Raw genomic sequence first — 56,860 nt, 5'->3', positions numbered from 1 at the left:
CTTGCCGGAATCGTTGCTGATGGTCAGCGCCTGCCAGTGGGGGAAGTGCTTGCGCACCAGGGCGTTGAGCTCCACTTCGAACTCGCTGTATTGCCCTTTAGCCACTTTCGCGGCCAACCCTTCCACTATCATGCCCGCGCCCACGGTGACGTTGGTCAGACGGTCGATCAGGATGAAGCTGCCGGTATCGCGGATCTCCTGGTAGGGGTCGAACGCCACCGGGTCGGTCAGGCTGAATTCGCACAGGCCGATCTCGTTGAGCTTGAGCTCGGCGGCGTCCAGCTCATCGAGCTTGTTGATCTCGATGCGGTGGCGGATGGCTTCCACCTGGCCGCGACTCTTCTTGGTGGCCAGCTTGACGTCATAGACCCGGCCCGGTTGCAGGGACTCCTCCCCCATCCAGACGATGTGGGCCAGCAGGTTTTGGGTCACCAGCGGCTTTCTGGCGGCATCCACCAGCAAATCGCCACGGCTGATGTCGATTTCATCGGTAAAGGTGACCGTGATGGCCTGACCCGGCAGGGCGTAGTCGAGATCGCCGTCGAAGGTCACGATGCGGGTCACCGTGCTCTCCTTGCCGGAGGGCAGCACCGCCAGCTTGTCGCCGACCCGCAGGATGCCGGAGGCCAAGGTCCCCGCGAAGCCGCGAAAATCGAGGTTGGGGCGATTCACATACTGCACCGGCAGGCGCACCGGGTGACGCTCCAGCTCGCGCTCCACTTCGGCAGACTCCAGCAATGAGAGCAGGGTTTCACCCTGATACCAGGCCAGCTTGTCGCTTGGGTTGACCACGTTGTCACCGTCCAGGGCCGAGACCGGCACTATGTGGATGGTGTCGACGCTCAGCTTCCTGGCGAACTCGCGGTATTCGGCACTGATGCGATCGAACACCTCCTGGCTGAACTCCACCAGGTCCATCTTGTTGACCGCCACCACGAACTGCTTGATGCCGAGCAGGCTCGCGATAAAGCTGTGGCGACGGGTCTGATCCAGCACCCCCTTGCGGGCGTCGATCAATATGATGGCCAGATCGCAGGTGGAGGCGCCGGTGGCCATGTTGCGGGTGTACTGCTCATGGCCCGGAGTGTCCGAGATGATGAACTTGCGTTTCGCGGTAGAGAAATAGCGGTAGGCCACGTCTATGGTGATGCCCTGCTCGCGCTCCGCCTGTAGGCCGTCCACCAGCAGCGCCAGATCCAGCTTCTCGCCCGTGGTGCCGAGCTTCTGGCTGTCGGACTCCAGCGCCTTCAACTGATCTTCATAGATCTGCTGGGAGTCGTGCAGCAGGCGGCCGATGAGGGTGCTCTTGCCGTCGTCCACGCTGCCGCAGGTGAGAAAGCGCAGCAGGCTCTTGTGTTGCTGGGCGTGCAGGTAGGCTTCAATGCCCTGTTCGCTGATGGCGGTCTGAATGTGGTTGTTCATGATGCGATTCCTTAGAACATTTTTTTAGAAATAGCCCTGACGCTTCTTCTGCTCCATGGAGCCGGCCTGATCGTGGTCGATGAGCCGCCCTTGCCGCTCGCTCGAGGTGGTGAGCAGCATCTCTTCGATGATCTCGGGCAAGGTGGTGGCATTGGATTCGATGGCCCCGGTCAGCGGGTAGCAGCCCAGGGTGCGGAAGCGCACCAGCTCCTGCTTCACCTCGTCTTCCGGACCTATGGGCATGCGCTCGTCATCCACCATGATCTTGATGCCATTGCGCTCCACCACCGGGCGATGGGCGGCAAAGTAGAGCGGCACTATGTCGATGTTCTCGAGATAGATGTATTGCCAGATGTCGAGCTCGGTCCAGTTGGAGAGCGGGAACACCCGGATGCTCTCCCCCTTGTTGACCTGGCTGTTGTAGACGCGCCACAGCTCCGGGCGCTGGTTCTTCGGATCCCAGCGGTGGGACTTGTCACGGAAGGAGTAGACCCGCTCCTTGGCACGGGACTTCTCCTCGTCGCGGCGGGCGCCACCGAAGGCCGCATCGAAGCCGTATTTGTTGAGCGCCTGCTTGAGCCCCTCTGTCTTCATGATGTCGGTGTGCTTGCCGCTGCCGTGCACGAAGGGGTTGATGTCCATGGCCAGGCCGTCCGGGTTCTTGTGGACGATGAGATCCAGCCCGTACTTTTTGGCGGTCTCGTCCCGGAACTTGATCATCTCCTTGAACTTCCAGTTGGTGTCCACGTGGAGCAGGGGGAAGGGGATCTTGCCCGGATAGAAGGCCTTGCGGGCCAGGTGCAGCATGACGGAGGAGTCCTTGCCGATGGAGTACATCATCACCGGATTTTCAAATTCGGCAGCCACCTCGCGGATGATATGGATGCTCTCGGCTTCCAGCTGTTGCAAGTGGGTAAGTCTTTCACGGTCCATGTCTGGGTCCTCGGTTCATTGCTATCGCGCCTGCTCGGGGCGCGGTTCTGGTTCAGTTCGGTGCCGCCTTGGCCGCACCGTCAAATCGATTCGGGTCTCGCCCTTCAGGCCAGGCTCACCAGCTTGAGTTCGTGGCGGCTCGCCTCTGCCTCGGCCCGCTCGCCCGCCTGTTCGCCAAACCAGGCGAGCTGCTGGCGCAAGGCCACCACCTCGCCGATGACGATGAGGGACGGGCTCACCGCCTGCTGGGCCAGTTCCGCCAGATCCGCCAGAGTGCCGGTCAGCACCCGCTGCCGCGCCGTGGTGCCCCGCTCTATGATGGCGATGGGGGTGGCGGCGCTTCGGCCATGGCTCACCAGCTGCTGCTGGATGTGCTCGGAGCGCATCAGCCCCATGTAGATGACCAGGGTCTGGTTGGTTGAAGCGAGCTGCTGCCAGTCGGGCTCCTTGCCCTCCTTCTGGCAGTGGCCCGTGATGAAGACGGCGCTCTGGGCATGGTCACGGTGAGTCAGCGGAATGCCCGCATAGGCGGTGGCACCGGCGGCGGCCGTGATGCCGGGCACCACGGAGAAGGGAATGCCCTCCTCTGCCAGCACTTCCAGCTCCTCGCCGCCGCGGCCGAACATGAAGGGATCCCCCCCCTTGAGCCGCACCACCCGGTTGCCCGCCCTGGCGTATTCCACCAGCAGGCGATTGGTCTCTTCCTGGGGCACGCTGTGGACCCCCGCCTTCTTGCCGACCGACACCAGGGTGGCGTCCCGGCGTACCAGATCCAGGATCTCCGGGGAGACCAGCTGGTCATAGAGCACCACTTCGGCTTGCTGAATCTGTTGCAGCGCCTTGAGGGTCAAGAGGCCAGGATCGCCGGGGCCCGCCCCCACCAATACCACTTCCCCCATTTCGGTCTGGGCCTTGTCGAGCCCCTCGTTCAGCCACTGCTCGGCCCCTTGCCAATCGGCTTTCTCGATCAGACCGGCCAGGGTGTTGGAGGCAAAGGCGCGCTCCCAGAAGCGGCGGCGATCCGAGAGGGAGGCCAGCACCCGCTTGGCCCGGCTGCGCACCCGGCCGGAGAGCTCCGCCAGACCGCCCAGATGGCGCGGCAGCAGGCTCTCGAGCCGCTCGCGCAACAGGCGCACCAGCACCGGCGCCTTGCCGCCGCTGGAGACGGCCACCATGATGGGGCTGCGATCGATGATGGAGGGGAAGATAAAGCTGGAGCGCTCGGGGTCATCCACCACATTCACAAAAAGCCCGAGCTGATTGGCGCTCTGGTAGACCAGGGCGTTGACCTCGAGGCTGTCGGTGGCCGCCACCACCAGGATCTGGCCGGCCAGATGGGCCGGCTCGAAGCGAGCCGCCACATGGGTGAAGCGACCGGCAAACTCATGGAAGTCGGGCTCGAGCTCGGGAGAGACCAGGGTCAGCCGGGCACCTGCCGCCAGCAGCAGGCGCGCCTTGCGCAGGGCAACCTCGCCCCCGCCCACCAGCAATACCGGGCGGCCTTCCAACCTGGCAAACATAGGTAAATAATCCATCAGGGCCCACTCCTAGGCATACGACGACATCTTGGGCGACTATAGGCAGGAGTCCTTATCCCTCAAAATAATAAAAAATGCTCTTTAATGCGTTTTAGTAATTAGTAAAGCCGTGCCGTGGCAAAGGGGAGCGAATGTCCTTGTGGTGGTTCGCACCAGACTCTAGGCTAGTGAAAGTGTTTCATAAGGAGCTTTACCATGAATGAGTCATTGATTGTGCTGGGGATCTTCGTGTTCCTGGTGCTGGCCACCCTGAGCGCGGGCATCAAGATAGTGCCACAGGGTTTCAACTGGACCGTGGAGCGCTTCGGCCGCTACACCCGCACCCTGACCCCGGGCCTCAACCTGCTGATCCCCTATGTGGACAGAGTCGGCCACAAGATCATCATGATGGAGCAGGTGCTGGACATCCCGGCCCAGGAGGTGATCTCCCGGGACAACGCCAACGTCACCATAGACGCCATCAGCTTCGTGCAGGTGGTGGATGCCCGCAAAGGGGCCTATGAGGTCAACGATCTCACCAGCGCCATCAGAAATCTGACGATGACCAATATGCGGACAGTGCTCGGCGCCATGGAGCTGGACGAGATGCTCTCCCAGCGCGACACCATCAACGAGAAGCTGCTGCGTACCATGGATGCCGCCACCGCCCCCTGGGGCATCAAGGTGACCCGGATCGAGATCAAGGATGTGCGCCCGCCGCTCGCCCTGGTGGAGGCGATGAACGCCCAGATGAAGGCCGAGCGCCAGAAGCGGGCCGAGGTGCTGGAGGCCGAAGGGGTGCGCCAGTCCAAGATCCTGAAAGCGGAAGGGGAGAAGCAGTCCCAGATCCTCAAAGCCGAGGGGGAACGCCAGGCCGCCTTCCTCGCCGCCGAGGCGCGGGAGCGTGCCGCCGAGGCGGAAGCCAAGGCGACCCACATGGTCTCCCAGGCCATCGCCGAGGGGGATATGCAGGCCATCAACTACTTCGTGGCCCAGAAATACACCGAGGCCCTGGCCCGCATCGGCGAAGGCCCCAACAGCAAGATCATCATGATGCCCCTGGAGGCGGGCAGCCTGATAGGTTCGGTGGCCGGCATGGCCGAGCTGTTCAACAAAGATGGCAAGGTCGGCAAGTCATGACAGCCCTGTTCGAGGGGCTGACCCACTGGCACTGGCTGGGGCTCGGCTTCGTGCTGCTGGCCATCGAGGTGCTGGGATCGGTGGGCTTCCTGCTCTGGACCGGCATCGCCGCCCTGGAGGTGGGGATCTTGCTGCTGATCTGGCCCTTCGGCTGGCAGGCACAGCTGCTGCTGTTCGCGGCGCAGTCCCTGGTGACCACCTGGGCCTGGTGGCGCTGGCAGCACAAGCGCGACCGCTCGAGCCGCGATGCGGCCGCCCCCATCAACGAGCGGATGCAGAGCTATCTGGGACGGGAGCTGACCCTGCTCGATGAGGTGAGCCAGGGGATGAGCCGGGTGCACCTGGATGACACCGTCTGGACGGTGCGCTGCAACCAGCCGCTGGCGGCGGGCAGCAGAGTCCGGGTGACGGGATATGACTCCCATATCCTGCTGGTGGAGCCGCTACCCTGAGCGGGGAGCCGTTGCCCGCAGTGGCCATAAAAAAAACGGGCCCGGCGTTACCGCCGGGCCCGTTTTTTTTATGAGGTGCAGGCTTAGTTGGCCTTGGCATCGCTCACAGCAGCTTCTGCCTTGGTGGCCACGTCAGCAGCAGCCTTCTCGACGGTAGCAGAGGCTTCGGAAGCGGCCTTCTCTACGGTAGAGGCAGCTTCGCTAACAGTTGCAGCAACGTCGGCGGCCGGAGTAGCGGCCGGAGCGGCGGCTTCTTCTTTCTGACCACAGGCGGTCAACATCAGACCCAGGATACCGGCTACCAGTACTTTGTTCATGTGCATACCCTCAAAAAAAGATGGAGAGATGGTGTCAAAAACCATCACTGTGCGTCTTCGCTCCCGGTAAAACAGCGAGCCACCGGGATCGGGAGGCGCGCGAAATATATCCCCATATGCGACCAATGAAAACGCGTATCACAATGATATTTTCTCGTTGGCTGGATAAAAAGAACTACTGCAACGACAAATGTTAATACAATACGCCTTTATTGACGCTAAATCGCACAATTAAACACCAACAAGAGAACGATTGTCAGTCAATCATTGCCATTTCAGCAGCCGTAACCGGTATCGTGAACATGCCCTCAGTCAGACAGCTTCTGACAGCTCAGCCGCCGCCCCTGGCTGTCGCTCTCTCTGGCCAGATCCAGCAGTGCCATCACCGCCAGGGCCTCCACCGCGGGCACTGGGTTGCCGGCCTCCCCCCTGATGGCGGCGCAGACACCGCGGTAGTAGGCGCCGTAATCACCAGCCTCCCCGCTCACCGCCTGCACCGAGGATTGCCCCTCCACCATGCGGCTGAGCTGACCGGGTTCGGGATCCTGGCCCCAGTTCGCCGCGGGCGGGCGCAGGCCGAGCTTGAGCTGCTCCTCCTGCACATCCATGCCGAACTTGATGAAGGATCCTTCGCTGCCGTGGATGACGAAACGCGGCATGGTGGCAGAGACCAGGCAGCTGCCGTGCAGAATGACCCGCATCTCGCCGTAACCCAGCACCACGTGGAAGTAGTCATCGCTCAGGGCGCCGGGGCGCTGGGCGGCCAAATCCGCCTGGATCCAGTCAGGCTGACCGAACAGCTGCAACGCCTGATCCAGGATGTGGGGACCGAGATCGAACCAGAGCCCGGAACCCGGGCCGCCCGCCTCGCGCCAGCGCTGACGGACCTCGGGGCGGTAGCGATCAAAATGAGATTCAAACTGGGCGATCTTGCCCAGCGCCCCTTCCGCCAGCAGGCGGCGTACCGTGAGGAAGTCTCCGTCCCAACGCCGGTTGTGGAAGATGCTGAGCAGCCGCTGCTGCTTCTCGGCCAGCTCGACGAGCGCCTCGGCTTCGGCCAGATCCAGCGCGAACGGCTTGTCGATCACCACGTGCTTGCCCGCCAGCAGGGCCTGACGGGCGATGGGGGCATGGGTATCGTTCGGGGTCGCTATCACCACCAGATCGACCGTGCTGTCGGCCAGCACCTCGTCCAGGGTGCCGACCCGGCAGCCCGGCAGCTCGGCCTGCACCTTGGCGGCATCACGGCTCACCACCCGGCGCAGGGCAAGCCCCGGGGTGCTGGTCAGGAAGGGGGCGTGGAAGGTCTGTCCTGCAAAGCCGTAACCCACCAGGGCGGCGTTGATTGTCTGACTCATGGGATTCTCCGCTGAACTGTCCAATATGATAGGCACCTGGCGACGCTGCGCCCAAAAAAGAAGGGGGCCTTAAGCCCCCGTTTCGTTCATCAGAGCACAGGATTTATGGCCTGTGCAAGCGACGTTATCCATCGACGTCGGGGCTCTGCCCCGCGCATCAAGGCTGCAGGCAGAGGCGACGACCCTGCCGCGTCATCAGCATCAGCAAGGGCGGCAGCAGCAGCCACATGTGCAGGGCCAGCTGGCTCAGGGGATCCGGCATCAACCAACCGGTGATCCCCACCAGGGCGCCGGAGCCGCTCATCTGGAACAGGCCGAGCAGGGCGGCGGCGGTCCCGGCACAGTGACCGAAGGGTGCCAGCGCCATGCCGGCGGCGGCGGCGAGTATCATGGCGAAGCCGATGCTGGAGAGGAACACCGGCCCCATCATCGCCAGCGGATGAGCCAGGTGCATGGTCAGCGTCAGCAGGATGGCCGACAGCAGCAGCACCAGCAGGCCGATGCGCAGGGTGCGTCTCGGCCCCACCCTGGCGATGAAGCGCGGTGCCAGGAAGCAGGCCAGGATGTTGAGCGCCGCGTTGGCGGTGAACCAGTAGCTGAACCCGTTCATGTCCAGACCCAGCTTCACCATCAGCTGTACCGGCGCCGCCGTGACATAGGCCAGGATCACCGCCATCGCCAGCATGCAGAGCGCCGCGTTGAACAGGAAGCTCGGGGAACGCAGCACAGGGCTGTAGCGGGACCAGCTGATGAGCGGGCCGCTGCTGCTGGTCTCCTCCGGGCGGGTCTCCGGCATCCGCCACAGCAGCCAGCTACCGACCACAACGGCATACCCGGCCATAAACCAGAAGTTGGCCGACCAGCCCGCCTTGGCGGTGAGCCAGCCACCGAGCAGGGGCGCCAGCGCCGGAATGAAGCAGATGGCGCCGTTCAGGTAGGAGATCATCTGACCGCTCTTCTTGGGGCCATAGCTGTCACGCACCACAGAGAAGGCGGCGACCGAGGTGGCACAGGCACCGAAGCCTTGCAGCACCCGCGCCAGCATCAGCTCGCCGAGGCTCGCCGCAAAACCGGCGGCCAGGGCGCTCAGGCCATAGAGCAGCACACCGCCAAGGGCGATGGGCTTGCGCCCGTAGCGATCGGCGAGCGGCCCCACCAGCAGCTGACCCAGCCCCATGCTGAACAGGAACCAGGTGATGGTGCCCTGCATCAGGGTCACTTCGGCCCCCAGCTGCTCGGCCATCTGCGGGATGGCGGGCAGATAGATGTCGATGGCCAGCGGGCTGAACAGCACCAGGAGTACAAGCAGAAGAATCAATGGCATCAGTCACCTCAAGCCCTAGGGGGAAAATCGATTGGTGCGCGAGTCTACTGACTCAGAGTAATGAATTGAAATGGTATTTAATCACTTCGGTTATTCCCATGAGGAAACATGTATTTTATCCACCTCTCTGCACTACCATGGCGACCCACATCCGGTGCCGGATTGCAGGCAATTGGCGCTTTTACTAAACCCCTGCCCCGCATAGAATGCGCAGATTATTTTTGCGGAGGTGCGTGATGAACAAGCTTGTCCTGGCAACAGGGAACCAGAAAAAGGTGAAGGAATTGGCCGCCATGCTGGCCGATATGAAGATCCAGGTGATCCCACAGAGCGAGTTTGCGGTCTCCGATGCCGACGAGACCGGCACCACCTTCGTCGAGAATGCCATCATCAAGGCACGCCACGCCGCCCGCATCACAGGCCTGCCCGCCGTCGCCGACGACTCAGGCCTGGAAGTGGACCTGCTGCACGGTCGCCCAGGCGTCTACTCCGCCCGCTTTGCCGGCGCCGGTGCCAGCGACAAGGAGAACATCGACAAGCTGCTGGCCGAGCTGCAAGGCGCCCCCGACTACCTCAAGAGCGCCCGCTTCTGGTGCGTGCTGGTCTATATGCGCCACGCCGACGATCCCACCCCCATCATCTGCCAGGCGAGCTGGGAGGGGATGATCATCGACGAGCCCCGCGGTCAGCACGGCTTTGGCTATGATCCCGTGTTCTTCGTGCCGGATCACGACTGCACCTCGGCCCAGATGCCGGCGGAGCTCAAGAACCAGCTCAGCCATCGCGGCCAGGCCCTGGCCAAGCTCAAGGCGGCGCTGGCCGCGGCGCACTGAGACCCGACCGGGCGCCGGGATACGCCGGCACGCATTTCATCTACAATGGGGGCCACCCGACCGGCCCCCATTTTGATTTTTTGAATACTGGAAACACCATGCTGCAACTGCCGCCCCTCTCCCTCTATATCCATGTGCCCTGGTGCGTCCAGAAGTGCCCCTACTGCGACTTCAACTCTCACGCCCAGAAGGGGGAGCTGCCCCACCTCGAGTACGTGGCCGCCCTGCTGGAGGATCTGGATAAGGATCTGCACTGGGCCCAGGGGCGCCCGCTCTCCTCCATCTTCATCGGCGGTGGTACGCCGAGTCTGCTCTCCGTGGAGGCCATGCAGGCTCTGCTGGACGGGGTGCGTGGGCGCATCGCCCTGACTCCGGACTGCGAGATCACCATGGAGGCCAACCCGGGCACGGTGGAGGCGGACAAGTTCGCCGGCTTCCAGCGAGCTGGCATCAACCGCATCTCCATCGGGGTGCAGAGCTTCCAGCAGGAAAAATTGACCCGCCTCGGCCGCATCCACGGCCCGGAAGAGGCGCGCAAGGCCGCCGAGCTGGCCCATGCCATATCGCTTCCCACCTTCAACCTGGATCTGATGCACGGCCTGCCGGATCAGAGCCTGGAGGACGCCCTCTATGATCTGCAGCAGGCCATCGACTGCGCGCCGCCGCATCTCTCCTGGTATCAGCTCACCATAGAGCCGAACACGGCGTTCGCCTCCAAGCCCCCCAGGCTGCCGGAGGACGACACCCTGTGGGACATCTATGAGCAGGGCCACGCCATGCTCACCGCCCAGGGTTATCAGCAGTACGAGATCTCGGCCTACGCCAAGGCGGGCTACCAGTGCCGCCACAACCTCAACTACTGGCGCTTTGGCGACTATCTGGGCATAGGCTGCGGCGCCCACGGCAAGGTGACGGATCTCGCGAACCAGCAGATCCTGCGCACCGCCAAGGTGAAACACCCCAAGGGGTATCTGGACCCTGCCCGCCCCTATCTGGACAGCCAGTGGCAGGTGAGCGCGGACGATCTGCCGCTGGAGTACTTTATGAACCGGTTCAGATTGTTTGAACCGGCTCCCAAGGCGGAGTTCGAGGCCTATACCGGGCTGCCGCTGGAGCGGGTGGAGACCATGCTCGCTGTTGCCCAGACCAAGGAGCTTATCGAAGACCTGGGAGAGTGCTGGCAGCTGACCTCCCTAGGCCATCGCTACCTGAACGTGCTGCTCGAGCTCTTTATGGACGAATGAGGTAACCGCCTTTAACCAGATGGAACACAAGCGGGGCGCCATGAGCGCCCCGCTTGTTTTGGTTCTAAGAACCTGTTCACGGTCTGTCGCGGGAGGCTGTCAGCAAGGTGAAGAGCAGCGCAGGAACCGGAGTGTGTAAGTACACATGAGGATTCCGAGCAGCACATGAGCCTTGATCACGGCCTCGCAGCAAGATCGTGGACAGGTTCCAAAGCAGAAACCCGCTCAACAGCAGACGCGCATCATCTGCTGTTGACCGGGCTCCCACCGCTTGCCGTGCTTGGCCTTGCGCTGGTAGCTCCCCTTGCCCTTCTTGCTTGGCTCGACCCTGGCCTGGAACAGGGGGGAGGTCACCAGTGCCTTGAGGTGGTTGTCCTGGATGATGCCGCGCTGATGATCGTGGACGGGTTCAGTGGTGGCGAAGGCCACCTTCTTCTTGGCCATGCTGGCTCCTTTGCTGTGATGGTAATGAATGGCGCGTTGCCGAACGAGAGGCCGGGAAGGCAGCTCAGGACGGCGAAAAAACGCACCGATTGTGCGCCTCTTGCCGCCCGCCTGCAAGGGCTCAGGTCGGGTGATAGACGACCCGTACCAGGCCGCTTGGCAGCACGGTGCTGGACACAGGGACCAGGCGCCCGGGCAGGGCTTGCGTCCACAGGGAAACGCCGGCCCCCAGGGTGACCGGCACCCAGAACAGGGTCAGCTCGTCCACCAGCGCGGCCTGCAGGCCCTGCCTCACGACCTCGCCACCGTCCAGATAGATGTGGCGCGCCCCCTGCTGCCCCAGCTCGCTCAGCACCTGCGCCAGCGCCCCCTGCCGGAAAGAGACATGGGCACGGGGCGTGGCGGGCCTGTGGGTCAGCACAGTCACAGGTTTGTCGCCATAGGGCCACTCGGGAAAGCCGAGCACGGTTTCATAGCTGTTGCGCCCCATCAGCAGCAGATCGGCGCTGGCCATCAGGGCGCTGTAGCCGGTCTCCTCCTGGGAGTCGCCGCCATAGGGGGTGAGCCAGTCAAGATCCCCGCCCTCCCCCGCGATAAAGCCGTCGAGGGAGAGGGCGAGGAAGGCAGAGACCCTGGGCCGGTGCAGCTCAGTGCTCATGGTCGTGATGCTCGTGACGGGAGGGGGCGCCGGACTCCAGGGTCTCCAGGATGGCGCAGTGCTCCGCCGAGCGGGGGCCACCGCAGCAGATGTCGGAGAGCGCCTTCAGGTTCTCCCGAAAGCGGGTCAGCTCCAGGATCTTCTGCTCTACCTGTTCAAGCTTGGTGTCGGCCACCGCCTTTACCTCCTGGCAGGTCACCCGCGCCTTGTTGGTGTCGAGGGCGAGCAGCTCGCCTATGTCCGCCAGGGAGAAACCCACCGACTTGGCGCGGATGATGAACTCCAGCCGCCGCCTGTCCTGCTCCCCATAGAGGCGGTAGCCAGACTCGTTACGGATCCCCGGCGAGATGAGGCCGTTCTTCTCGTAAAAGCGCAGGGTGTCCGCCTTCACCCCGCACGCCTTGGCCAGTTCCCCGATCCGATACATAACCCTCTCCCCGACATGGCATAGCGCCCAAAATGGTACTCAATATAAACCGGCTTCCACTATCGCCCCTTTGCCCGACGATTGCCAGCCAAAGGCAGGAAAGCAGTAGACAACCCGGGCGATCCCGCCCCTTGGCCCTCAAAACACTGAAAAGACAAACGTTTCACAAAAAATCACCAGAAAACGTTTAACACCGCACCGCACAAGGCTTTGTCTCTTTAAAAAATCCACCACGGGTCACATTTTTTGTGTAGAATACGCGCCCACAAGAGAGCGTCGCGTCAAGCGGGCATTTCCTAAAACGCTTTTGCCAACCCCCGGCTCCCCGGGCGAGAGTGGTTTGCGAAATCCCCCACTTCCATTTATTTGGGGACTCTCTGTGTTGAGCCTCGCCTCCCATGGAACGGTCCCCGTTATGCTGAGGACGATAGTGTGATGGAACAAGCTCGACCCATTCGCCGTGCGCTGCTGAGTGTGTCTGACAAGACTGGCATCCTGGAATTTGCCAAGGCACTCAACGAGCGTGGCGTGGCCCTGCTCTCCACCGGTGGAACCGCCAAGCTGCTGGCCGACGCGGGCCTGCCGGTGACCGAGGTCTCCGACTACACCGGCTTCCCCGAGATGATGGACGGCCGGGTCAAGACCCTGCACCCCAAGGTGCACGGTGGCATCCTCGGCCGCCGCGACCTGGATGACGCCATCATGGCCCAGCACGCTATCTCCCCCATCGACATGGTCGTCGTCAACCTCTATCCCTTCGCCGCCACCGTGGCCAAGCCAGGTTGCACTCTGGAAGACGCCGTCGAGAACATCGACATCGGCGGCCCGACCATGGTTCGCTCCGCCGCCAAGAACCACAAGGACGTCACCATAGTCGTCAAGGCGGCCGATTACGGCCGGGTGATCGCCGAGATGGATGGCAACGGCAACAGCCTGACCCTGGCTACCCGCTTCGATCTGGCCATCGCGGCCTTCGAGCACACCGCCGCCTACGACGGCATGATAGCCAACTACTTCGGCACCCTGGTCCCCTCCTATGGTGACAACAAGGAGGGTGACGCCGAGTCCCGCTTCCCGCGCACCTTCAACGCCCAGTTCATCAAGAAGCAGGACATGCGCTACGGCGAGAACAGCCACCAGGCTGCCGCCTTCTACGCCGAAGAGCTGGCCGCACCGGGCTCGGTGGCCAGCGCCATCCAGTTGCAGGGCAAGGCGCTCTCCTACAACAACATCGCCGACACAGACGCGGCGCTGGAGTGCGTGAAGGAGTTCGCCGAGCCGGCCTGCGTCATCGTCAAGCACGCCAACCCCTGTGGCGTTGCCATAGGTGACGACCTGCTGGGTGCCTACGATCGCGCCTACCAGACCGACCCCACCTCCGCCTTTGGCGGCATCATCGCCTTCAACCGCGAGCTGGATGGTGCCACCGCGGCGGCCATCGTCGCCCGCCAGTTCGTCGAGGTGATCATCGCCCCCAGCATCAGCCAGGCGGCCCGCGAGGCGGTCGCCGCCAAGCAGAACGTGCGTCTGCTCGAGTGCGGCCAGTGGACTGCCCCGGCCCAGGGCTTTGACCTCAAGCGCGTCAACGGCGGCCTGCTGGTGCAGGAGCGGGATCACGGCATGGTCACCCTGGGGGATCTCACCGTGGTCAGCCAGCGTCAGCCCACCGAGGCCGAACTCAAGGACCTGCTGTTCTGCTGGAAGGTCGCCAAGTTCGTCAAGTCCAACGCCATCGTCTACGCCAAAGACGGCCAGACCATAGGCGTGGGTGCCGGCCAGATGAGCCGGGTCTACTCCGCCAAGATCGCCGGCATCAAGGCCGAGGATGAAGGGCTGACCGTCGCGGGCTCCGTCATGGCCTCCGACGCCTTCTTCCCGTTCCGCGACGGCATAGATGCCGCCGCTGCCGCGGGCATCTCCTGCGTCATCCAGCCAGGTGGCTCCATGCGTGACAACGAGGTGATCGAGGCCGCCAACGAGCACGGCATGTGCATGGTGTTCACCAACATGCGCCATTTCCGTCACTGATGAGTCAGGGCCGCCACTGGCGGCCCTTTTGTTGTCTCTTTTCAACTGACTATTTTCAACCGCTGCCCCAAGCGGTTATCACAAATAGAAGCGAGCGATACGATGAAAGTACTGATCATTGGCAACGGCGGCCGTGAGCACGCCCTGGCCTGGAAGGCCAAGCAATCCCCCATGGTGACCCGGGTGTTCGTCGCCCCCGGCAATGCCGGTACCGCCCACGAGGGCAGCATAGAGAACGTCGCCATCGAAGCGACCGACATCCAGGCCCTGCTGGCCTTCGCCAAGGCCCAGCAGATCGGTCTCACCATAGTCGGGCCGGAAGCGCCCCTGGTGAAAGGGGTGGTGGATGCCTTCCGTGCCGAAGGGCTCGCCATCTTCGGCCCGACCGCCGCCGCCGCCCAGCTGGAGGGCTCCAAGGCCTTCGCCAAGGACTTCCTGGCGCGCCACGCCATCCCCACCGCCGAGTACCAGAACTTCACCGAGGTGGAGCCGGCGCTGGCCTACCTGCGCGAGAAGGGTGCCCCCATCGTCATCAAGGCTGACGGTCTGGCGGCAGGCAAGGGCGTCATCGTCGCCATGACCCTCGAAGAGGCGGAAGCGGCAGTGCGCGACATGCTCTCCGGCAATGCCTTCGGCGACGCAGGTGCCCGTGTGGTGATCGAGGAGTTCCTGGACGGGGAAGAGGCGAGCTTCATCGTCATGGTGGACGGCGAGCACGTGCTGCCCATGGCCACCAGCCAGGATCACAAGCGGGTGGGCGACGGCGACACCGGCCTCAACACCGGTGGCATGGGGGCCTACTCCCCGGCGCCCGTGGTGACAGATGCGGTGCATCAAAAAGTGATGGAGCAGGTGATCATGCCGACGGTGCGCGGCATGGCGGCCGAGGGCAACGTCTACACCGGCTTCCTCTACGCCGGCCTGATGATCGATGCCGAAGGCAACCCCAAGGTGATCGAGTTCAACTGCCGCTTCGGCGACCCCGAGACCCAGCCCATCATGCTGCGGATGCGCTCCGATCTGGTGGAGCTCTGCCTGGCCGCCTGTGCCGGCAAGCTGGATCAGGTCGAAGCCATCTATGATCCCCGCGTCGCCATCGGCGTGGTGCTGGCGGCGGGCGGTTACCCCGGTGACTACCAGCAGGGCAAGCCCATCAGCGGCCTGCCGGTGGAAGAGGCGAGCGGCGAGAAGGTATTCCATGCCGGCTCCCAGCTGGCAGGAGACACCATAGTCACCGCCGGTGGCCGCGTGCTGTGCGCCACCGCGCTGGGTCACACCGTCGCCGAGGCGCAGCAACGCGCCTACCAGCTGGCGGGTCGCATCCAGTGGGACGGTGTCTTCTACCGCAAGGACATCGGCTGGCGCGCCATCGAGCGCGAGCAGGCCAGATAAAGGCCGCCTCCCCCACCGAACACAAGGGCCTGCGGGCCCTTTTTGCTGCCTGGACCACCGGGAACCACCCTGCCGGCCCCAGACTTCCCCCCAGCCCGGCATGGGGGTGGCTGGCGGCATCCATCCCTTGGCACCGCTCGCCGCCTCGGGTCCACGGCCCCGGGTTGCCGCCTGTTTCCGCTCCCGGCTCATCCCCTTCTGACTACATATGTACAGCACAATGCACACATTTCGTCACAATTGGTCGCACTTTCCCCATACAATTGCCCCGCTTTCATGGCATCATGCTGTATGATACCGCACTCAAATGAGTGCCATAAGAACCTGCAATCTCGTCGTCTCATAAGGAAATCCCATGTTGAAAACTGTGCGTCCCCTGCTGCTGCCCCTGATGTTTGGCCTGATGACCCTGCCCGCCATGGCCGGCGATCTGGAGCAGCCGATGAAGAAGATCGGCTTCAACTACAAGCAGGCCGTCAAGGCAGATGATGCGGCCACCATGGAGAAACACATCAAGGAGATGAAGGCTCAGCTCGATGTGGCCAAGGAGAGAAATATGCCGGCTGCCAAGAAGGAGAAGTTCCTCGAGGGCATGAACAAGGTGCAGAGCGAGCTGGATGCCAGCCTGGCGGCCCTGCAGGCCGGTGATCAGGAGAAGGCCCAGGCCCACCTGGCCAAGGTCAACGACCTGAAGAAGGAGTACCACCAATATGCCAAGCAGAAAGGCTGATCCCTTCCACTGGGATGGTCTGGTCCGCCTCACCCACTGGGGTGTGGCAGCGGTCTGCATCGGCAACCTCTGGCTCAACGAGGCGGGCGAGGAGTGGCATGAGTGGCTGGGCTATGCCGCCATGGCCCTGATCGGCTTGCGCCTGCTGTGGGGGCTCACCCTGGCACGGGGCCATGCCCGCCTGAGCGCCCTGATCCCGAGCCGGGACGATTTCCGCCAGCAGGCGGTAGCGCTGCGCGAGCGCGCCCCCGCGGCGCCCGGCCATCACGGCAGCGGCAAGCTGGCGGTCTGGGTACTCTGGCTGCTGGTGCTGGCGACCGCCGGCAGCGGCTGGTTCCAGAACACAGAGACCGGCTTCGAGCTGGGAGCAGACGACTGGCACGAATGGTGTACCTGGGCGCTGCAGGCCATGATAGCCCTGCACCTGTGCGCCATCGTCTACACCTCCTGGCGTCAGCGCAGCAACCTGGTGACCCGCATGCTGCCCCGCCGCCGGCGCAGGGTGTCGCAGCACCAGCAGGAACCCCATTCCTGAAGCAGACGGGCACCATTGTGCCCGTCTTCCCTTCCCGCCGGTCCGGCCGCAAGGCCATATCAGCCTGGCGACCGCACCGGTTTATCCCCCTCAACGGCGTGACGCCTCCTCCCTCTTTTGCCACGCCGCCATGAAAGCATTTTCATTCACACTTCTTAACTAATCCCGGCTGTACGATTTTCAATCCCCTCGATTTCATGAATGCTACAGAGCCGAACGAGGTTGTTTGTGGTCCGTTCGACATGATGACAGTGAGACGTCAATAACAAGATCGAAGGGAAAATCGTCATGCACAACACAGTGTTTCGAACCGCCGTGCTCGCCGCGGTGCTGGGCTCATTCAGCCACACAGCCGCCGCCGAAGGGGTCATGGTCCACCTGTTCCAATGGAAGTTCAACGACATCGCCAACGAGTGCGAGACAGTGCTCGGTCCCAAGGGATTCGGCGGTGTCCAGATCACCCCGCCCGCCGAGCACAAGCAGGGGAGCCAGGTCTGGTGGACCGTCTACCAGCCAGTCAGCTTCAAGAACTTCAACAGCTTCGGCGGCAGCGAGGCGGAACTCAGGAGCATGATCACCCGCTGCAACGCGGCCGGGGTCAAGGTCTATGCGGACGCCGTCTTCAACCAGCTGGCCTCGGGCACCGGAACCGCCACCGGCGGCGGCAGCTACAACTCGGGGCAGTATCAGTATCCCCAGTTCGGCTACAACGACTTCCACCACAGCGGTGACATCACCAACTACGGCGACAGCAACAACGTCTGGAACGGCGCCCTCTACGGCATGCCGGATCTCAATACCGGCTCTCCCTACGTACAGGATCAGATCGCCACCTACATGAAGACCCTGCTGGGTTGGGGCGTGGCAGGCTTTCGTATCGATGCGGCCAAGCACATGGCTCCCGGCGAGGTGAAGGCCATTCTCGACAAGGCAGGCAGCCCCAAAGCCTACCTGGAGGTGATAGGTGCCGGGGGAGAATCGGCGGACATCCAGCCGGGTCGCTACACCTATATCGATACCGTCACCGACTTCAAATACGGCACGGATCTGGCCGCCAACTTCAACGGCCAGATCAAGAACCTCAAGACCCTCGGCGAGAGCTGGGGCCTGCTCCCCTCCAACAAGGCCTTCGTCTTCGTGGTCAACCACGACCGCGAACGCGGCCACGGCGGTGGCGGCATGCTCACCTTCATGAGCGGTGCCCGCTATGAGCTGGCCAACACCTTCATGATGGCCTGGCCCTATGGCTGGAAGCAGGTGATGTCGGGCTATCGCTTCGAGAACATGGGTACTTATGAAACCGACAAGGGGGCGCCGGGCAGCACGCCCTGCACAGACGGCCAGTGGAACTGCGAGCAGCGTCGCCCGACCATCATGAACATGGCCCTGTTCCACAACAGGACCGAAGGCCAGCCAGTCAGCAACTGGTGGGACAACGGCAACAACCAGATAGCCTTCGGTCGGGGAGACAAGGGCTTCGTCGCCATCAACAACGAGAGCGGCAGCCTGGTGGCCTCGGTGCAGACCGGCCTGCCGGCGGGCGAGTACTGCAACCTCCTGGGGGGCAATGACTACTGCAGTGGTGGTTATGTCACCGTCGACGGCAGCGGCAAGGCCAGCCTGAACGTGCCCGCCATGAAGGCGGCTGCCATCATCGCCGGCTGCACCAAGGCCAGCCCCTGCGGCGGCAGCGCCCTGCCGGGCAACAAGTTCAGCAGCATGAACCTGCGCGGCACCCATAACGCCTGGGGCAACACCCCCATGACAGTCGATGCCAACCGTGTCTGGTCCGCCACCCTGACCCTGACCGGCAGCGGTGACGCCACCGGCGCCCAGCGCTTCAAGTTCGACGTCTTCGGCAACTGGACCGAGAACTACGGTGACAACGAAGGGGACGGCATCGCCGACAAGGGCAGCAGCAAGGATATCCTGGTCAGCGGGACGGGCAGCTACCGCATCACCCTGAACGAAGGGGATCTGCGCTATACGGTGACCCCCCTCGCCAGCAACCAGGCACCGGTCGCCGCCCTCTCCCCCAAGGTCCTCAGCGTCAAGACGGGAGAGAGCGTGGTGTTCGATGGCTCCGCCTCCACCGATGATGAAGGCGTGGCGAGCTACAGCTGGTCCACCGGGGGCAGCGCCCCCACTGAGACAGTCCAGTTCGATACCCCGGGCTCCCATGTTGTCACCCTGACAGTCACCGATGCCGAGGGGCTGACCGCCAGTGCCAGCGCCACCGTGACAGTCACCGACAGCAACGGTGCCTACAACAGCGTGCTGCCCACCCTGCACCTGCGCGGCACCCCCAATGCCTGGGGTTCGCTGGCCATGACCTTGGTTGCCGACAATCAGTGGGAGGCATTGGCCACCTTCGACGGCCAGGCCAACCAGCGCTTCAAGTTCGACGTCAAGGGAGACTGGACCCAGAACTACGGCGACACCAACAAGGATGGCGTGGCCGAGCTGGGGGGCGCCGACATACTGACCCCGGTCAGCGGCCAGTACCGGGTGCGCTTCAACGACCAGACCCTGCAATACAGCCTGACCCCGGTCAGCGTCGGCTATGACAGTAATATCGCCAGCCTCAACATCCGTGGCACCACCAATGGCTGGGGTACCACCCCCATGACGCTGGTGGGGGATCACCAGTGGCAGGCCGGCGTCACCTTCACCGGCAGCGGAGATGGCAACGGCAGCCAGCGCTTCAAGTTCGACGTCAAGGGTGACTGGACCCAGAACTACGGCGACACCAACAAGGACGGTGTGGCCGAGCTGGCCGGGGCAGACATCACCACGGCGGCGGTCGGCGCCTATGTGGTGCGCTTCAACGACCAGACACTGACCTACAGCCTGAGCGCCCAGTAAGGCTGGACACACGCCCAGGGCATTGAGCCCCGGCGCTGAACCAGGCCTCCCGCCATCGGCGGGAGGCCTTTTTCATGGCCCCATGACCGGTTCCCCGCCAGCCCGTCGGCAGGCATACTGATCCTTCATCCCCGTGCAGGAGCGCATATGAAACTATTGGAAACCCTCAAGGCCGAGGGACGGATCGAAGAAGCCCGCCAGCACGGCCTGCTGCAACTCATCGAGCACCCGCAACACGCCGAACTGCATTATGAAGTGGCCAGCCTGCACGACATGCAGGGGCGCGAGGCCCAGGCCATCCCTCTCTACCAGAAGGCCATCAGGCTGGGACTGGGTGAGGCCTCCTTGCGCGGCGCCTGGCTCGGCCTTGGCAGCTCCTATCGCTGCACCGGGCAATATGCCGAGGCGCTGGCCACTTTCGACGAGGCCCTGGCCCGCTTTCCGGATGCCACCGAGTTCAGGGTGTTCCGTGCCATGACCAGCTACAACCTGGGGCACCACAAGGAGGGGATGGAGACCTTGCTGGGGGTGCTGGCCGAGACGACCGCAGATCCTGCCCTCGTCCCCTACAGGCGCGCCATGGCACTCTACGCCGCCGATCTGGACCGCCGCTGGTGAACGCCAGAAACGACAAAGCCGCTCATGATGAGCGGCTTTGTCTGAATGTGGTGGCCCCTGCCCGACTTGAACGGGCGACCAATCGATTATGAGTCGACTGCTCTAACCAACTGAGCTAAGGGGCCAGAATCTTGGTTTTGCGGCGTGGATTATAGGGGATGTGAGATAAACCGTCCATAGGCAGATCAACCACTTGGCGAGTTTTTGTCCACTAATCCGCTAATCTTTTGCACCCAGGCTGCCGGATAAAACAAAGCCCCGCATGGCGGGGCTTTTGAGACAAGTTCAGGCGGTGCCTCAGGACTATTCGTCCAGGAAGCTGCGCAGCACTTCCGAGCGGCTCGGGTGGCGCAGTTTGCGCAGTGCCTTGGCTTCGATCTGACGAATACGCTCACGGGTGACGTCGAACTGCTTGCCCACTTCCTCGAGGGTGTGGTCAGTGTTCATGTCGATACCGAAACGCATGCGCAGCACCTTGGCTTCGCGAGCGGTCAGGCCGGCCAGCACTTCGCGGGTGGCGTTGCGCAGGCTCTCGCTGGTCGCCGCATCCGCCGGCAGGGCGAGCGTGGTATCTTCGATAAAGTCGCCCAAGTGGGAATCTTCATCATCACCGATGGGCGTCTCCATGGAGATGGGCTCCTTGGCGATTTTCAGTACCTTGCGGATCTTGTCTTCCGGCATGCCCATGCGCATGGCCAGCTCTTCCGGGTTCGGTTCGCGACCCATCTCCTGCAGCATCTGGCGGGAGATTCGGTTGAGCTTGTTGATGGTCTCGATCATGTGCACCGGAATACGGATGGTACGGGCCTGATCCGCGATTGAGCGGGTAATGGCCTGACGGATCCACCAGGTGGCATAGGTCGAGAACTTGTAGCCACGACGGTATTCAAACTTGTCCACCGCCTTCATCAAACCTATGTTGCCCTCCTGGATCAGATCCAGGAACTGCAGACCACGGTTGGTGTACTTCTTGGCGATGGAAATAACCAGACGCAAGTTGGCCTCGACCATCTCTTTCTTCGCACGGCGGGCCTTGGCCTCACCAATGCTCATGCGACGGTTGATGTCCTTGATCTGGGCGATGGACAGACCGGTCTCTTCTTCGATCTGCTGCAGCTTGCCGATGGAACGCAGCACTTCTTCGTCCATCTCGAGCAGACGGGGAGACCAGGCCTTGCCAGCCTGCTTCTGGTATTCAAACCAGGCAGTCTCGCACTCGTTGTTGGTGAAGGCAGCGACGAAGGTCTTCTTCGGCATCTTGGCCTGCTCAACGCAGAGCTTCATGATGATGCGTTCCTGCACGCGAACCCGCTCCATCATCTCCCGCATGTTGTTGACCAGGCGATCGAACTGCTTGGGCATCAGGCGGAATTGACGGAACACATCGGCCAGCTGGGCGATGGCAGCCTGGGTGTCGTCGTGGGCGCGACCATTCTTCTGAATGGAGAGACGGGTGACTTCGTACTGGGCACGCAGCTCGCCGAACTTCTCGCGGGCGACTTCCGGATCCGGACCACCGTCCCCGTCGTCGTCGGAGCTGTCGCCGTCTTCGTCTTCATCCTCGTCTTCATCTTCGTCTTCGTCAGCGAGATCGTCTTCACTGAGTTCGGAGCCGATGTGAGTGGCGGTCGGCGCCACGTCGTCCGCTTCGTTCGGATCGATAAAGCCGGAGATGATGTCGGACAGGCGCAGTTGCTCGGCTTCGTACTTGTCGTACTGTTCGAGCAGGTAAGTGATGGCTTCAGGGTACTCGGCAACGGAGCTTTGTACCTGATTGATACCGTCCTCGATCCGTTTGGCGATGTCGATTTCGCCTTCACGGGTCAGCAGTTCGACGGTGCCCATTTCCCGCATGTACATGCGGACGGGATCGGTCGTGCGACCAATCTCAGATTCAACAGATGCCAGAGCCTGGGCCGCTGCTTCGGCAGCGTCCTCATCGGCGGTACCACCTTCGGCCATGATCAGATCATCGGCGTCCGGGGCGTTTTCCACTACCTGGATACCCATATCGTTGATCATCTGGATGATGTCTTCGATCTGGTCAGAGTCGACAATGTCTTGCGGGAGGTGATCGTTCACCTCGGCATAGGTCAGGTAGCCCTGTTCTTTACCTTTGGCAACGAGGAGTTTAAGCTGAGACTGCGGGGTTTGCTCCATAGAACTCATCCGGTTGGTGTTGCTAGGTTGCGCGTACAGTGCGCTGCTGCGCAAATAGCCAATTCTAATAGAAAACCGCCAGACATGCTATGTCTGGTTGCGGCGTCGGTCATGAGAAACCCCTGCCCGCAGTATTGTCGGGGCCAGGCGGTTATAAAATGTTTGCTTTTAATCCCGTCGATTCGGGCAACGGTATTCATATTGGGACTAATCACTCAAATATCAAGCCCCGCTCTCATTTCTTTTCTCAATCTGTACCTCTCTGATCAGCATCATCAACTCCTGTGTTTCCTCAGAGCTTAGCCCTTCCTGAGCCACCTTGGCCTGCAATTCTTCGATTCGTTGCTTCAGAAACTGGTTGATGAAACCGACGAAGGTATCCTGCAATTCTCCCAGAATATCCGGCTCCTGGTCGAGCTTGATCTCTTCAAACAGGTCGTGCATGGCCAGCTGAGCCAGGATTTCCCCCTCCTTGGTACCGCGCCAGTGCTCCAGCAGGATGCCGGTAGTGATCCCTGGCTGAGTCAGGATCTGCTGATGCAGCTGCAACAGGAACTTGATGCCCTGCACCCGCAGCCCAGCCAGTTCCGGCATGGCCGGCAGTTCGGCCGTCACCGCCGGATATTGCACCATCAGAGCCAGTGCCCGGCGAATGGGGGTCAGTTTGGCAGCCTTGGGCTTGCTGACTTCCCCCTTGGGCTGGCTATTGCGGGCAAACAGCTCGGCGATCCGCAGCTTGTTCTCCCCCCAACGCATCATGCTGGAGAGCCGGGTGATCAATCCTTCCCGGGTAAAGCCCTCCGGCACGCGGCGGATCAGTTCGGCAGCCTTGTTGGCCACTTCAAACTTGCCCGCCTCGCCAGAGAGGGCGGCATCACGCCCGAGACGCTCGAACATGAAATCGGCGAAGGGCTGGGCCTCGTCCAGCAAGGCCTCAAACCCCTCCTTGCCGATCTGGCGGACCAGAGAGTCGGGATCCTCCCCATCGGGCAGGAACACGAATTTGAGTTCGCGCCCGTCCTGCAGATGGGAGAGTGCGTTGTCCAGCGCTCGCCAGGCCGCCTCACGACCGGCGTTGTCGCCATCGTAACAGCAGACCACCTCGGCCGTGGTGCGAAACAGGGTGTGGATATGGTCGCTGGTGGTGGCGGTGCCCAGCGCGGCAACCGCATAGTCGATGTCGTACTGACCGAGCGCCACCACGTCCATGTAGCCTTCCACCACCAGGATCCGGCGAGGATCCTTGTGTGCCTGCTTCACCTCGTAGAGGCCGAACAGTTCACGTCCCTTGTGGAAGATGGGGGTTTCAGGGGAGTTGAGATACTTGGGAGTGCCATCCCCCAGCACCCGGCCACCGAAGCCGATGACCCGACCCCGCTTGTCACGGATGGGGAACATGATGCGATCGCGGAAACGATCATAGCTGCCAGGGCCGCTGTCTCGGGGGATCAACATGCCGCCGGAGATAAGCAACTGCTCGTGATCCCGGCTGGCCCCGAAACGGCGCCTCACCTGATCCCAGTCTCCCGGGGCATAGCCTATGTTGAAGCGCTTGACCACTTCCCCGGTCAGGCCACGCCCTTTGAGGTACTCCACCGCATGGGGAGCGCTCTTCAGGTTGCTTTCGTAGAAGCGGGCGATCTGGTTCATCAGCTCGAACAGATCCTTGCTGACGGCGGGTTGGGCACTGCCAGAACCGCCCAGGCTCTGCTCGCGAGGCACCTGCATGCCCTGCATGCTGGCGAGTTCTTCGATGGCGTCCGGGAATTCGAGTCCGTCGTACTCCATGACAAAGCCGATGGCATTGCCGTGAGCACCGCAACCGAAGCAGTGGTAGAACTGCTTCTCCTGACTGACGGTGAAAGAGGGGCTTTTTTCGTTATGAAAAGGACAACAAGCCTGATAGTTCTTGCCAGCCTTCTTCAGCCGCACTCGCGAGTCGATCAGCTCGACTATGTCTGTGCGTACGAGCAGATCATCGATAAAGGATTGTGGGATCCTGCCTGCCATAACCGTCCTGTTTCACTGCAGAGAAAATAAAAAAGCCGCGCATTCACAGGGAAGCACGGCTTCTTTCGACTAACAAGAGAAATGCCTGTTACGCCAAGCGGGTTTTCACCTGAGCACTGACGGCGCCGACATCGGCACGCCCCTGAATTTTCGGCTTCAAGACAGCCATGACTTTGCCCATGTCCGCCATGACGGCAGCCCCACTTTCGGTGATGGCTTGCTCGATCAACACGGCAATTTCCTCTGCGGTCAGCTGTTGCGGCAGGAATTCCTGCAGCACCAGGATCTCGGCGGACTCTTTGTCGGCAAGATCCTGACGACCGGCAGCTTCAAATTGGCTGATGGAATCACGGCGCTGTTTGACCATCTTGGTCACGACAGCGAGGATATCCTCATCATTGAGCTCGACACGGGTATCGACTTCACGCTGCTTGATTTCTGCCATCAACAAACGGATCGCTCCCAAGCGGGCCTTGTCTTTGGCCAGCATGGCGAGTTTTTGTTGATCCTTGAGTCGATCCTTCAGAGACACGGCATGATTCCCCGATTAGTACAGGCGGATACGACGTGCGTTTTCGCGGGACAGCTTCTTGGCGTGACGCTTGACGGCAGACGCTTTGGCACGCTTGCGAATGGTAGTCGGCTTCTCGTAGAACTCACGGCTACGAACTTCAGACAGGATACCGGCCTTTTCGCAAGAACGCTTGAAGCGACGCAGAGCAACGTCAAACGGCTCATTTTCACGGACTTTGATTACTGGCATGTGCCTTTCACCTCAGTGATATATGGTTAGCTGACCTTCAATCGATCAGCATGTCTTAAAATGGTGCGAAATTATACTCTGGACAGGGAATGAAAGTAAACCCGCAGAGATCGCTCTGGTTTAAAAAACCCGCGAAGGTTACCATAGCCGTCTCATTTTAGCAGTGAAATTTTTTAGCAATGCGTGTATTGGGCATAGAGACATCCTGTGACGAAACCGGGATCGCGATCTTCGACGATCAAAAAGGGATCCTTTCCCACCAGTTGTACAGCCAGGTCAAGCTGCATGCGGACTACGGTGGCGTCGTCCCCGAGCTCGCCAGCCGGGATCACGTCCGCAAGACGATCCCCTTGATCCAGGCCGCATTGCAAGAGGCGGGACTGGGTAAAGATGACATCGACGGCATCGCCTACACTGCGGGACCGGGTCTGGTTGGCGCCATCCTGGTGGGGGCGACCATAGGCCGCTCCCTCGCCATGGCCTGGGGTAAACCCGCCGTGGCGGTGCACCATATGGAGGGCCACCTGCTGGCCCCCATGCTGGAGGAGCGGGCCCCCGAGTTCCCCTTCGTGGCGCTGCTGGTCTCCGGCGGCCACTCCATGCTGGTGCGGGTCGACGGCATCGGCAGTTATCAGCTGCTGGGGGAATCCATCGACGATGCCGCCGGCGAGGCCTTCGACAAGACCGCCAAGCTGATGGGGCTGGACTACCCGGGCGGCCCCCTGCTCTCCCGTCTGGCCGAGAAAGGCACCACGGGACGCTTCACCTTCCCCCGCCCCATGACCGACAGACCCGGCCTCGACATGAGCTTCTCCGGCCTCAAGACCTTTGCCGCCAACACCATAGCCGCCAACGGTGACGATGAGCAGACTCGTGCCGACATCGCCCGGGCGTTTGAGGATGCTGTGGTCGACACCCTGGCCATCAAGTGCCGCCGCGCCTTGAAAGAGACCGGGCTCAAGCGCCTGGTGGTGGCCGGGGGCGTCAGCGCCAACCGTCATCTGCGCGCCCAGCTTGCCGAGCTGATGGAGAGCCTCAAGGGCGAGGTGTTCTATCCGCGCACCGAGTATTGCACCGACAACGGCGCCATGATCGCCTATGCTGGCATGCAACGCCTCAAGGCAGGCGTGTTCGAGCCGCTGGTCGTCAAGGCGGTGCCGCGCTGGCCGCTGGATACCCTGGATCCCGTGTGATCCCAAGGATCCTCTCGCAATGAAAAAGGGGCCTCTGGCCCCTTTGTTGTGTCTGTCCTCGGCATAACAGCCGTCAGCGGGTTCGGATCAATTGGTTCTAAACAGGGCCTCGATGGAGAGCCCCTGCCCCAGCAGGATCTCCCGCAGGCGGCGCAATCCCTCGACCTGGATCTGGCGCACCCGCTCCCGGGTCAGGCCAATCTCGGCCCCCACGTCTTCGAGCGTCGCCGGCTCGTAACCGAGCAGGCCGAAGCGGCGAGCCAGCACCTCACGCTGCTTGGGATTCAGCTCTTCCAACCAGTGGACTATGCTGCTGCGCATGTCATCTTCCTGGGACTCCAGCTCTGGCCCCATTCCTCGCTCATCGGAGAGGACGTCGAGCAGGGCCTTGTCACGATCGCCGCCGATGGGGGTATCCACCGAGGTGATCTTCTCGTTGAGCTTGAGCATGCGGTTCACATCGTCAACCGAGCGATCCAGCGCGAAGGCGATGTCTTCGGCAGTGGGTTCATGGTCGAGACGATGGGAGAGCTCGCGCGCGGTGCGCAGATAGACGTTCAGCTCCTTGACCACATGGATCGGCAGCCGGATGGTGCGGGTCTGGTTCATGATGGCCCGCTCTATGGTCTGGCGGATCCACCAGGTGGCATAGGTGGAGAAACGGAAGCCGCGCTCCGGGTCGAACTTCTCGACCGCGCGGATGAGACCGAGGTTGCCCTCTTCGATGAGATCCAGCAGCACCAGGCCGCGGTTGTTGTAGCGCCGGGCAATCTTGACCACCAGGCGCAGGTTGGATTCGATCATGCGCTTGCGCGCGGCTTTGTCACCGCGCAAGGCACGACGGGCGTAATAGACTTCCTCTTCGGCGGTGAGCAGGGGGGAGAAGCCGATCTCCCCCAGATAGAGCTGGGTGGCGTCCATCACCTTGTTCAGTTCCGGCACCATGAGCTCATCGGAGATGGTCTCCTCAGCCTCGGCGGCAACCTCCTGAACCTCTTCTTCCTCCTGGGCCTCCAGCTCTTCGTCGAACTCTAACTCTGCATCCTGCATTACCAGTTGTTCTTGGCTCATGATATGTCTCCCTGACCTGAACCAGAGTAAGACCTAGCTCTCTGGGTTAACGCTTTGGCAAGTAGCCCATCGGGTTGATTGACTTGCCTTTGTACCGGATTTCAAAGTGCAGGCGCACATCCGGCGCATCCGTGCTACCCATGTTGGCGATAACGGCTCCGCCTTTGACGGAGTCTCCCTCCCTGACCCTCAACTCGTCGTTGTGGGCGTAAGCAGAGAGATAGTCATCGTTGTGCTTGAGAATAATCAGCTTGCCGTAACCCCTGAGTGCACTGCCCGCGTAGACCACTTTACCGCCGCTGGCGGCGTAAACGGGCTGGCCCTTCTGGCCGGAGATATCGATGCCCTTGTTGCCCTGTTCCGCAACGGAGAAGCCTTCGACTATCCGTCCCTTAGCTGGCCAATGCCAGGAGAGAGTTGACTGGGAACTGATGTTTTTTTGTTCTTTCGCCTGAGCGTATGCTGTTGACGATGCAGGAGCAATCGTTTTCTGAGCAATAAATGGGGTGGTCGTACCTGCCGGTGCCGTCGCCATGGGTTTGGGTCCTGAGCTGGTCACCGACGGAGTGGTCGCCGCCACCATCTGGCCGCCTACCGCCGCACTCGCCCCCACGTTGAGCACCTGGCCAACATGGAGCGAATAGGGTGCCTGCAGGTTGTTGCGCTGTGCCAGCGTCTGATTGGAGACGTTGAACTGGCGGCCTATGCTGCTCAGGGTATCGCCACGGCGCACCTCATAGATGCCGTTGCCGCTTGTGACAGGGCGGCTCATCGCCATGCCGGTGCTGACCACGGCGCCGGAAGAGCCATCCAGCCTGAGCTGCTGGCCCGGATAGATGTTGTAGGGGGGGCTGATCCCGTTGAGGCTGACCAGAGAGGCGACATCCATGCCCGAACGGAATGCGATGGAGTACAGGGTATCCCCCTTCACCACTGTGTAACTGCCACCCTGCATGCCCGAATTGGCCATGTTTTGACGAGTCGGGATGGTTGAGGCAATGGGATCATTGCCGAGACTCTGTACCGGGGCAGCAGTCTTGCTGGAAGAGCAGGCAAGCAGTAGCCATGACAACACGACGACACTACTTCCTTGCCAAACACGCGAACGCATAGTGGATCCTTAACGACTAAACCAGAAATAGGCCGCAATGGCCAAACCAATACAGAGCCAGCCGAGCACATCCACATAGTGCATCAGCTTGCGCTCCATCTTCTCCCCCCCCCACCGCATCAGGCCCGCGACCAGGAAGAAGCGCATGCCACGACCGATGAGGGAGGTCACGATAAATGGCAGTAGCGCCATATGAAGCAAGCCCGCCGTGACGGTAAACACCTTGTAGGGGATCGGCGTGAAACTGGCAATAAAAATCACCCAGATCCCCCACTGCGTGAACCACTGCTCGGCCAGCGCCATCTTGTCTTCATAGCCGACGGAGAGCACCAGCGGCTGGACCACGGGCTCCCACAGTGCATAGCCAAGGGCATAACCAAACAGTGCCCCCAGCACAGAGAAGAGGGTTGCCAACCCGGCGTAGTGCCACGCCTTGTGCGGCTTGGCGAGCGCCATGGGGGCCAGCATCACGTCCACCGGGATCGGCCAGAATACCGACTCGATAAAGGCGGTGATGGAGAGATACCAGGGGGCGTGCTTGTGGCGGGCCCACTGCATCACCAGTACGTACAAACGGGAAAACAACTTCACTCCACATCTCCGTCAATCAGGGGGACAAAACGCACCGGCTCCAGGATCCGGCTGGTCAGCTGGGAGCCGGATCGCTCGATCAGCTGCAGAGTCTGCTGACTATCCCCCACCGGCAGCACCAGACGCCCCCCTTCGGCCAGCTGATCGGTCAGGGCCTTGGGCACCTCGCTCGCCGCGGCCGTCACCAGGATGGCATCGAACGGTCCCTTGTTGGGCCAGCCCAGCCAGCCGTTGCCGTGCTTGGCCGAGACATTGTGCAGGTCGAGCTGGCGCAGCCGGCGCCGGGCCTGGAACTGCAGCGACTTGATCCGCTCCACCGTGTAGACATGCTCCACCAGATGGGCCAGCACTGCGGTCTGATAACCGGAGCCAGTGCCAATCTCCAGCACATGGGCCGGATCGTTCTGGATCAGCAACTCTGTCATCCGCGCCACTATGTAGGGCTGGGAGATGGTCTGGCCGTGGCCGATGGGCAGGGCCGTGTTGTCCCAGGCCTTGTGGGCCATGGCTTCATCCACAAACAGCTGGCGCGGCACTTTCGCAATCGCCGCGAGCACGCGGAAATCACGAATGTCCTGGGCAATCAGTTGATTCAACAGGCGCTGTACTATCACAACGTCATCCCTGCAGATCCAGCCAGGCACCCAGACTCGCCAGACTGTCATAGGCAGTCATGTCGATGGTCAACGGGGTGATGGAGACATAGCCCTGCTCGATGGCGGCGAAATCCGTGCCGTCCCCCGCATCCTGCTGGCTGCCGGGGGGACCTATCCAGTAGATGGGCTGGCCACGGGGATCCTCGCTGCGGATCACCGACTCGGCGGGATGGCGGTTGCCAAGGCGGGTCACCCTGATCCCCTTGATCTGTTCGAGGGGCAGGTCAGGCACGTTGACGTTGAGGATCCGATCGGCAGGCAGGGGATGTTTCATCAGCCCCTTCACCAGCAGGGCCGCATAGTGGGCCGCCGTTGCGAAATGGGTCCTTCCTACCAGGGAGATGGCGATGGAGGGGAAGCCGAGGTGGCGCCCCTCGGTGGCCGCCGCGACCGTGCCCGAGTAGATGACATCATCCCCCAGGTTGGCGCCGTGGTTGATCCCGGCCACCACCATGTCCGGCTCCGGGCGCACCAGCTCGTTGACCGCCAGGTGCACGCAGTCGGTCGGGGTACCCTTCACCGCATAGCTCTCGCTGCCATTAAAGCCGGTTTCGCCAAGGCGTGTAACCCGCAGCGGCACTTCCAGCGTCAGGGAGTGACTCGCGCCGCTGCGGTTGCGATCCGGCGCCACCACAATGACTTCGCCGCAGGCAGTCAGCGCCTCGCTGAGGGCACGAATGCCCTCGGCATGTACTCCATCGTCATTACTGACCAGAATTCGCATCGGTTGGGTTCCTGAAACCGTGATCGGCCTCTTCGGCCTGCATTAACTCGCGCACCACGCTGGTGGCAAAGGCACCGGCCGGCAGGAAGAAGGAGAGGGTCAGCACCTCGCCATCCTGCTGCCAGCTCATCTGCTCCGGCTTGAGCAGCAGCGGACGCCTGTCCTGATCCAGTCCGGCCTTCTCCAGCCCGTCACACCATTCGGCGTAAGGAGCCAGCACCGCCTGTTCAAACTCGGCGGCGGCACCCTGGCTCGCCAGCCGGCCACGGCCCCACTGGGGGGCGGTGAGCTGCACGTCGCCGGAGGCGAGGCGCGCCTCCAGCTCGGGAGTCAGCACCTCTTCACTGAAGATGGAGTGGCTGCCCCTCAGCATCACGCAGTCGCCGGCCAGCAGCTGGTGTGCCAGCCCCTGCTCGATGCGGGCGCTGACGATGGCGTTGAACAGCATGCTGCGGGCGGCGGAGAGATAGAGGGAGCGCTTGTTGCGATCCTTGATCCGCTTGCCGGCAAACATCGCCTTGGCCGCATCCAGGTTGTTGCCATCCCGGCCAAAGCGCTGCTCGCCGTAGTAATTGGGCACGCCCTGAGTGGCGATGGCCTGCAGCCGGGCCTCCAGATCGCCTGCCTGTTCCAGACCGGTGAGGCGCAGGGTGAAGTGGTTGCCCTTGAGGTAGCCAACCCGCAGCTTCTTGTTGTGGCGCTTGGCCTGCAGGATCTGGATGCTGTCGCTCTGGATGACAGAGAGATCCGGTTCGCCCTTGCCCGGCAGATGAATGCCGAACCACTGCTCGGTCACCGCGTGGCGATCCTTGAGACCCGCCCAGGTCACCGCATTGCGGTTGACGCCGGCCGCATCGGCCAGCAGGCCCGCGACCCAGGCGGTGTTCTCGCCGGTTTTGCGCACCCGCACGAAGATGTGCTCCCCCTCCCCGCAGGGTTCGAAGCCGAGATCTTCATTCACCACGAAGTCGGCGGCCTCGGCCTTGAGGATGCCGCGGGCAGTGGGCACCCCGTGCAGATAGCTCAGCTGTTCCAGCATCATTGTTTCACCAGTAAGACGACGGCTTCGGTGGCGATCCCTTCCTTGCGCCCCGTAAACCCGAGTTGTTCTGTGGTGGTCGCCTTGACATTCACCCGGTTCAAATCACATTGCAGATCGGCTGCCAGCACGGCGCACATGGCCGCGATATGGGGCGCCATCTTGGGGGCCTGGGCGATGATGGTCACATCCAGGTTGCCGATGGCGTAGCCAGCCTGCTGTACCCGGGCAAAGACGTCCCGCATCAGGATGCGGCTGTCGATCCCCTTGAACTCGGCCGCAGTATCGGGGAAGTGGCGGCCGATGTCGCCGGCACCTATGGCCCCCAGCAGGGCATCGCTCACCGCGTGCAGCACCACGTCGCCATCGGAGTGGGCCAGCAAGCCCTGCTCATAGGGTACCGGGACGCCACCCAGCATGCAGGGGCCAGCCCCGCCAAACTTGTGCACGTCAAAACCATGTCCAATTCGCATCATGCCTGATCCCCCCTCAATACACAGAAATCTGTCTCATCAAAATCATGTCCAATGTGGATCATGCGGGCCCCTCTGCGGGTCAATCGGGTCGCGCCTGCTGGCGCGCACTCTGTTGTTGTAAAAAGAGCTCGGCCAGGGAGAGATCTTCCGGGCGGGTCACCTTGATGTTGTCGGCACGCCCCTCCACCATCTTCACGGTAAAACCGGCGCGCTCCATGGCGGAGGCTTCGTCTGTGATGAGGGCCCCCAGGGCCAGCCCCTCCTCCAGCGCCCACTTCAGGGTGCCGGTGGGAAACATCTGCGGCGTCAGGGCATGCCAGAGCTGTTCGCGCTCGACGGTCGCCACTATGTTGCCAGCCCCGTCGGTGCGTTTCATGGTGTCACGCACCCGGCTGCCGAGGATGGCGCCATCGCACGCCATGGCACTGGCTATCAGGGTATCGAGATCCCCCTGGGTCAGACAGGGACGGGCGGCGTCATGCACCAGTACCCACTTCCCCTCTGCCACATGCAGGGAGTTGAGCACCGAATAGGCGCGCTCGCTTCCCCCTTCCACTCGCAGCACCCGCGGATCTGCGGCCACGGCCAACGTCTCAAACCAGCGGTCGTGGGGCGCCAGCGCCACTATCACCCGGGCTATGGCCGGATGGGACAGTAAACAACCGAGCGTATGCTCCAGGATGGTCTTCCCTGCCAGTGTCAGGTACTGCTTGGGGCAGTCGGCCCCCATGCGGCTGCCGATACCGGCGGCCGGAACTATGGCGGTCAGCCCGCTGTGGCAATCAGTCATCGTAGGGGACGCCGTCCGGCTCCGTTGCTTGGTCTTTGTCTTTGGGAATGATCCGGTAGAAGGTCTCGCCCTGCTTGATGTAGCCAAGATCGTTGCGCGACAGCTCCTCGATGGCCTCAAGACCCGAGGTCAGATCGTCGATCTCCCGGTAAATCAGGTTGTTGCGGTCCTTGAGAACCAGATTGTCCTGCTGTTGCCGCTCGATGGCATTGGAGAGCTCCCGATAATCGGATAGGCCGTTTTTCCCCAGCCAGAAGTCATATTGCAGCCCTCCCAAGAGGAGGAGCAGGATAAGAGTGAGTAGCCGCATGCACTGAGTCTCCTTCAAGCGGCCTAGTTTCCCATATTCGCAGGCAAGACAAAAGAAAGCCGGTGTGCCAGACGGGGCGGGGGACTAAAAAAGATGACGGGGCCCCGCAGACGAGGGCCAAAAAACCGCACAGTTCCCAGGACGACGGCCTTGGCGCCAGGTTGGCGGCAACCACAGGAAAACCGCCGCCGATCAGCGGTGGGCCTGACAATGGGGTGGCGACGGATACAAAAAAGCCCCGCCAGAGTGGCGGGGCTTTTCAACAGCTTAAGAATTGCAGGCAGTAATTACTGGCCTTTGACTTCTTTCAGACCGCGGAACGGAGCCTTGGCACCCAGGGCTTCTTCGATACGGATCAGCTGGTTGTACTTGGCAACACGGTCAGAACGGCTCATGGAACCGGTCTTGATCTGGCCAGCAGCGGTACCCACGGCCAGGTCGGCGATGGTCGCGTCTTCGGTCTCACCGGAGCGGTGGGAGATGACGGCGGTGTAGCCAGCGTCCTTGGCCATCTTGATGGCAGCCAGAGTTTCGGTCAGGGAACCGATCTGGTTGAACTTGATCAGGATGGAGTTGGCGATGCCGTTGTCGATGCCGCGCTTCAGGATCTTGGTGTTGGTTACGAACAGGTCGTCACCCACGATCTGGATTTTCTTGCCCAGTTCAGCAGTCTGGTAGGCGAAGCCTTCCCAGTCAGATTCGTCCAGGCCATCTTCGATGGAGACGATCGGGAACTTGGTGGTCAGGTCGGCCAGGTAGTCGGAGAACTCGTTGGAGGTGAAGATACGACCTTCGCCCTTCAGGTTGTACTCTTTCTTCTCTGCGTCGTAGAACTCGGAAGCAGCGCAGTCCATGGCCAGGGTGATGTCGGTGCCCAGCTTGTAACCGGCGGCGGCAACGGCTTCGGCGATCACTTCCAGCGCTTCGGCGTTGGACTTCAGGTTAGGTGCGAAACCGCCTTCGTCGCCCACTGCAGTGGCGTAGCCTTTGGACTTCAGTACCTTGGCCAGGTTGTGGAAGACCTCGGCACCCATGCGGATGGCTTCTTTCAGGGTCTTGGCGCCAACCGGCTGGATCATGAACTCCTGGATGTCGACGTTGTTGTCGGCGTGCTCACCACCGTTGATGATGTTCATCATGGGCAGCGGCATGGAGTAGACACCCGGGGTGCCGTTCAGCTCGGCGATGTGGGCGTACAGCGGCAGGCCCTTGGCAGCAGCAGCGGCTTTGGCGTTAGCCAGGGAAACGGCCAGGATGGCGTTGGCGCCGAACTTGGATTTGTTCTCGGTACCGTCGAGGTCGATCATGATCTGGTCAACAGCGGCCTGGTCCTTGGCATCTTTACCCAGCAGAGCCTGAGCGATCGGGCCGTTGACGGCTTCGATGGCTTTCAGCACGCCTTTACCCAGGAAACGGCTCTTGTCGCCGTCACGCAGTTCCAGCGCTTCGCGGGAACCGGTGGACGCGCCAGACGGAGCGGCTGCCATACCAACAAAACCACCTTCCAGGTGAACTTCGGCCTCAACGGTCGGGTTACCACGGGAGTCGATGATTTCACGACCGATCACTTTAACGATCTTGGACATGTGTATTTCCTCAGGTTTCGTAAAAAAACAACAAAAATATGCCAAAAAAAGCGGCTGCGGCACAGAGCCCCAACCGCATTTATTTTCAATTACTTCAAATTACGCTTCTGATACTCGCCTGCCGCCTTCACAAAACCGGCGAACAGGGCGTGGCCATCACGGGGAGTCGAGGTGAACTCCGGGTGGAACTGCGCCGCCACGAACCAAGGGTGATCCGGAATCTCGATAATTTCCACCAGCTTCTTGTCGGCGGAGAGACCGGTCACCTTCAAGCCAGCCGCTTCGATCTGCGGCAGCAGCTTGTTGTTCACCTCATAACGGTGACGGTGGCGCTCGTAAATGGTCGGGCTGCCGTACATCTGACGCACCTTGGAGCCTTCCACCAGGTGGCAGAGCTGGGAACCCAGACGCATGGTACCGCCCAGATCGGATTTCTCGGTACGGGTCTCGACGTTGCCCTCTTCATCCACCCACTCGGTGATGAGGCCGACGACCGGATAGGCGCAATCTTTCTTGAATTCGGAGGAGTGAGCACCGGCCATGCCCGCTACGTTGCGAGCAAATTCGATCATGGCAACCTGCATGCCGAGACAGATACCCAAGTAAGGGATCTTGTTCTCGCGGGCATACTGGGCGGCCAGGATCTTGCCTTCCACGCCACGCTCACCGAAGCCACCCGGCACCAGGATGGCGTCCAGACCTTCCAGCAGCTCGGAGCCACGGGTCTCGATGTCCTGGGAGTCGATGTACTTGATGTTGACGGAGAGACGGGTCTTCAGACCACCGTGCTTGAGCGCCTCGTTGACGGACTTGTAGGCATCCGGCAGGGAGACATACTTGCCGACCATGCCGATGGTCACTTCTGCAGTCGGATTGGCCTCTTCATAGACCACCTGCTCCCACTCGGACAAGTCGGCTTCCTTGCACTCCAGGCCGAAACGGGCGATGAAGTAGTCATCCAGATTCTGGGACTTGAGCAGCGCCGGGATCTTGTAGATGGAGTCGACGTCCTTCATGGAGATGACGGCGCGCTCTGGCACGTTGCAGAACAGGGCGATCTTGGCACGCTCGTTGGCCGGGATAGCGCGATCGGAGCGGCAGATCAGCACGTCTGGCTGGATCCCGATGGAGAGCAGCTCTTTGACGGAGTGCTGGGTCGGCTTGGTCTTCACCTCGCCGGCGGCGGCCAGGTAAGGCACCAGGGTCAGGTGCATGAACATGGCATTGTCGCGGCTCACTTCGGCAGCCAGCTGACGAATGGCTTCGAGGAACGGCAGGGACTCGATGTCGCCCACGGTGCCGCCCACTTCGACGATGGCCACCTGATGGCCTTCGGCGCCGGCAATCACCCGCTCCTTGATGGCGTTGGTGATGTGCGGGATGACCTGGATGGTGGCGCCCAGATAGTCACCACGACGCTCTTTGCGCAGCACGTCGGCATAGATGCGGCCGGTGGTGAAGTTGTTGCGACGGGTCATCTTGGTGCGGATGAAACGCTCGTAGTGGCCCAGATCCAGATCGGTCTCGGCCCCGTCCTCGGTTACGAACACTTCACCGTGCTGGGTCGGGCTCATGGTGCCCGGATCCACGTTGATATAGGGGTCCAGTTTCATGATGGTCACATCCAGACCACGGGCTTCCAGAATGGCTGCCAGAGAAGCTGCGGCAATGCCTTTGCCGAGGGATGAAACAACGCCACCAGTTACAAAAATATATTTTGTCGTCATGCTGAACCTGAAAGAAGTTTAGGGAATTTTAAGGGGTGCTTCGGGGATGAAGCAGGACGGGGAAACAGTATACCAAAACCCCCTCTCCCAAACAATGAACAAAAATCTATCAGGCTCCCCGCCGCCCCGTCTTGCGCCAAATCAACTTTGCTCGGTTTCCTTGGCCTTGTTCCAGGCCTCGTCCAGCTTCTCCAGGGTGCAATCGGTCATTTTCAGCCCTTCCGCGGCAATAAACTGCTCAACCTGACGAAAACGGCGTTCGAACTTGGCGTTGGCGCCCCGCAGCACCTGCTCGGGATCCTTGCCCAGATGGCGCACCAGATTGACGGTGGCAAACAGCAGATCGCCGAGCTCGTCGCTCACCCGTGCCTCGTCCACGTCGACCATCAGCGCTTCTTCCATCACCTCCTCGATCTCCTCGTGGATCTTGTCCACCACAGGCCCCAGGGTCTTCCAGTCGAAGCCGACGGTGGCGCAGCGCTTCTGGATCTTGGCGGCCCGGGTCAGGGCTGGCAGCGAGAGTGGGATGTCATCGAGCACGCTCTCCTTGTCCAGCGCGGCCCGCTCCCTGGCCTTCTCCGCCTCCCAGTTCACCTTGACCGCCTGCTCGTCACCGAGGTCAGCATCGGAGAACACATGGGGGTGGCGGCGAATGAGTTTCTCGCTCACCGCATCGACGATGTCGGCAAAATCGAACAGTCCCTGCTCCTTGCCGAGCTGGGCGTAGAAGACCACCTGGAACAGCAGATCCCCGAGTTCCCCCTTCAATCCTTCCCAATCCTGGGTCTCGATGGCATCGGCCACCTCGTAGGCCTCCTCCAGGGTGTGGGGCACTATGGTCTGGAAGCTCTGCTTGAGATCCCAGGGACAGCCCCCGTCCGGGGAGCGCAGTTGAGCCATGATGTCGAGCAGTTGAGGGAGGTCGTAACGTTGGGACATGGGATGTTCGCTTTCGATTCGTTAAAGGGGGATTACCTAGCATCAGGCCACGCAGCCGGTCAATCTCATGTCGGACAACTGGGGCAGGTCGTCACCTTGGGACATGAGAGGGTCGCTTCACTTCGTTCAAAGAGTTAAAACAGGACCGGCCACGGGGGCCGGTCACTATTTATCGGGTATCAGAGGCGCTTGGCGCTGATCACATCGTTGAGCTGGCTGAGCTTGGCCAAGGCCCGGTTGAAGGCGTTGATGTTGTAGATCTCCAGTTCCATGTCGATCTCGGCAGTCTGCTCGCGCACGTTGGAGCGCGAGCGCACCCCCATGACGTTGATCTTCTCGTTGGCCAGTACGGTCGTGATGTCCCGCAGCAGGCCGGATCTGTCGTTGGAGAGGATGCGGATGGTGAGACCATAGCCGCCGGAGTAGTTCTCCCCCCAGACCGCGTCGATCAGTCGCTCCGGGTTGCGGCGAGAGAGCTCTTTCAGCTGCTCGCAATCTTCCCGGTGGATGGAGACGCCGCGACCCATGGTGATGAAGCCCTGGATGGAGTCCCCCGGGATGGGCTGGCAGCAGCGGGCAATGTGGGTCATCAGATTGCCGACCCCTTCCACCACGATGTGATCCTTGGCCTTGGGGCGGAAGGGCGCATTGGCCTTCTGCTCCAGCTTCTCCAGCAGGCGGCGGTCTTCTTCCTCCGCCGTCGGCTTGTTGTAACGGGTGTCGAGGTAGTTCAGCAGCTGGTTGATGCGGATGTCGCCGCTGCCGATCCCAGCCAGCAGGTCCTCCAGTTCCTCCGCATGGAAGCGCTCCAGCACCACCTTGTCCACCTTGGAGAGCGTCAGGTTGTGCCTGTCCAGCTCCTTCTCCAGCAGCTCCTTGCCGGCGGCGATGTTCTTGTCCCGATCCAGCTTTCTGAACCAGGTCGCCACCTTGGCCCGCGCCCGGCTGGAGCGCAGGAAGCCCGCATTGGGGTTCATCCAGTCGCGGCTCGGGTTCGGCTCCTTCTGGGTGATCACCTCCACCTGATCGCCGGTCTGCAGCGTGTAGGTAAAGGGCACTATGCGGCCATCCACCTTGGTCCCGATGCAGCGGTGGCCGATCATGCTGTGGACGTGATAGGCGAAATCGAGCGGGGTGGCCCCCGCCGGCAGGTCGATGACGTCCCCCTTGGGGGTGAACACATAGACCCTGTCCTCGAACACCTGACTGCGCAGATCGTCCAGCAGGGAGCCGCTCTCGGAGAGATCCTCCTGCCAGGCAAGGAGCTTGCGCAGCCACTCGATCTTGTCTTCGAAGGTGCTGGTCTTGGCGGCGGCCTGGGCCCCTTCCTTGTAGCGCCAGTGGGCCGCGACGCCGAGTTCGGCATCCTGATGCATCTGCTCGGTGCGGATCTGGATCTCCACCGTCTTCCCCTCCTCCCCCACCACCACTGTGTGGATGGACTGGTAGCCGTTGGGCTTGGGGTTGGCGACATAGTCGTCAAACTCGCGGGGAATGTGGTGGAAATGGGTATGGACTATGCCGAGCGCCGCATAGCAATCCTGCAGCCGCTTGGTGATCACCCGCACCGCGCGCACGTCGAACAGCTCGTTGAATTCGAGGTGCTTCTTCTGCATCTTGCGCCAGATGCTGTAGATGTGTTTCGGGCGGCCGTAGACTTCGGCCTCGACCCCGGCCTCCGCCAGTGCATCACGCAGGGACTGCACGAACTCGCGGATGTAGCGTTCCCGATCGAGTCGTTTTTCGTCGAGTTGCTTGGCGATCTGCTTGTAGGTATCCGGGTGCAGGTAACGGAAGGCGAGATCTTCGAGCTCCCACTTGAGCTGACCTATGCCGAGGCGGTTGGCGAGGGGCGCATAGATGTTGGTGATCTCCTGGGCCATCAGCACCCGGGTCTCCTCATCCGCCAGCTTGGCCTCTCGCAGGCAGGCGATCCGCTCCGCCAGTTTGATGACGACGGCGCGCACATCCTCGACCATAGCGAGCAACATGCGGCGCACGTTGTCCACCTGCTCCGGGGAGGTCTCGCTGCGGTGCAGGGTCTGCAGGGAGCGGATGGCCTCCATCTCCAGCACCCCTTCCACCAGCTTGGCGATCTTGGGACCGAAGTCCTCGTTCACCTTTTCCTGTTTGATGAGGCCGGCTTCGACGAAGGGATAGAGAATGGCCGACTTGAGGGTGGCGAGATCCATGCTGAGCATCAGCAGTATGCCCACCATCTCGACGCCACGCACCAGCAGGCGGTTGGTGAGCGCCTCGTCGCCAAGCGTCAGACAGTACTGGTAGACGGTTCGCAGTTGATTCTTGTCGCTTTCACTCAGGGTAAGGGAACTGACCCACTCCTCCAGAGTGAAATTGTCTTTCAAATGAATTTCGCGCACCGCAACCATGGTATCAATCCTTAAAATTGTGGGGCCGAAAGCCGATGCTTTCTGCCATCCCCTCATCAGCTGATGACTGCCTCAAATGGGGATGCACGGGAGAGTTTTCAAGGCATGTTGCCGATCCCGGCAACAGGTTTCTCTCGCACATCAGGCCCATTTTTGCAGATCTAGATTACCCTAATCACCCCTGCGCAAACAGCGCTACCGGCATCGGAAGACCGACAAAACGCAGCACCGGCAATCTGAAAACAGCCTGCTCAATCCCGTTCAAACAGCGCCATGGACTCTAGATGGCCGGTGTGAGGGAACATGTCCAGCATCCCCAGGCGGGCCAGTCGATAACCCCCCTTCACCAGCACCTGGCTGTCCCGGGCCAGGGTGACGGGGTTACAGGAAACATAGACCACCCGCTTGGGCGAAAGTGCCGCCACGTGGCTCATGACTTCCAGCGCCCCGGGCCGGGCCGGATCCAGTAGCACCAGATCGAAGCCTTCCCGCGCCCAGGACATGCCGACGATGTCGCCGCTCAGATCCGCCTTGTAGAAACGGGCGTTGCCAATACCGTTGCGGCGGGCGTTCTCCTCGGCGCGGGCCACCATGGCGAGCTCCCCCTCGACCCCCACCACTTCACGGACCTGACGGGCCAGCGGCAGGGTGAAGTTGCCGATGCCGCAGAAGAGATCCAGCACCTTGTCGTCCTTGGTCGCCCCCAGCCACGCCAGCGCCTGGGTTACCATGCTCTGGTTGATGGGGCCGTTGACCTGAATGAAGTCGCCAGGGGCGAATGCAAGAGACAGGCCATCGAGGGTGTAGCTCGGCTGAAATTGTTGACGCAGGGGTTCGATGCGCTCATCCGCCGCCTGCAGATAGAGGTCTATCCCCTGGGCCTCGGCAAATGCCAGCAGCAGGGCGCGATCCGCCTCGTTGGGGCGACCCGTGTGACGCAGCAGCATCATGATGCCCTGCTCGGCCTGGATGAGCTCCGCATGCCCCAGCTCGCGCTGGCTCTTCAAGCGATTGAGGCACTCGCGCAGGGGAGTGATGAGGGCAGAGAGGGGATCGGCCAGCACGGGGCAGCCCGCCACCTCCACCAGGTCATTGGATTGACGGCGGCGGAACCCCACCCGGGTGCAGCGACCGTTCTTGTCAAACTTGATGGCGAGACGGCAGACCCGGCGATAGCTGCGGGACTCTCCCTTGAGCACGGGCTCGAGCGCCGGTGCCTTGATGTTGCCAAGGCGCTCGAACAGGCTGACCAGCCCGGCCTCCTTGACCGCCTGCTGATCCGCTTCGCCGAGGTGCTGGGCACTGCAACCGCCGCACTCGCGATAATGGGGGCAGAAGGGATCGATGCGATTGGCCGCCGGGGTCACTATCTGTTGCAGGGCGGCGTGGGCATAGTGCTTCTTGTCATCGACGATGCGAGCCTTGATCAGCTCACCGGGGAGTGCCCCTTCGACGAAGATGGCCTTGCCCTGATGACGGCCGACACCGACACAGTGGTGGTCCAGACTGTCTATCGTAAATTCAATACGTTGGGGCTGGGTGGATTTCTTTTGGGGCTTGAAAAACTGGGCCATAAAACTTGGTGCCTATAGGTGGCTATGTCATGATTGTGGAATCTGCAGCAGGCCATTGTCCCACAAGAATAATAGTATGACCAAATGCGGCCTGAGGGCCCGAGCTGCGGCCTCTGCCCCATTGCCCAATCTGACCATAAGTGGCCCATTGATATGACAGGATACGGCCTGAGCGCCCGTACGGTGACATCGACTGTATTGCCAGCCCTCCCCCTGCGCCCACACGCCCCCGGGGCTATGGTCTTCATCATGTTTGCCGGCGGTTTATCAGCATGACCAAGTACGGCCTCAGAGCCCGTGTACTGGCATTTACCATATTGCCAACCCTGATCATCGGCGGCCTGATCGCCGGTTACTTCACCTTCCACCGCTACCATCAGCTGGAAAACAACCTGATCGATCAGGGCATCAACATCATAGAGCCCCTGGCCATCGCCAGTGAATACGGCATGACCCAGCACAGTCGCGAATCCCTCAAGCGGCTGATCGGGCTGACCCATCGCAAGAACTCACCTTTCATCAAGTCCATCGCCGTCTTCACCCAGGAGAACCAGCTGTTCGTCACCTCCAACTACCACAGGGACTTCAGCCAGCTGCGCCTGCCGGACGGCAGCGCCATCCCGGCGCTGACCAGCGTCACCTTCAACGGCGATGACATCATATTGCGCACCCCCATCCAGGCCGAGACCAGCCTGGACGGCTTCCCCCTGCCGAGCGATCTGGAGCCGCCGGTCATCGGCTACATCTCCATGCAGCTCGCCACCGACAGGGCCATAGTCCTGCAGTATCGCGACGCCTTCTTCGCGGTGATCATCGTGCTCATCGGCCTCGCCATCAGCACCCTGTTCGGCTTTCGCCTGGTCAAGAGCGTGACCCAGCCCATCACCGACATGGTGCAGGCGGTGCACCGGATCAGGGAGGGGCGCCTCGATACCCGGGTCAGCGGCCAGCTCACCGGCGAGCTGGACATGCTGAAAAACGGCATCAACGCCATGGCCAAGGCGCTCTCCGAATACCATGAGGAGATGCAGCAGAACATCGATCAGGCGACCTCGGATCTGCGAGAGACGCTCGAACAGATCGAGATCCAGAACGTCGAGCTCGACATGGCGAAGAAGCGGGCGCAGGAGGCGGCCCGGGTCAAATCCGAGTTCCTTGCCAACATGTCCCACGAGCTGCGCACCCCGCTCAACGGGGTCATCGGCTTCACCCGCCAGTTGCTCAAGACCAGCCTGACCCCGAGCCAGACCGACTACATGCAAACCATAGAGAAGTCGGCGCGCAACCTGCTCGGGATCATCAACGACATCCTCGACTTCTCCAAGCTGGAGGCGGGCAAGCTGCAGCTGGAGCACATCCCCTTCAGCCTGCGGGACACCCTCAACGAGACCATGCACCTGCTGGGACCGAGCGCCCACGACAAGCAGCTCGAGCTCTCCTTGCAGGTGGATGCCGCCGTGCCGGACTACCTCACCGGCGACCCCATGCGCCTGCAACAGGTGCTGACCAACCTCACCGGCAACGCCATCAAGTTCACCGAGCGGGGCAACGTGGATGTGCGCGTCGAGCAGACCGGGGCCCCCAACGGCAGCAAGGTTCGCCTGCGAGTCCTCATCCGGGATACCGGCATCGGCATCTCGGAGGAGCAGCAGCGCCAGCTGTTCCAGGCCTTCAATCAGGCCGACTCCTCCATCTCCCGCCGCTATGGTGGCACCGGGCTTGGCCTGGTCATCACCCAGAAGCTGGTGCAGCAGATGGGAGGCCAGATCCGTTTCGAGTCCGAGCTTGGCAAGGGCTCCGTCTTCTCCTTCAATCTGGAGCTGGATGTCTCCCCCCTGCCCCAGACCGAGCGGCTGCCGCTGGATCGCATCCTGGGCAAACGGGTATGGCTGCTGGAGCCGGATCCCTTCACCCACGCCTCCCTGCTCGCCCTGCTGGCCGAATGGCAGCTGGACGTGCACTCCCTGACCATGGCCGACGACTGGCCCGAGATGGGCAGCCAGGACATGGTGATCATCGGCAGCAGCACACTGCATACCCCCCAGCAGGTGATCACCCGTCTCGATGGCCTCAGCAGGCAACAGAACACCATAGTGCTGCTCAGCAGCCACGAGCCGGCGCTCTATGACGCCATGCTGGCCCATGGCGCCGCCCACTGCCTCTCCAAGCCCATCAACCACCGCAAGCTGCTGCACGCCCTGCTCTCCCCCGAGGCGGCCAGGCGCACGCCGCTGCCCGCGCCTGCCCCCCACCGGGTACAGGCCGTCAAGGTGCTGGCGGTGGATGACAACGCCGCCAACCTCAAGCTCATCGCCGCCATGCTCAAGGAGATGGTGACCGAGGTGGTGGTGTGCAAGAACGGCAAGGAGGCGGTCAACCTGGCCCAGAGCCAGCCGTTCGACATCATCTTCATGGATATACAGATGCCCGTCATGGATGGCATCAGCGCCACCCAGGCGATCCGCCATCACTCCCTCAACACCGAGACCCCCATAGTCGCGGTCACCGCCCACGCCATCCCGGGCGAGCGGGAGCGGCTGATCCGCCAGGGCATGGACGACTACCTGGCCAAGCCCATCGACGAGGGCATGCTGGCGCAGCTCATCACCGACTTCGCCCACAGGCGCCACCAGAACCAGGGGGATCAGCAGATAGACTGGACCCTGGCGGTGCGCCAGGCGGCGGGCAAAGAGGATCTCGCCAAAGAGATGCTGACCATGCTGCTGGCCAGCTTCGACGAGGTGGAACCCATGCTGGACGAGGCGCTGGCGGGGGAGGTGGAGGATGCCGAGGTGCTGGCCCAGCTCCATCGCCTCAACGGCGGCTGTGCCTACTCGGGGGTGCCCGGCCTGCAGCGCCTGCTCTCCCAGCTCGAGCAGCAGCTGCGCGATGGCGTGCCCGTGAGCGAGCTCGAACCCGAGCTGCTGGAGCTGCAAGATGCCCTGGAGCAGGTGAGGCAGGAGGCCCCTCGCTACCTCTCCCTGGCCGAGTGAGGCGCTTTTTCTGACTGCGGGGCCCGCAGATGGTAAAATCGCGCCGTTTCCACAGGAGTCAACATGACCAACAACGATATTCTGCGCCGCCTGCGCTACGCCCTCACCATCAGCAACGATCAGATGGTCGAGATGTTTGCCAAGGGCAACCTGACTGTCACCCACGCCCAGCTCCACAGCTGGTTGCTGAAAGAGGCCGCGGAAGGGGAAGAGCAGGAAGCCGGCTATGCCGCCTGCCCGGACTCGGCCCTGAGCCAGTTCCTCGACGGCTTCATCGCCGTGCGTCGCGGTGTGCGGGAAAATGCCCCGCCCCAGGTGATCCCGAACCGGATCAACAACAACCTGATCCTGCGCAAGCTGCGCATCGGCCTCGACTACAAGGAAGAGGACATGCTGGGCACCCTCAAGCTCGCCAACTTCAACCTCTCCAAGTCCGAGCTGAGCGCCCTGTTCCGCGCCAAGGATCACAAGCACTACCAGGATTGCGGGGATCAGATCCTGCGCAACTTCCTCATCGGTCTCACCGCCAAGTACAGGACAGCGCCATGAGCCCGCGCGCGCGCGTCACCCTCAGACAGCGCGCCTGAGCCATGGGCCAGCGCACCTGCCCCCCGTCATTCCGCCTGGGCGGCAGGCCGCGCTGGCCAGCGCTTCTTTTCAGTGCCTCCTGGCAAGGCAGATACCGCACCATACTGCTGTCACTCTGCCTGCTGGGGCTCGGCGCCTGCCAACCGGCGCCTTATCAGCTAAACACCCGTCATGTCAGCGCCAACCAGAATGAGCGCATCGCCTTTCTGATCCTCCACTACACCGACGAGGACGACGCCCGCTCCCTGCGCCTGCTGACCGAACCCGAGCACAAGGTGAGTGCCCACTACCTGATCCCCCGCGACACCGACGAGCGGCCGCTCCCCGTCTACCAGCTGGTGCCCGACAGCCAGCGCGCCTGGCACGCCGGTCGCAGCCGCTGGCATCAGTATGCCGGGCTCAATGCCAGCTCCCTCGGCATCGAGATAGTCAATCTGGGTTATCCCACGGAAGACGAAGCCCTGCCTGCTCACCAGCGGCGCTGGCAACCCTATACCCTGGCCCAGATCACCGCCCTCGGCGCCCTCGCCCGGGATCTGGTCGATCGCTACCACATTCCCCCCACCCAGGTGCTAGCCCACAGCGACATAGCCCCCGAACGCAAGCAGGATCCCGGCCCCCACTTCCCCTGGCGCGAGCTGGCCCTGCACCATGGCGTCGGCGCCTGGCCAGACGAGGCCAGGGTGGCCGAGCTGCGCCAGGCACAGCTCATCCCCTGGGATGCGCTGCAATGGCAGCAGCAGCTCGCCCGCTACGGCTACGGTATCCTGCCGAGTGGCGCCTGGGATGAGCAGAGCCGCGCCGCAATGCGTGCCTTCCAGCTCCATTTCCGACCCACCCTGGTCAGCGGCGAACCGGACGCCGAGTGTCAGGCCATCCTGATGGCACTGCTGGAGCGTTACTTTCCCGAACCGGGCTGAGCCCCCTCCCCCGAAAACAACAAGGGACGCCGAAGCGTCCCTTGTCTGTGCGATGCAGCCAAACCGGCATCAGATCCCCTGACGAGCTTCCTGCATCAGCAGGCGCATGTCGCTGACCGCCTTGGCCAGACCGTCGAAGGCGGCGCGGCCTATGATGGCGTGACCGATGTTGAGCTCATAAAGCTCGGGAATGGCGGCGATGGCCTTGACGTTGTGGTAATGCAGGCCATGGCCGGCATTGACCTTCAAGCCCTTGCCGGCGGCATAGGAGGCGCCGGCGGCGATGCGCTTGAACTCGGCGTTGCGCTCCGCATCCGTGGTGGCATCAGCATAGCGGCCGGTGTGGATCTCGATAAAGGGGGCACCACTCTCGGCGGCCGCATCGATCTGGATGGGGTCAGCGTCGATGAAGAGCGACACCTGGGCACCGACGGCGGCGAGGCGGGTCACCGCATCGGTCACCTTGTCCAGCTGACCGGCGACGTCCAGGCCGCCCTCAGTGGTCACCTCGGTGCGCTTCTCCGGTACCAGGCAGACGAACTGGGGCTTGATGCGGCAAGCGATGCCGATCATCTCCTCGGTCACCGCCATCTCCAGGTTCATCCTGGTCTGGATGGTCTGGCGCAGTATCTCCACGTCGCGGTCGGTGATGTGGCGGCGATCTTCACGCAGGTGAACCGTAATGCCATCGGCACCGGCCTGCTCGGCCACGAAGGCGGCCTGGACAGGATCCGGATACTGGGTGCCGCGGGCATTGCGCAGGGTGGCGATATGGTCGATGTTCACACCCAGGTAGATTTCACTCATTGAGGACTCCTTGAAACTCTTCATCTGTTGACTGCGCGGTCAGTGAATCACTCCGCGCCAATATCCATATGCCTGTAATCTGTGTCAGCCTTGCATGCTGGCTTTACGCTTTAAAAACAGCTCCCGGCTCTTGAGCTGGCGTTTGCCAAGATAGGGCTGCAGCGCCAGCCGGCTGAAACGCTTGGCCGCCTGCAGCAAGGGAGGGGTATCGAATCGCCCCTCGGCGAAGGCCAGCAGGTGGGCGCCGAGGAACAGGGTACGGGGATCCGGCGCCCGCTCGCAAGCGACAAAGCCGAGCTCCCGCTCGAAGCCGTAGAGCAGATCGGGCTGGATTGGGGTGTCGTCGTCGGCGGCATATTCGAAATCCACCGCATAACCGAGCGCCTGCAGCAGCAGGAACTCGAAGCGGCGCAGGGGCAGCTCCGGCGTCTCGCCGTCCGCCAGCGCCATCAGGGCACGGGCATAGGCATCGAACACCTCGGGGAAGGGGGTATGGGCTTCGAGCAGGTAGTAGACCAGCTCGTTGAGATAGAGGCCGTAGAAGAGGCGATCGCCACCGAGTCGCAGAGAGTGATCCGGGCATTCGACCTGGGCGAGGTTCTTGAGATCGCCCTTGCCACGCCAGCTCATGGTGAGCAGGGTGAAGGGTTGCAGCAGCCCCTTCAGAGGGGAGCGCGGCCCGCGGGAACCGCGAGCCACCAGGGTAAATCGGCCGCTATCCTGGGTGAAGACCTCGACCAGCTGGCTGGTTTCCCGATAGGGCCGACTGTGGATGACGAAAGCCGGGTTCAGCAATCAGTCATCACCATAACCCAGGCTGCGCAGGGCGCGCTCGTCATCGGCCCAGCCGGACTTGACCTTGACCCACAGCTCCAGGTGCACCTTATTCTGGAACAGCCGTTCCATGTCGAGGCGCGCTTCGGTACCTATGGTCTTGATCTTCTCGCCCTTGTTGCCGATGACCATCTTCTTCTGGCCATCGCGCTCCACCAGGATCAGGCCATGGATGTGGTAGAGGCCATTCTCTTCCACCTTGAAGCGCTCGATCTCCACCGTCACCGAGTAGGGCAGCTCTTCGCCAGTGAAACGCATCAGCTTCTCGCGGATGATCTCGGAGGCCATGAAGCGGGACGAACGGTCGGTCACGTAGTCTTCCGGGAAGAAGTGAACGTTCTCCGGCAGCAACGGTTTGGCCCACTCGCGGATCTTCTCCACGTTGGTGCCCTTCTCGGCACTGATGGGCAGGATGTGGGCAAAGTTCATCTGCTGGCCCAGCCACTCCAGGTGCGGCAGCAGATCTTCTTTCTCTTTGACGTTGTCGATCTTGTTGACCGCCAGCACCACAGGGCACTTGAGGTGGCGCAACTTGCCGAGCACCATCTCGTCGTCCTTGGTCCAGTGGGTACCGTCGACCATGAACACCACCATAGCCACGTCCCCCAGGGAACTGGTGGCGGCGCGGTTCATCAGGCGGTTGATGGCCCGCTTCTCTTCGATGTGCAGACCCGGGGTATCCACATAGATGGTCTGGTAGTTATCCTCGGTGTCGATCCCCAGGATCCGGTGACGGGTGGTCTGGGGTTTCTTCGAGGTGATGCTGACCTTCTGGCCAAGCAGCTTGTTGAGCAGGGTGGACTTGCCCACGTTGGGGCGGCCCACGATGGCGACAAAACCGCAGTAAGTCGTATCTGTCATGACAGTTTTTCCAGTGCTTGCTGCGCCGCGGCCTGTTCGGCCTTGCGGCGGCTGGTGCCGACCCCGACCAGCGGACCATCCAGGCCATCCACGTCACACTGGACGGTGAACTCCTGGTTGTGGGCTTCGCCCTTGACGTTGGTCACTGTGTAGGTCGGCAGGGATTTGCGGCTTCCCTGCAAAATTTCCTGCAGCCGGGTCTTGGGATCCTTCTGCTCTATGCCCGGGCGTATCTCGTCCAGGCGGCTGGCGTACCAGCCGAGCAACAGGGTCCGCACCCGCTCCAGATCGGTATCCAGATAGACGGCGCCGATCACCGCCTCGACCGTGTCGGCCAGGATAGACTCGCGCCGGAACCCGCCGCTTTTCAGCTCGCCGGGCCCCAGGATCAGGTGATCCCCGAGGTCAAACTCCCGACCGAGCTCGGCCAGCGTCTTCTCCCGCACCAGGGTGGCGCGCATCCGGCTGAGATCCCCTTCCGCCGCTTGTGGGAAGCGGTGGAAGAGGTCATCGGCAATCACCAGACTCAGGATGGAGTCCCCCAGAAATTCCAGTCGCTCGTTGTGACGGGAACCGGCGCTGCGATGGGTCAGCGCCCGGGTCAGCAGCTCTTGATCCTGAAAGACATGCCCGAGACGGGACTGCAGTCTGTTCATCTTGATATTCATTTACTTGATTCCGCCAATGCGGTTGAAGCGCACACCGGTCGGCACCCAGCCTGGCAAGCTGGATCCTTCCTCGCGCTCAAATTCGAAACTGATCCAGATGGCAACCGCCTTGCCCACCAGGTTCTGCTCGGGCACGAAGCCCCAGAAACGACTGTCGGTGCTGTTGTCGCGGTTGTCACCCATCACGAAATAGTGGCCTTCCGGCACCACCCACTCATCCGGGTAGGTGCCGGGCTGGCGATAGTAGCGATCCACCAGGTCCGGCATCAGGGGGTTGCGCAGGGTCTCGTGAGAAACTGTGCCCAACTGTTCGGTGTAGCGATCCAGCGGGATCCCCATCTGGCTGAACTCACCCCGTTGCTCGAACTTGACGTCGAGCTTCTTGAAGCCCGGGCACGTTTTCCCTTCCTGCTCCTCGCACTTGGGCCGGATCATCAGCTCCTTGTTGCGATAGATCACCCGATCGCCGGGCATGCCGACCACCCGCTTGATGTAGTCCACCCGGGTATCCAGCGGATACTTGAACACCACCACGTCGCCACGCTCGGGAGAACCCGTCTCGAGGAACTTGGTGTTGGTCACGGGATCACGCAGGCCGTAGGCGAACTTCTCCACCAGGATGAAGTCGCCCACCAGCAGGGTGGGCATCATGGAACCAGACGGGATCTGGAACGGCTCGAAGATGAAGGAACGCAGGATCAGCACCAGCGCGATGACCGGGAAGACACCGCCGGTCTGCTCGATCCAGACCGGCATGGGGGCCACCTTGGCCAGGGTCTTCTCATCGATGTTCGAGCCGGCGTTGGCACGGGCGGCCGCAATCTTGGCCGCCCGCTGCTTGGACCAGACCAGCTTGTCGACTGTCCAGATGATGCCGGTCAGCAGAGTGACTATGGCCAGGATCAGGGAAAAGGTGCTTGCCATCTATTAATCCTTTCCGACGTGGAGAATGGCGAGGAAGGCCTCTTGCGGCACGTCGACACGGCCCAGGGACTTCATCCGCTTCTTGCCTTCTTTCTGCTTGTTCAGCAGCTTCTTCTTCCGGCTCACGTCACCGCCGTAGCACTTGGCGGTCACGTCCTTGCGCAGGGCCTTGACCGTGCTGCGGGCGATGATCTGGTTGCCGATGGACGCCTGGATGGCGATGTCGAACATCTGGCGCGGGATCAGCTCGCGCATCTTCTCCACCACCTGGCGACCGCGATACTGGGCGTTCTCCTTGTGGGTGATGATGGCCAGGGCATCGACGCGCTCACCGTTGATCATGATGTCCAGACGGACCATGTCGGAGGTTTCGAAACGCTTGAAGCCGTAATCCAGGGAGGCGTAGCCGCGACTGGTGGATTTGAGGCGGTCGAAGAAATCGAGCACCACTTCCGCCATCGGGATCTCGTAGGTCAGCGCCACCTGCTTGCCGTGATAGACCATGTTGGTCTGCACGCCACGCTTCTCGATACAGAGGGTGATCACGTTGCCCATGTACTCCTGGGGCAACAGTATGTTGCACTCGGCGATGGGTTCGCGCATCTCTTTGATGTTGTTGACCGCAGGCATGGCCGCCGGGCTGTCGATGTGGATGGTCTCGCCGTTGTTCAGCTCGATTTCATACACTACGGTCGGTGCCGTGGTGATGAGATCCAGATCGTATTCCCGCTCCAGACGCTCCTGGATGATCTCCATGTGCAGCATGCCGAGGAAGCCACAACGGAAGCCGAAGCCCAGCGCGGTGGAGCTTTCCGGCTCGAAGAACAGGGAGGCATCGTTCAGGGAGAGCTTGTCGAGGGCGTCACGGAACGACTCGTAGTCATCGCTGGAGATGGGGAACAGACCCGCATAGACCTGCGGCTTCACCTTCTTGAAACCGGCCAGCGCCTTGTCGGCACCGTTCTTGGCCTGCGTCAGGGTATCACCCACAGGGGCGCCGTGGATGTCCTTGATGCCGCAGACGACCCAACCTACCTCGCCACAACCCAGGCCCATGGTGTCCACCTGCTTGGGGGTGAAGATACCGATGCGATCCACGCCCCACACCTGACCGGTGCTCATCACCTTGATCTTGTCGTTCTTCTTGAGGGAACCGTTCTTGATGCGCACCAGGGAGACGACCCCCAGGTAGGAGTCGAACCAGGAGTCGATGATCAGCGCCTGCAGCGGGGCATCCGGATCACCTTCCGGTGCCGGGATGCGGGCCACTATCTCTTCCAGCACCAGATCGACACCCAGACCGGTCTTGGCGGAGCAACGCACCGCATCCACCGCGTCTATGCCGACGATATCCTCGATCTCTTCCGCAACCCGCTCGGGTTCTGCGGCAGGCAGATCGATCTTGTTCAGGATGGGCACCACTTCCAGCTCCATCTCCATGGCGGTGTAGCAGTTGGCCAGAGTCTGTGCCTCAACCCCCTGACCGGCATCCACCACCAGCAGAGCCCCTTCACAGGCAGCCAGGGAGCGAGAAACCTCGTAGGAGAAATCCACGTGGCCCGGGGTGTCGATAAAGTTCAGCTGATAGGTGTTACCGTCTTGTGCCTGGTAGTTCAGGGTCACACTCTGTGCTTTGATGGTAATGCCGCGCTCGCGCTCCAGATCCATGGAGTCAAGCACCTGAGCCTGCATCTCGCGGTCGGACAGGCCGCCACAAGTCTGGATCAGACGGTCCGACAGGGTCGATTTACCGTGGTCGATGTGCGCAATAATCGAAAAGTTACGAATGTGTTTCATCGAGCAAGAATCACTCAAAATTAAGTTAGGGTCGGATATGAGGGCAGGATTTTACTGGATAACCCGGTCGACGGCCAATCTTTAGTCGGCGGGCACCAGAAATAGCGCCTTGTCTGGCGGGCCCTCGGCACCAAAACGGCGGCGACGGAGCCAGAAAAGGGTAGCACCGCTCAGGAGAGGTGGCGGGTATTGAGTACCACGCCGAGCATGCGGGGACCATATTCCCCTTGCTCGAGCCGGGCAGAAAAGTAACGAACCAGTAAAAATCCGATGGTGCCGCCGAGCAGGCAACTGAGGATGGTCACCCCCTCCCCCGCCGACAGCAGCGGCGCCAGCCAGAGCTGACCAAGCAGGGCGCCGAGCAGCAGGCAGAACAGCGGCAGCACATAGACCAGGGCCGCGCCGCGCAGGATGCTCGCCTGGGGAATGCCGAGCCTGATCTGCTGACCGACCATGACCTCGCCGGTCAGCGCCACCCGCAGTCGCTGCGACTTCAGGGGAAAGGCCTTGGCGACGGTGCCGGTACCGCAGTTGGACTGCTGATGGCAGCCGCTGCAGGCGGAGCGCCGTTCGCACTCCACCCAGGCAAAAGCCCCCTCGACGGCCACCACTGTTGCCAGCTCTTCGCTCATGTTACTCACAGGATGACTCCAGACGAACGGCTATGGATTTACCCGATCTCAGCACGCTCGCCCCGGTTCGGCAAGTGGCAGCATGCCGCCTCACTGAACCGCCTCGTTGCGAGCCAGCGGCTGCACCGACTCGGCGATGCGCTTGGCCGTCTCGGTGGGGACTTCCCCGACCACGGTGATCTCCACCCCGACCTCGTTGACGAAGCTCACCAGCGAGGTGGCCCCCTGGCGGATCAACTGCTGGCGCACCGCCTGCTTGGGATCGACCCGGGAGACGTAGACGGAGAGATCCACCACGCCGTCCGACAGCATCATGTAGTCCACCGGCAGGCTGGTGCTGACCAGTTGGTGCCTGTCCTGAGAGAGCACCTTGAATCCACCCGGCAGCCAGGTCAGGTGCCAGTTCAGGGTCTGCTGGGGGGCGGGATAGGCGTCTTCCAATGCCAGCGCATCGGGCAGCTTGCTGCGGGCCAGGGTGACAAGCCAGGGCGCGGGCGCCGGCTGCCTGTCCAGATCCACCCCAAGCACCTGCTCGACCAGGTTGCCCTCCTTGTCCACCATGTCCACCCGCAGCAGCAGGTGGCTCTGCTCATCGACCCAGAGCACAAAACCGTACTTGTCAGCCTCCTTGGGCACCAGTCTCACGACCTGGGCCACCAGGCCGGCCACCCGGCTGCGACCGGCCAGCACGGGATCATAGCTCTCCAGCACCCGGGGCAGCGGCATCTTCACCAGGCTCGACCAGACGCCCGGGAAACGCGCCCCCTTGAGGGTGTAGGGTTCGTGGGTGTTTTCGAAGAAGGTGTATTCATTCTGGCGTTGCAGATACTCCACCGCCTTGCCGTCGAGATAACTCAGATGAGCGACCTCCTTGCCATCGATCACCCCGTGGCTGAAGCGAATGGGCTCTAGGCGTCCCTGACGGGCCTTGACCATGGACAACTCAAAATTTTGTTGCGAAACGGCACTCTGCATCTGCTGCAACAAGGCCTCGGCCCACAGATTGTCGGCCGAGGCCTTGGCACAAATCAGCAGGAGAGAGGCCAGCAGAATGAGGCTGGACTGGCGCACGGTCTGATCCCTAAAGATGCGTTATTCCTGAATCTGCTTGTCTTGCAGCAGACGCTGTTGCAATTGATGGTCTCGCAGGAAGGCGTTGATACGCTCGCGCTGCTCCTGCATCTGTTGCTCGTTCAAGCCTTGCTGGCGAGGAGTGGCACGGTTGCCCTCCTGGGGATAGTGCACGCTCACTGGCGTCGCACTGCCACCGACCGGTATGGTGTTGAGCACAGGGTTGGCCGGCATGCCGTCGTTGCCCTGATACTGCTGCACCCCGAAGATGACGGCGGCAGCCACGGAGGCCGCAATGGCATACTGCCCCATCTGCTGACCAAAGCGACGGACCAGAGGTATCACCTTGCCTGCAGGCTTCACCTGGGGGGCAACGGGTTGCACCGGCTTGGGCGCCAGTATGACGGGTTCGTCTTCCAGTGCCAGCATGATGCTGTCACTGAGATCCAGTTGCAGATTGACCGGCAGGTCTCCCCGCATGGCATCACCGATCAGATGGTAACGAGCCCAGGTATCTTGCAGAGCGGGATCCGTTCCCAGCTCGTTCAGAACCTCCATGTCGCTGAGGTCACCATCCATCAGGGCTGAAAGTTGCTCTTTATTTGCCATAAGTTTGCCTGTCTTTCCCCAGTTTAATTCTCGATCAGAGGTTGCAGCTTTTTATCGATTGCTTCCCTCGCCCGAAAGATACGGGATCTCACCGTACCCACAGGGCAATCCATGATCTCCGCAATCTCTTCGTAGCTCAGCCCTTCCATTTCACGAAGGGTGATCGCTGTTCTCAAGTCTTCTGGCAAGGCTTCTATGGCGGCAAACACAGTGCGCTTGATCTCGTCGGTCAGCGCCAGGTTTTCCGGGGTGGCCACTTCTTGCAGGGCTTCACCACCACCATAATATTCAGCCTCGTCCGCTTCGACATCACTGCTGGGCGGTCTGCGCCCCTGTGAGGTCAGGTAATTTTTGGCCGTGTTGACGGCGATCCGATACAACCAGGTGTAAAACGCGCTCTCGCCACGGAATGTCGGCAACGCACGGTAAGCCTTGATAAAGGCCTCCTGCGCCACATCCGGCACATCGCCCGGATTGTTGACATACCTGGCCACCAGGTTGACCACCTTATGCTGGTATTTTCTTACCAACAGGTTGAATGCATTTTTATCGCCACGCTGGACCCGTTCAACCAGCTGTTCGTCCAGTAGATTCTGGTCGCTCATCAGAGCCGTAAAACCCCCATCAGGTTATCGTTCTTCTTTTCCGGCCCCTTCTAAGCGCACAAGTTCAGACAGGAGGAATCAGAGAAAGTTCGCTTGCATTGAAAAAAATGTGATGCGGGCTGCATCACAACCCCCCTTGGGCTACCATGGGGCCAGTTCTTAATCCAGGCCAATGATACTTATGAAAGCAAGTGTTGAATACCTTTGCGACGTACTGATCATTGGCAGCGGTGCCGCCGGTCTGTCCCTCGCGTTGCGATTGGCAGACCAGGCCAAAGTCCTGGTTCTGAGCAAGGGGCCCATCAGTGAGGGGGCCACTCTCTATGCGCAAGGAGGCATCGCTGCCGTGTTCGACGAGACCGACAGCATCGAATCCCATGTGAGCGACACGCTCAACGCCGGCGCCGGGTTGTGTGACCCGGCCGTGGTGGAGTTCACCGCCCGCAACGCCCGCGACTCCATCCAGTGGCTGATCCAGCAGGGCGTGCCCTTCGATCAGGAAGAGGATGCCGAGGGGGAATCCCACTATCACCTGACCCGGGAAGGGGGTCACAGCCATCGCCGCATCTTCCACGCGGCGGACGCCACCGGCAAGGCGGTGCAGCTCACCCTGATCGATCAGGTCCGCGCCCACCCCAACATCCGCCTGATGGAGCGCTTCAACGCGGTCGACCTCATCACCACCCGCAAGCTGGACCTGCCGGGCAACAGGGTGCTCGGCGCCTATGTCTGGAACCGCAACGTCGAGCAGGTCGAGGTGATCCGCGCCCGTTTCGTGGCACTGGCCACCGGCGGCGCCTCCAAGGTGTACCAATACACCTCCAACCCGGACGTGAGCTCGGGGGACGGCATCGCCATGGCGTGGCGCGCCGGCTGCCGGGTGGCGAACCTGGAGTTCAACCAGTTCCACCCCACCAGCCTGTTCCACCCCGATGATCCCAACTTCCTGCTGACCGAAGCCCTCCGTGGCGAGGGAGCCTATCTGCGCCGTCCCGACGGCAGCCGCTTTATGCCGGACTTCGACGAGCGGGCCGAACTGGCGCCGCGGGACATCGTCGCCCGCGCCATCGACCACGAGATGAAGCGGCTCGGCGCCGACTGCATGTATCTGGATATCAGCCACAAGCCGGCGGATTTCATCATCAAGCACTTCCCGACCATCCACGAGCGCTGCCTTGCGGTCGGCATCGACATCACCAAGGAGGCCATGCCCATAGTGCCGGCAGCGCACTACACCTGTGGCGGCGTGATGATCGACAACAACGGCCAGACCGACATCCCGGGTCTCTACGCCATCGGCGAGGTGACCTACACCGGGCTGCACGGTGCCAACCGCATGGCGTCCAACTCCCTGCTGGAGTGCGTGGTCTACGCCCATCAGGCGGGGGCCGACATCCTGGCCAAGCTGCCCACCAGCGTGGAGCCGCCGAGCCTACCCGCCTGGGACGAGAGCCAGGTGGATGACTCGGACGAGCAGGTGGTGATCCAGCACAATTGGCACGAGCTGCGGCTGATGATGTGGGATTACGTGGGGATAGTGCGCACCAACAAGCGCCTGGCCCGGGCCAAGCGCCGCATCGACCTGCTCAAGCAGGAGGTGCAGGAGTACTATGCGAACTTCCGGGTCTCCAACAACCTGCTGGAGCTGCGCAACCTGTTGCAGGTGGCCGAGCTCATCGTCAACTGTGCTCTGGAGCGCAAGGAGTCCCGCGGACTGCACTATAACCTCGACTACCCGGACATGCAGCCGAACCCCAAGCCGACGGTACTGACGCCGGATCGGGAGTGATCCGGCACAGGCCAGAGGCGTGCTGCGGACTGCACTGCCTGCCCCCGGACGACCCGGACAGGCAGCCGAATCCCAAGCCGACAGTGCTGACGCCGGAACGGGAGTAAACAACCCACCGCAGTCCAATAAATGACCCCGCTTCGGCGGGGTCATTTATTGGGGGGGCAAGATGGGGTCAGCGGGGAACGGCGATATGAATGGCGCGGGCCAGGGCGCGGTAATGCTCGGGTGCCAGGGCGTCGGAGAAGAGCCAGAGGTGGCACTCGGCGCCCTCTTCTGCCACCAGCCTCAACCAGAGTACTCCGGGCAGGATGCGGCTGCGGTCATCCAGTCGATGGCGCCGCCCCTGCCACTCCAGCCACTCCCCATCCCAGAGCAGCGCCTGGCGCCCTGGCGTGACGGGGCGCCAGGATGA

General features: G+C 61.9%; 53 protein-coding genes and 1 tRNA gene (1 of these 54 cut by a window edge). 15 read left to right on the top strand and 39 right to left on the bottom strand.

The window, feature by feature from the left end; all coding sequences use genetic code 11:
* From cysN to cysG, 3 genes are all read right to left on the bottom strand, one after another.
* Positions 1–1,422: the 5' portion of a sulfate adenylyltransferase subunit CysN gene (gene cysN / locus AAHB08_RS17095; RefSeq protein ID WP_342059593.1), read on the bottom strand. Its footprint begins 6 nt before the window's first position; the window shows 1,422 of its 1,428 coding nt (coding positions 1–1,422); the start codon lies at positions 1,420–1,422; its stop codon lies beyond the left edge, outside the window.
* A 24-nt stretch (positions 1,423–1,446) separates the two neighbouring features.
* Positions 1,447–2,355, bottom strand: a complete 909-nt coding sequence (gene cysD / locus AAHB08_RS17090) for a sulfate adenylyltransferase subunit CysD (RefSeq protein WP_106885853.1) — start codon at positions 2,353–2,355, stop codon at positions 1,447–1,449.
* Between the two features lie 104 nt (positions 2,356–2,459).
* Positions 2,460–3,890 carry a siroheme synthase CysG gene (gene cysG, locus AAHB08_RS17085; RefSeq protein ID WP_342059592.1) on the bottom strand — a complete coding sequence of 477 codons (1,431 nt, stop codon included), beginning with the start codon at positions 3,888–3,890 and terminating at the stop codon, positions 2,460–2,462.
* A gap of 198 nt (positions 3,891–4,088) precedes the next feature.
* Between cysG and AAHB08_RS17080 the strand changes: the two genes are divergently transcribed.
* Together AAHB08_RS17080 and AAHB08_RS17075 are read left to right on the top strand one after the other, a co-directional pair.
* The gene (locus tag AAHB08_RS17080; protein WP_139434046.1) at positions 4,089–5,012 is read left to right on the top strand and encodes an SPFH domain-containing protein; all 924 of its coding nucleotides are present in this window, start codon (positions 4,089–4,091) and stop codon (positions 5,010–5,012) included.
* Positions 5,009–5,464, top strand: a complete 456-nt coding sequence (locus AAHB08_RS17075; RefSeq protein WP_139434045.1) for an NfeD family protein — start codon at positions 5,009–5,011, stop codon at positions 5,462–5,464. The genes AAHB08_RS17080 and AAHB08_RS17075 overlap by 4 nt, the downstream gene beginning before the upstream one ends.
* Positions 5,465–5,547: 83 nt before the next feature.
* On the opposite strand, the gene AAHB08_RS17070 is transcribed toward AAHB08_RS17075, so the two are convergent.
* From AAHB08_RS17070 to AAHB08_RS17060, 3 genes are all read right to left on the bottom strand, one after another.
* Positions 5,548–5,781 carry a hypothetical protein gene (locus tag AAHB08_RS17070; RefSeq protein ID WP_025328222.1) on the bottom strand — a complete coding sequence of 78 codons (234 nt, stop codon included), beginning with the start codon at positions 5,779–5,781 and terminating at the stop codon, positions 5,548–5,550.
* Between the two features lie 308 nt (positions 5,782–6,089).
* Positions 6,090–7,139 carry an oxidoreductase gene (locus AAHB08_RS17065; protein WP_342059591.1) on the bottom strand — a complete coding sequence of 350 codons (1,050 nt, stop codon included), beginning with the start codon at positions 7,137–7,139 and terminating at the stop codon, positions 6,090–6,092.
* A 157-nt stretch (positions 7,140–7,296) separates the two neighbouring features.
* Entirely contained in the window at positions 7,297–8,463 is a 1,167-nt protein-coding gene (locus AAHB08_RS17060; RefSeq protein WP_342059590.1) for a multidrug effflux MFS transporter, read from the bottom strand.
* Between the two features lie 236 nt (positions 8,464–8,699).
* On the opposite strand from AAHB08_RS17060, the gene rdgB reads away from it, so the two are divergent.
* Both rdgB and hemW read left to right on the top strand, forming a co-directional pair.
* A complete protein-coding gene (gene rdgB / locus AAHB08_RS17055) occupies positions 8,700–9,296 on the top strand; it encodes an RdgB/HAM1 family non-canonical purine NTP pyrophosphatase (RefSeq protein WP_025328225.1) in 597 nt (198 codons plus the stop codon).
* A gap of 98 nt (positions 9,297–9,394) precedes the next feature.
* Positions 9,395–10,540, top strand: a complete 1,146-nt coding sequence (gene hemW, locus AAHB08_RS17050; protein WP_342059589.1) for a radical SAM family heme chaperone HemW — start codon at positions 9,395–9,397, stop codon at positions 10,538–10,540.
* Positions 10,541–10,765: 225 nt separating this feature from the next.
* On the opposite strand, the gene AAHB08_RS17045 is transcribed toward hemW, so the two are convergent.
* The 3 genes from AAHB08_RS17045 to zntR form a co-directional block, all read right to left on the bottom strand.
* The gene (locus AAHB08_RS17045; RefSeq protein WP_342059588.1) at positions 10,766–10,984 is read right to left on the bottom strand and encodes an alternative ribosome-rescue factor A; all 219 of its coding nucleotides are present in this window, start codon (positions 10,982–10,984) and stop codon (positions 10,766–10,768) included.
* 121 nt (positions 10,985–11,105) lie between these two features.
* Positions 11,106–11,642, bottom strand: a complete 537-nt coding sequence (locus AAHB08_RS17040; RefSeq protein ID WP_342059587.1) for a dihydrofolate reductase family protein — start codon at positions 11,640–11,642, stop codon at positions 11,106–11,108.
* Complete coding sequence (gene zntR / locus AAHB08_RS17035) at positions 11,632–12,069, bottom strand: Zn(2+)-responsive transcriptional regulator (RefSeq protein WP_139434040.1); 438 nt, start codon at positions 12,067–12,069, stop codon at positions 11,632–11,634. The genes AAHB08_RS17040 and zntR overlap by 11 nt, the downstream gene beginning before the upstream one ends.
* Positions 12,070–12,504: 435 nt before the next feature.
* On the opposite strand from zntR, the gene purH reads away from it, so the two are divergent.
* The 6 genes from purH to AAHB08_RS17005 all read left to right on the top strand — a co-directional run bounded on the left by purH (position 12,505) and on the right by AAHB08_RS17005 (position 20,237).
* Positions 12,505–14,097 carry a bifunctional phosphoribosylaminoimidazolecarboxamide formyltransferase/IMP cyclohydrolase gene (purH, locus tag AAHB08_RS17030; protein ID WP_342059586.1) on the top strand — a complete coding sequence of 531 codons (1,593 nt, stop codon included), beginning with the start codon at positions 12,505–12,507 and terminating at the stop codon, positions 14,095–14,097.
* A 102-nt stretch (positions 14,098–14,199) separates the two neighbouring features.
* Positions 14,200–15,489, top strand: coding sequence for a phosphoribosylamine--glycine ligase (gene purD, locus AAHB08_RS17025; protein ID WP_342059585.1), 1,290 nt, complete (start codon positions 14,200–14,202; stop codon positions 15,487–15,489).
* A gap of 355 nt (positions 15,490–15,844) precedes the next feature.
* Positions 15,845–16,219, top strand: coding sequence for a cytochrome b562 (locus AAHB08_RS17020; protein WP_025328232.1), 375 nt, complete (start codon positions 15,845–15,847; stop codon positions 16,217–16,219).
* Entirely contained in the window at positions 16,200–16,754 is a 555-nt protein-coding gene (locus AAHB08_RS17015) for a cytochrome b/b6 domain-containing protein (RefSeq protein ID WP_342059584.1), read from the top strand. Before AAHB08_RS17020 ends, AAHB08_RS17015 begins: the two co-directional genes overlap by 20 nt.
* Positions 16,755–17,042: 288 nt before the next feature.
* Positions 17,043–19,619: an alpha amylase C-terminal domain-containing protein gene (locus tag AAHB08_RS17010; protein ID WP_342059583.1), complete on the top strand. Its 2,577-nt coding sequence runs from the start codon at positions 17,043–17,045 to the stop codon at positions 19,617–19,619.
* Between the two features lie 147 nt (positions 19,620–19,766).
* Positions 19,767–20,237 carry a tetratricopeptide repeat protein gene (locus AAHB08_RS17005; protein WP_265435113.1) on the top strand — a complete coding sequence of 157 codons (471 nt, stop codon included), beginning with the start codon at positions 19,767–19,769 and terminating at the stop codon, positions 20,235–20,237.
* A 48-nt stretch (positions 20,238–20,285) separates the two neighbouring features.
* Here the strand turns inward: AAHB08_RS17005 and AAHB08_RS17000 are convergent.
* The 5 genes from AAHB08_RS17000 to rpsU all read right to left on the bottom strand — a co-directional run bounded on the left by AAHB08_RS17000 (position 20,286) and on the right by rpsU (position 25,170).
* A tRNA-Ile gene (locus AAHB08_RS17000) sits at positions 20,286–20,362 on the bottom strand.
* Positions 20,363–20,540: 178 nt separating this feature from the next.
* Positions 20,541–22,436 carry an RNA polymerase sigma factor RpoD gene (rpoD, locus tag AAHB08_RS16995; protein ID WP_289976629.1) on the bottom strand — a complete coding sequence of 632 codons (1,896 nt, stop codon included), beginning with the start codon at positions 22,434–22,436 and terminating at the stop codon, positions 20,541–20,543.
* Between the two features lie 183 nt (positions 22,437–22,619).
* The gene (gene dnaG / locus AAHB08_RS16990; protein WP_342059582.1) at positions 22,620–24,407 is read right to left on the bottom strand and encodes a DNA primase; all 1,788 of its coding nucleotides are present in this window, start codon (positions 24,405–24,407) and stop codon (positions 22,620–22,622) included.
* 88 nt (positions 24,408–24,495) lie between these two features.
* Positions 24,496–24,939, bottom strand: coding sequence for a GatB/YqeY domain-containing protein (locus AAHB08_RS16985; protein WP_202047197.1), 444 nt, complete (start codon positions 24,937–24,939; stop codon positions 24,496–24,498).
* 15 nt (positions 24,940–24,954) lie between these two features.
* Entirely contained in the window at positions 24,955–25,170 is a 216-nt protein-coding gene (gene rpsU, locus AAHB08_RS16980; RefSeq protein ID WP_005309452.1) for a 30S ribosomal protein S21, read from the bottom strand.
* A 179-nt stretch (positions 25,171–25,349) separates the two neighbouring features.
* Here rpsU and tsaD point away from each other — a divergent pair, with 179 nt between their 5' ends.
* Complete coding sequence (gene tsaD / locus AAHB08_RS16975) at positions 25,350–26,363, top strand: tRNA (adenosine(37)-N6)-threonylcarbamoyltransferase complex transferase subunit TsaD (protein WP_043131995.1); 1,014 nt, start codon at positions 25,350–25,352, stop codon at positions 26,361–26,363.
* Positions 26,364–26,450: 87 nt separating this feature from the next.
* On the opposite strand, the gene rpoS is transcribed toward tsaD, so the two are convergent.
* From rpoS to rlmD, 14 genes are all read right to left on the bottom strand, one after another.
* Entirely contained in the window at positions 26,451–27,434 is a 984-nt protein-coding gene (gene rpoS / locus AAHB08_RS16970) for an RNA polymerase sigma factor RpoS (RefSeq protein WP_043131996.1), read from the bottom strand.
* A 46-nt stretch (positions 27,435–27,480) separates the two neighbouring features.
* Positions 27,481–28,545 (bottom strand): LysM peptidoglycan-binding domain-containing protein, encoded by a 1,065-nt coding sequence (locus tag AAHB08_RS16965; protein WP_342059581.1) that lies wholly within the window; start codon positions 28,543–28,545, stop codon positions 27,481–27,483.
* A 9-nt stretch (positions 28,546–28,554) separates the two neighbouring features.
* The gene (locus AAHB08_RS16960) at positions 28,555–29,136 is read right to left on the bottom strand and encodes a YqaA family protein (protein WP_342059580.1); all 582 of its coding nucleotides are present in this window, start codon (positions 29,134–29,136) and stop codon (positions 28,555–28,557) included.
* Positions 29,133–29,750, bottom strand: coding sequence for a protein-L-isoaspartate(D-aspartate) O-methyltransferase (locus tag AAHB08_RS16955; RefSeq protein ID WP_005332743.1), 618 nt, complete (start codon positions 29,748–29,750; stop codon positions 29,133–29,135). Before AAHB08_RS16955 ends, AAHB08_RS16960 begins: the two co-directional genes overlap by 4 nt.
* A gap of 4 nt (positions 29,751–29,754) precedes the next feature.
* Complete coding sequence (gene surE / locus AAHB08_RS16950) at positions 29,755–30,516, bottom strand: 5'/3'-nucleotidase SurE (protein WP_139434030.1); 762 nt, start codon at positions 30,514–30,516, stop codon at positions 29,755–29,757.
* Positions 30,497–31,555, bottom strand: a complete 1,059-nt coding sequence (truD, locus tag AAHB08_RS16945) for a tRNA pseudouridine(13) synthase TruD (protein ID WP_342059621.1) — start codon at positions 31,553–31,555, stop codon at positions 30,497–30,499. The genes surE and truD overlap by 20 nt, the downstream gene beginning before the upstream one ends.
* On the bottom strand, positions 31,555–32,031 hold the full coding sequence (gene ispF, locus AAHB08_RS16940) for a 2-C-methyl-D-erythritol 2,4-cyclodiphosphate synthase (RefSeq protein ID WP_342059579.1): 477 nt from the start codon (positions 32,029–32,031) through the stop codon (positions 31,555–31,557). Before ispF ends, truD begins: the two co-directional genes overlap by 1 nt.
* A gap of 79 nt (positions 32,032–32,110) precedes the next feature.
* Positions 32,111–32,821, bottom strand: a complete 711-nt coding sequence (gene ispD / locus AAHB08_RS16935; protein ID WP_342059578.1) for a 2-C-methyl-D-erythritol 4-phosphate cytidylyltransferase — start codon at positions 32,819–32,821, stop codon at positions 32,111–32,113.
* Positions 32,814–33,131: a cell division protein FtsB gene (gene ftsB / locus AAHB08_RS16930; protein ID WP_025328246.1), complete on the bottom strand. Its 318-nt coding sequence runs from the start codon at positions 33,129–33,131 to the stop codon at positions 32,814–32,816. Before ftsB ends, ispD begins: the two co-directional genes overlap by 8 nt.
* Positions 33,132–33,418: 287 nt before the next feature.
* Positions 33,419–34,717: a phosphopyruvate hydratase gene (eno, locus tag AAHB08_RS16925; RefSeq protein ID WP_342059577.1), complete on the bottom strand. Its 1,299-nt coding sequence runs from the start codon at positions 34,715–34,717 to the stop codon at positions 33,419–33,421.
* 89 nt (positions 34,718–34,806) lie between these two features.
* A complete protein-coding gene (gene pyrG, locus AAHB08_RS16920) occupies positions 34,807–36,444 on the bottom strand; it encodes a glutamine hydrolyzing CTP synthase (RefSeq protein WP_139434027.1) in 1,638 nt (545 codons plus the stop codon).
* A gap of 141 nt (positions 36,445–36,585) precedes the next feature.
* Positions 36,586–37,383, bottom strand: coding sequence for a nucleoside triphosphate pyrophosphohydrolase (mazG, locus tag AAHB08_RS16915; RefSeq protein WP_342059576.1), 798 nt, complete (start codon positions 37,381–37,383; stop codon positions 36,586–36,588).
* A 179-nt stretch (positions 37,384–37,562) separates the two neighbouring features.
* Entirely contained in the window at positions 37,563–39,773 is a 2,211-nt protein-coding gene (gene relA, locus AAHB08_RS16910; protein WP_005332770.1) for a GTP diphosphokinase, read from the bottom strand.
* A 251-nt stretch (positions 39,774–40,024) separates the two neighbouring features.
* Complete coding sequence (gene rlmD / locus AAHB08_RS16905; protein ID WP_342059575.1) at positions 40,025–41,347, bottom strand: 23S rRNA (uracil(1939)-C(5))-methyltransferase RlmD; 1,323 nt, start codon at positions 41,345–41,347, stop codon at positions 40,025–40,027.
* Between the two features lie 272 nt (positions 41,348–41,619).
* On the opposite strand from rlmD, the gene barA reads away from it, so the two are divergent.
* The 3 genes from barA (at position 41,620) to AAHB08_RS16890 (ending at position 45,848) form a co-directional block, all read left to right on the top strand.
* On the top strand, positions 41,620–44,340 hold the full coding sequence (barA, locus tag AAHB08_RS16900; protein ID WP_342059574.1) for a two-component sensor histidine kinase BarA: 2,721 nt from the start codon (positions 41,620–41,622) through the stop codon (positions 44,338–44,340).
* Positions 44,341–44,403: 63 nt separating this feature from the next.
* Positions 44,404–44,889, top strand: coding sequence for a DUF1456 family protein (locus AAHB08_RS16895; protein WP_139434022.1), 486 nt, complete (start codon positions 44,404–44,406; stop codon positions 44,887–44,889).
* A 41-nt stretch (positions 44,890–44,930) separates the two neighbouring features.
* Positions 44,931–45,848, top strand: a complete 918-nt coding sequence (locus AAHB08_RS16890) for an N-acetylmuramoyl-L-alanine amidase (protein WP_342059573.1) — start codon at positions 44,931–44,933, stop codon at positions 45,846–45,848.
* Positions 45,849–45,917: 69 nt separating this feature from the next.
* Here AAHB08_RS16890 and pdxJ read toward each other — a convergent pair whose 3' ends face one another.
* From pdxJ to rpoE, 10 genes are all read right to left on the bottom strand, one after another.
* Positions 45,918–46,655, bottom strand: a complete 738-nt coding sequence (gene pdxJ / locus AAHB08_RS16885) for a pyridoxine 5'-phosphate synthase (RefSeq protein WP_041205039.1) — start codon at positions 46,653–46,655, stop codon at positions 45,918–45,920.
* 84 nt (positions 46,656–46,739) lie between these two features.
* Entirely contained in the window at positions 46,740–47,450 is a 711-nt protein-coding gene (recO, locus tag AAHB08_RS16880) for a DNA repair protein RecO (RefSeq protein WP_005332779.1), read from the bottom strand.
* Entirely contained in the window at positions 47,451–48,350 is a 900-nt protein-coding gene (gene era / locus AAHB08_RS16875; protein WP_043128418.1) for a GTPase Era, read from the bottom strand.
* Positions 48,347–49,018 (bottom strand): ribonuclease III, encoded by a 672-nt coding sequence (rnc, locus tag AAHB08_RS16870; protein ID WP_218410120.1) that lies wholly within the window; start codon positions 49,016–49,018, stop codon positions 48,347–48,349. The genes era and rnc overlap by 4 nt, the downstream gene beginning before the upstream one ends.
* Complete coding sequence (gene lepB, locus AAHB08_RS16865) at positions 49,019–49,942, bottom strand: signal peptidase I (RefSeq protein ID WP_139434017.1); 924 nt, start codon at positions 49,940–49,942, stop codon at positions 49,019–49,021. It lies immediately after the preceding gene.
* 3 nt (positions 49,943–49,945) lie between these two features.
* Positions 49,946–51,739, bottom strand: a complete 1,794-nt coding sequence (lepA, locus tag AAHB08_RS16860; protein WP_139434016.1) for a translation elongation factor 4 — start codon at positions 51,737–51,739, stop codon at positions 49,946–49,948.
* A 170-nt stretch (positions 51,740–51,909) separates the two neighbouring features.
* Positions 51,910–52,371: a SoxR reducing system RseC family protein gene (locus tag AAHB08_RS16855; RefSeq protein WP_342059620.1), complete on the bottom strand. Its 462-nt coding sequence runs from the start codon at positions 52,369–52,371 to the stop codon at positions 51,910–51,912.
* Positions 52,372–52,461: 90 nt separating this feature from the next.
* Positions 52,462–53,442, bottom strand: coding sequence for a MucB/RseB C-terminal domain-containing protein (locus AAHB08_RS16850; protein ID WP_342059572.1), 981 nt, complete (start codon positions 53,440–53,442; stop codon positions 52,462–52,464).
* Between the two features lie 21 nt (positions 53,443–53,463).
* On the bottom strand, positions 53,464–54,051 hold the full coding sequence (locus AAHB08_RS16845; RefSeq protein WP_041204349.1) for an RseA family anti-sigma factor: 588 nt from the start codon (positions 54,049–54,051) through the stop codon (positions 53,464–53,466).
* A gap of 23 nt (positions 54,052–54,074) precedes the next feature.
* On the bottom strand, positions 54,075–54,656 hold the full coding sequence (gene rpoE, locus AAHB08_RS16840; protein WP_005332791.1) for an RNA polymerase sigma factor RpoE: 582 nt from the start codon (positions 54,654–54,656) through the stop codon (positions 54,075–54,077).
* A 181-nt stretch (positions 54,657–54,837) separates the two neighbouring features.
* Here rpoE and nadB point away from each other — a divergent pair, with 181 nt between their 5' ends.
* Positions 54,838–56,445: an L-aspartate oxidase gene (nadB, locus tag AAHB08_RS16835; protein ID WP_319916433.1), complete on the top strand. Its 1,608-nt coding sequence runs from the start codon at positions 54,838–54,840 to the stop codon at positions 56,443–56,445.
* A 175-nt stretch (positions 56,446–56,620) separates the two neighbouring features.
* Here the strand turns inward: nadB and AAHB08_RS16830 are convergent.
* Positions 56,621–56,860 (bottom strand): protein YgfX (locus AAHB08_RS16830; protein ID WP_342059571.1); only part of this gene is annotated, 240 nt, incomplete at its 5' end.

Source organism: Aeromonas sp. OTU364, from assembly GCF_038440395.1.
Lineage (GTDB): Bacteria > Pseudomonadota > Gammaproteobacteria > Enterobacterales > Aeromonadaceae > Aeromonas.
The sequence above is the reverse complement of the archived record's forward strand: the minus strand, read 5'-3'. Positions and strand labels throughout refer to the sequence as shown.

What these genes read in the sequence shown, in the direction of transcription:
- cysD (WP_106885853.1), bottom strand. Translation starts at nt 2,355, where the DNA reads ATGGACCGTGAAAGACTTACCCACTTGCAACAGCTGGAAGCCGAGAGC.
- cysG (WP_342059592.1), bottom strand. Translation starts at nt 3,890, where the DNA reads ATGGATTATTTACCTATGTTTGCCAGGTTGGAAGGCCGCCCGGTATTG.
- AAHB08_RS17080 (WP_139434046.1), top strand. Translation starts at nt 4,089, where the DNA reads ATGAATGAGTCATTGATTGTGCTGGGGATCTTCGTGTTCCTGGTGCTG.
- AAHB08_RS17075 (WP_139434045.1), top strand. Translation starts at nt 5,009, where the DNA reads ATGACAGCCCTGTTCGAGGGGCTGACCCACTGGCACTGGCTGGGGCTC.
- AAHB08_RS17070 (WP_025328222.1), bottom strand. Translation starts at nt 5,781, where the DNA reads ATGAACAAAGTACTGGTAGCCGGTATCCTGGGTCTGATGTTGACCGCC.
- AAHB08_RS17065 (WP_342059591.1), bottom strand. Translation starts at nt 7,139, where the DNA reads ATGAGTCAGACAATCAACGCCGCCCTGGTGGGTTACGGCTTTGCAGGA.
- AAHB08_RS17060 (WP_342059590.1), bottom strand. Translation starts at nt 8,463, where the DNA reads ATGCCATTGATTCTTCTGCTTGTACTCCTGGTGCTGTTCAGCCCGCTG.
- rdgB (WP_025328225.1), top strand. Translation starts at nt 8,700, where the DNA reads ATGAACAAGCTTGTCCTGGCAACAGGGAACCAGAAAAAGGTGAAGGAA.
- hemW (WP_342059589.1), top strand. Translation starts at nt 9,395, where the DNA reads ATGCTGCAACTGCCGCCCCTCTCCCTCTATATCCATGTGCCCTGGTGC.
- AAHB08_RS17045 (WP_342059588.1), bottom strand. Translation starts at nt 10,984, where the DNA reads ATGGCCAAGAAGAAGGTGGCCTTCGCCACCACTGAACCCGTCCACGAT.
- AAHB08_RS17040 (WP_342059587.1), bottom strand. Translation starts at nt 11,642, where the DNA reads ATGAGCACTGAGCTGCACCGGCCCAGGGTCTCTGCCTTCCTCGCCCTC.
- zntR (WP_139434040.1), bottom strand. Translation starts at nt 12,069, where the DNA reads ATGTATCGGATCGGGGAACTGGCCAAGGCGTGCGGGGTGAAGGCGGAC.
- purH (WP_342059586.1), top strand. Translation starts at nt 12,505, where the DNA reads ATGGAACAAGCTCGACCCATTCGCCGTGCGCTGCTGAGTGTGTCTGAC.
- purD (WP_342059585.1), top strand. Translation starts at nt 14,200, where the DNA reads ATGAAAGTACTGATCATTGGCAACGGCGGCCGTGAGCACGCCCTGGCC.
- AAHB08_RS17020 (WP_025328232.1), top strand. Translation starts at nt 15,845, where the DNA reads ATGTTGAAAACTGTGCGTCCCCTGCTGCTGCCCCTGATGTTTGGCCTG.
- AAHB08_RS17015 (WP_342059584.1), top strand. Translation starts at nt 16,200, where the DNA reads ATGCCAAGCAGAAAGGCTGATCCCTTCCACTGGGATGGTCTGGTCCGC.
- AAHB08_RS17010 (WP_342059583.1), top strand. Translation starts at nt 17,043, where the DNA reads ATGCACAACACAGTGTTTCGAACCGCCGTGCTCGCCGCGGTGCTGGGC.
- AAHB08_RS17005 (WP_265435113.1), top strand. Translation starts at nt 19,767, where the DNA reads ATGAAACTATTGGAAACCCTCAAGGCCGAGGGACGGATCGAAGAAGCC.
- dnaG (WP_342059582.1), bottom strand. Translation starts at nt 24,407, where the DNA reads ATGGCAGGCAGGATCCCACAATCCTTTATCGATGATCTGCTCGTACGC.
- rpsU (WP_005309452.1), bottom strand. Translation starts at nt 25,170, where the DNA reads ATGCCAGTAATCAAAGTCCGTGAAAATGAGCCGTTTGACGTTGCTCTG.
- tsaD (WP_043131995.1), top strand. Translation starts at nt 25,350, where the DNA reads ATGCGTGTATTGGGCATAGAGACATCCTGTGACGAAACCGGGATCGCG.
- rpoS (WP_043131996.1), bottom strand. Translation starts at nt 27,434, where the DNA reads ATGAGCCAAGAACAACTGGTAATGCAGGATGCAGAGTTAGAGTTCGAC.
- AAHB08_RS16965 (WP_342059581.1), bottom strand. Translation starts at nt 28,545, where the DNA reads ATGCGTTCGCGTGTTTGGCAAGGAAGTAGTGTCGTCGTGTTGTCATGG.
- surE (WP_139434030.1), bottom strand. Translation starts at nt 30,516, where the DNA reads ATGCGAATTCTGGTCAGTAATGACGATGGAGTACATGCCGAGGGCATT.
- truD (WP_342059621.1), bottom strand. Translation starts at nt 31,555, where the DNA reads ATGCTGGAACAGCTGAGCTATCTGCACGGGGTGCCCACTGCCCGCGGC.
- ispF (WP_342059579.1), bottom strand. Translation starts at nt 32,031, where the DNA reads ATGATGCGAATTGGACATGGTTTTGACGTGCACAAGTTTGGCGGGGCT.
- ispD (WP_342059578.1), bottom strand. Translation starts at nt 32,821, where the DNA reads ATGACTGATTGCCACAGCGGGCTGACCGCCATAGTTCCGGCCGCCGGT.
- ftsB (WP_025328246.1), bottom strand. Translation starts at nt 33,131, where the DNA reads ATGCGGCTACTCACTCTTATCCTGCTCCTCCTCTTGGGAGGGCTGCAA.
- eno (WP_342059577.1), bottom strand. Translation starts at nt 34,717, where the DNA reads ATGTCCAAGATCGTTAAAGTGATCGGTCGTGAAATCATCGACTCCCGT.
- pyrG (WP_139434027.1), bottom strand. Translation starts at nt 36,444, where the DNA reads ATGACGACAAAATATATTTTTGTAACTGGTGGCGTTGTTTCATCCCTC.
- mazG (WP_342059576.1), bottom strand. Translation starts at nt 37,383, where the DNA reads ATGTCCCAACGTTACGACCTCCCTCAACTGCTCGACATCATGGCTCAA.
- relA (WP_005332770.1), bottom strand. Translation starts at nt 39,773, where the DNA reads ATGGTTGCGGTGCGCGAAATTCATTTGAAAGACAATTTCACTCTGGAG.
- rlmD (WP_342059575.1), bottom strand. Translation starts at nt 41,347, where the DNA reads ATGGCCCAGTTTTTCAAGCCCCAAAAGAAATCCACCCAGCCCCAACGT.
- barA (WP_342059574.1), top strand. Translation starts at nt 41,620, where the DNA reads ATGACCAAGTACGGCCTCAGAGCCCGTGTACTGGCATTTACCATATTG.
- AAHB08_RS16895 (WP_139434022.1), top strand. Translation starts at nt 44,404, where the DNA reads ATGACCAACAACGATATTCTGCGCCGCCTGCGCTACGCCCTCACCATC.
- AAHB08_RS16890 (WP_342059573.1), top strand. Translation starts at nt 44,931, where the DNA reads ATGGGCCAGCGCACCTGCCCCCCGTCATTCCGCCTGGGCGGCAGGCCG.
- pdxJ (WP_041205039.1), bottom strand. Translation starts at nt 46,655, where the DNA reads ATGAGTGAAATCTACCTGGGTGTGAACATCGACCATATCGCCACCCTG.
- era (WP_043128418.1), bottom strand. Translation starts at nt 48,350, where the DNA reads ATGACAGATACGACTTACTGCGGTTTTGTCGCCATCGTGGGCCGCCCC.
- rnc (WP_218410120.1), bottom strand. Translation starts at nt 49,018, where the DNA reads ATGAATATCAAGATGAACAGACTGCAGTCCCGTCTCGGGCATGTCTTT.
- lepB (WP_139434017.1), bottom strand. Translation starts at nt 49,942, where the DNA reads ATGGCAAGCACCTTTTCCCTGATCCTGGCCATAGTCACTCTGCTGACC.
- lepA (WP_139434016.1), bottom strand. Translation starts at nt 51,739, where the DNA reads ATGAAACACATTCGTAACTTTTCGATTATTGCGCACATCGACCACGGT.
- AAHB08_RS16855 (WP_342059620.1), bottom strand. Translation starts at nt 52,371, where the DNA reads ATGAGCGAAGAGCTGGCAACAGTGGTGGCCGTCGAGGGGGCTTTTGCC.
- AAHB08_RS16845 (WP_041204349.1), bottom strand. Translation starts at nt 54,051, where the DNA reads ATGGCAAATAAAGAGCAACTTTCAGCCCTGATGGATGGTGACCTCAGC.
- rpoE (WP_005332791.1), bottom strand. Translation starts at nt 54,656, where the DNA reads ATGAGCGACCAGAATCTACTGGACGAACAGCTGGTTGAACGGGTCCAG.
- nadB (WP_319916433.1), top strand. Translation starts at nt 54,838, where the DNA reads ATGAAAGCAAGTGTTGAATACCTTTGCGACGTACTGATCATTGGCAGC.